Source organism: Shewanella sp. KCT, from assembly GCF_007636505.1.
Lineage (GTDB): Bacteria > Pseudomonadota > Gammaproteobacteria > Enterobacterales > Shewanellaceae > Shewanella > Shewanella halotolerans.
Genome location: NZ_LVDJ01000001.1, coordinates 176,754 through 234,424 on the forward strand (window position 1 = coordinate 176,754; position 57,671 = coordinate 234,424).

Sequence of the window (57,671 nt, forward strand, 5' to 3'; positions counted from 1 at the left end):
ATCTGTTAGGGCGGCTCACTCCTCGTCTGGGACTCGGTAATCGTCAGGCCATCGCTCTGGTGGCGCTGGTTTGCTGTGGTTTCTATGCCTTTCTCGCCGGACTAGGACTGCCGACCCAGCGGGCGCTGATCATGTTGGTGATGGTGATCCTACTTGGTCTAATCCGCCGCTATGCATCGCCTTTCGAGCGGCTGTTATGGGCACTTTTCATCGTATTGTTGTTGGACCCTTTAAGTATTCTCGGCGCCGGGCTTTGGCTCTCCTTTGGTGCGCTCGCCATCATTCTCTGGTTTACGCAATCATGGCCTGCGGCTGATGAGCGCTTATCAAGCTGGCAACGGCTGAAATGGCGCCTTAAGCAGATGTGGCAGATCCAGTGGCGCCTGAGTCTATCGCTAGGCTTGCTGCAGGGGCTATTGTTCGGCGGCTTTGCGCCCTACGCATTGATATTTAACCTTATCTTTGTGCCTTGGTTTAGTTTGGTGGTGATCCCCCTAAGTTTCATGGCGCTGATAACCTGGATAATCGGCATTTATCTTGGCGTGTCCGTTAGCCTGCCGCTTTATCTGTTGGATCTTGCCATTTCACCTATGACCCTGGCGTTCGACTGCCTAGGGGAGCTACCGCTTCACTGGCTGCCAGCCTCGATGCAGCTGATCTCAGCCTTAATGTTTGGCCTGCTCGGGCTTATCCTTTGGCGACTCGCCTCCGGCGCCTGGCGCTGGATGATTCCTGTGTTGTTCATGCCCCTGTGTTTCTGGTTTTTACCACAGAGATTGACGGACCCTAAAAGCTGGCAGGTGCACCTGCTTGATGTCGGGCAGGGACTCAGCCTGGTGGTTGAGAAACAGGGGCGGGCATTGATCTATGACACTGGCGCGGCCTTCGGTGAGCATTTTAGTTATGCACAGAGGGTCATAGTGCCCTTCTTGTACTACCGCGGCATAGGTGAGCTGGACTATCTGGTGCTTAGCCATGGGGACAACGATCATGCCGGCGGCGCCGATTATCTGTTAAGGCACTACCCAAGGGTGAAGCTGGTGACAGATCTCAGCTATCCTGGCGCTATCGACTGCCGTCCTAAAAGCCTCAACTGGCAGGGGTTAAGCCTTGAGCTCTTGGGCCCGCGTGAGCCGCAGCAAGGTAATAACGGCTCCTGTGTTGTGCGGATAAGTGACGGTGGGCGAAGTGTACTCATCCCCGGAGATATCGAGAGTGAGGGTGAGCAGTCACTCCTGACCCAGAGCGCCGAGGTTGACAGCACAGTGCTAATCGCGGCCCATCACGGCAGTAATACCTCATCGAGCGGGGCCTTTATTCGGGCAAGCGCACCCGATATCGTGCTCTACGCCGCCGGATTCAATAATCGCTATGGCTTTCCCAAGGCTGAGGTGGTGAGACGTTTTCGCGACCAACGCGATCAAAAGGTGCTTCAATACAGCACGGGGGATAACGGTCAGCTGAGTTTAAAACTGGATGAGCAGGGCATTACCGTACTGGGCTATCGCCGGGATCTGGCGCCATTTTGGTACAATCAACGCTTTGAATTTGGTGAGTTTGGCAATCCAGAGTAGAATACGCTTTTTTGCACCTACGATAGAATCCTGAATGACAAATTCTTCGAAAAGTGAAGTTGGCAGCGTTTTTCTCAGACTGCTCACTTATCTTGTCCCGCTCAAAGGGGTGTTATTTTTGTCTGTGTTCGGCCTAGTGCTTTACGGCTTGGTGGACGCAACCTTTATTTATTCAATTAAACCTTTTATTGATCAAGGTTTTGCCAGCAATGTGCCGACCACGCCTGGCTTGGTTGAAGGGGTCGACCTTGGCATGGGCGGCGGCTTTAACTCCGACAGCGACGTGCTCAAGACCGCGCCTTTCGTGGTGATTGGCCTGTTTACCCTGAGGGGCCTGGCTAACTTTCTCTCCACCTATGGGATCTCATACATCAGCGCGCGCATGATCATGGATATGCGTCAGCAGGTGTTTGAGCATTACCTGAGACTGCCGGTGAGCTATATCGACGCCGAAAGCAGCGGTAACTTGATCTCCCGGGTGACCTTCGATACCGAGCAGATCGCCAGGGCATCTGGCAGTGCGCTGATCACCATAGTGCGTGACGGTATCACAGTGATCGGCATGCTGGGGGTGATGTTCTATAACTCCTGGAAACTCTCGCTCTGTATTCTGATTGTCGGGCCCCTTATCGGCTTGGTAATTGCCGTGGTTAGCCGTAAGTTCCGCAAGGTCTCTAAACAGATCCAGACCGCCATGGGCGGCGTGACCTCAGTTACCGAGCAGATGATCAAGGGCCATAAAAACGTGTTGGTCTTCGGTGGTCAACAGGCGGAGTCGCAACGTTTCGCCAAGGTGAATGACGATAACCGTTCGCGCACCATGAAGCTGGCTCTGGCCCAGGCGATCAGTCAGCCCTTGGTGATGGTCATCGGCTCACTGGCGCTGGCCTTTGTGCTTTATGCATCGAGTCTTGAGAGCATGCGTGCCGACCTTACCGCGGGTACCTTCGCCACTATCTTGGCGGCCATGCTCGCCATGTTGCAGCCAATTAAGAGTCTGACCCGCGTCAACGCCGAGTTTCAGCGTGGTATCGCGGCCTGTAGCACCATCTTTGCCGTGTTAGATACCCCGGCCGAGGTGGATAACGGCACCTTCGAGACCAAAAGAGTCGAGGGTCGCCTGAGTTTCGATAAGGTCAACTTCCGCTACAACAATCAGGAAGGCTTGGCGTTAAAAGAGGTGGATTTTCAGGTTAATCCAGGTGAAACCCTGGCCCTGGTGGGACGCAGTGGCTCGGGTAAGTCGACCATTGCCAGCCTGATCACCCGCTTCTATTCGGATCTCGACAGCGGTGATATTCGCTTGGATGATGTCAGCCTGAGAGATTACAAGCTGGCGGCGCTGCGCCGTCAGGTGGCATTGGTGTCACAGCAGGTCACGCTGATCAACGATACCATAGCAGCGAACATCGCCTATGCCTATCCGGGCGAGGTCACCGAGGAGCAGATCATCGATGCGGCTAAGCTCGCTAATGCCTGGGAGTTTATCAGCAAGATGCCCGAGGGGATCTATACCCAGGTCGGCGAAAACGGCGTCATGCTCTCGGGTGGTCAACGCCAGCGTATCGCCATTGCCAGGGCGATACTGCGCGATGCGCCTATCTTGATCCTCGATGAGGCAACCTCGGCGCTGGATACCGAGTCGGAGAAGGCTATTCAGACGGGTCTGGATAACCTGAGACAGAACCGTACATCTATCGTGATCGCTCACCGTCTGTCGACCGTCGAAAATGCCAATCAGATCTTGGTGGTGGATCAGGGTAAGGTGGTCGAGCGCGGCACCCATAGCGAGCTACTTGCCAAGCAGGGGATCTATTACAACCTGTACCAGATGCAGTTTGGTAGCTAAGCACAATGCAGGCGTTGGTTAATCGTCTCTGGTATGACAGGCAGGCCGGTGTTCACTGGCTGCTTGTACTGTTGCTTCTGCCTCTAAGTGGCTTGTTTTATCTGCTGACAAGTCTCAGGCGACAGCTGTTTCGTTTGGGGCTTAAGTCAAGCGCGCGGCTCGAAGTGCCTGTGATTGTGGTAGGCAACATCACGGTCGGTGGCAGCGGCAAGACCCCCACGGTCATCTATCTCATCGAACTGCTTCGCCGTAATGGCTATCGCCCTGGGGTGATCAGCCGCGGCTATGGCGTCGAGTTTTCCGGCTGTAAGCGGGTTATCGCTGGCATGCCAGCCAATGAAGTAGGCGATGAACCGGCAATGATAGTGGCCCGCACCCAGGTGCCTATGGTGATAGGTAGCGATCGCGTGGCGGCGGGTAAGGCCCTGATGGATTGGCAGGCGGTGGATGTGATCATCAGCGACGATGGTTTGCAGCACTATAAACTCGAACGGGATATAGAGATCTTAGTACTTGATGGCAAGCGCCGCTTCGGCAATGGTCTGCTGTTGCCTGCCGGACCATTGAGAGAAGGCCGCTGGCGTCAAGGCTGCGTTGACTTTACCTTAGTCAATGGCGAGCGTGGTGGACCCGAAGAGTTTGAGATGGCGCTGGCGCCTGGCAACTGGCGCAGCGTGGCAGATGGCGAGGTAGTTACAGCTAATCTGGACGAGAGTCATGAGAGTGTGGCTATCGCCGGCATAGGCAATCCACAGCGATTCTTCGATACCCTTAGCGAGATTGGGGTTCATCCAATTGGTCAACATGCCTTTGACGATCATCAGGCCTACAGCCTCGAGGCTATTGAGACGGTTGCGGCGGGTCGGGGCGTGCTAATGACAGAGAAAGATGCGGTTAAATGTCGCGAATTTGCAAAGTCTAACTGGTGGTATTTGCCGGTAGATGCCAAGATAGCACCAGAATTTGAACAGCAATTGTTAACGCTGCTAAAGCGGCGCGAAAACGTACAACAAGGAAATTAACATGGCGTTTGATAAGAAACTTTTAGAGATAGTTGCCTGCCCTGTGTGTAAGGGTAAGCTTGAATATGACAAAGCTAATCAGCAGCTTATCTGTAAGGCCGATCGTTTGGCCTATGCCATTAACGAAGGGATCCCTGTACTGCTTGAAAACAAGGCAACCCCTTGGAACGAAGAAGCGTAAGTCGTTTTTTCTATTACTTTTCGTATTAAATGTCGCGCTTTGCTTCAGAAGTAGCTTATCGCGCGGCAAGCTAGAGACGTGTCTGCCGGCACGTCTTCTGTTTCATCTTCACTTTTTTATCTTCATTTTTTTATCTTCAAGCCAAGTTGCTGTCGCTCATAGTTTCCCCGCTCAGGTCCTCGAAGATTGCATTTGTCTTAGCTTGCACACATAATCCCTTTTCACTTTTACCGGAGTACCTTGTGTGACTGTTTCTAGCCTTCAACATGTGATTGATAAACTACTTGTCGAAAATCAGGGCGAACGAATAGTCAGTTTCGAGCATCAAGGCCGCAAATATTGGCTTAAACAGTCAGAACGCCTGACCGGCGCCATGCGTTGGCTAAAGTCACAGCCCCAAGCGGCGTTGCAGCTCGAGATTTCAACCCTCACTCAACTCGCCAAGCGAGGTGCCCCTGTGCCCGAACTGGTTGCCAGTGGCGAAGCTTTTCTGGTGGTTGCCGATGTGGGCATGCCCGTCAATGGTTGGTTAAATGCCGACATCTCAGAGGCCGAGAAGCTTAAGATACTGCAAGATAGTGCGACTGGGTTAGCGCATCTGCATCTTAAAGGCTTGGCTCATGGCAGACCAGCGCTTAGGGATATCTGCTGGGAAGAGGGAGATGTTGCCTTTATCGATTTTGAGGCGAATCAGCAAGACAGTGACATGCATAGGCAGCAGATCAGGGATCTCCTCGTCTATATCCACAGCCTGTACCGTTACATAGGGCCCCATCCTGAGATCGCCGAGCCTGTCATTGCAGCCTATCGCGCCGCGGGCGGAGAGTCACTCTGGCAGGCGTCCAAGCAAGAGATGGCTAAATGGCAATGGCTAAACTATCTAATCGCACCGCTTAGATCTATCGGTGGTAAAGATCTGCGCCCCGTCTATTGGTTACTGCGCCACTTTAAACAGACCCTCTAATCCTCAAGTCATCTCCTATTTTCCAGATTCCCTGCAGTCATTTCTGTGCTATTTCGACGCTGTCGTTTGTACCTGATGGATAGAATTACGTCTGTTTAGTGCTTTAATCTATTGGGTGGTTGAATGGTAGCTAATTTGACTGTTTGGGTGATCTCGCGTCGAGTTTTGCGCCAATAACAGCTGTTTTGGTAAATTTTATCCACTCATTGTGTATTGATTTCCATAGGGTTTTAAAAATTGGTTAAAAAATGATCAAATTTTCGGTTGAGCTTCGCTAAAAATAATTGCTAGAATGCCCGAATTCTCTGGGCTGAAGCCGCCTGGAGGTTAAGTTCGAAAGCACTCTCGAAACGGCAAGCATTAAGAGATTAATGTACGCAAAGCCACAGGCCCTAATTGCATTGCAAAAGGGTGGCTGGACTACCGAATGAGCGTTGATAGAGCCTAGTACTTGTACTTGGAGCTTTCGAAGTGATGTTGACTTTGAGAGGTCCAAGCTATGAGTTCAGTTCATTGCGCAGCTGCGCGTACCGATTCTACTTTCCTAAAAACCTTTGGTTTGGGCCTTTTGGGCGCAGGCCTGTTGTCGGCGTCGGCTATCATGCCAGTGCATGCAGGCACTCATGGTGAGCAAACCTCTGCGGCGGCTCAGGCTAAACGTGAAGCCAAGCAACAGGCACGTCTGACTCATAAGTCGGAGCTTGAAACTCAGACGCTACAACTTTCAGCAGTTGCGGCACAATACCTGGATGCCACTAAGTCTAATGGTGTATCTCATGCCTCTGACGCCGCGCTTTACCAGCAGCTTGAAGCACTGGTGGCGGCGAGACAAGTAGAACAGCAGGCTCTTCTAGAAATCGATCCCTACAGCGTCGTCTCTTCTGTATTGCCTATGGCGAAGCGTCGCGGTATGCCCGCCGAGATCCAAGCCAAACTAGCCCAGAAAAAGGCGATCAGCGGTGAGCTGGAGATGGTCTATGAAGATTTTGGTGAAGCAGGTGAAAATCGTCTGCGTCATTTTTTAATTACAGATAATGAGCATGTTGAGCTGCATTTACCGGACAATACAAAAGCTAAATTTTTAAAGAGTGGTATGGCTCTCAGTGTTAAAGGCTGGTTGTTTAATAGTGATGCTACTCAAAAGAAAGCACTTGTATTAAATCATGAGCCTGAAGCGATTCAATATCAAACAAGTAATGGTACAAGTAGTGTAAGTAGTACTGGTACCACATCAGAACTGAATACTATTGGAGAGCAAAAGTCATTAGTTTTATTGATCAATTTTCAAGATAACGCTAACGAGAAACCATGGTCAATTGATGAAGTTCGTACCATGATCTTTGAGCGAGTCAGTGATTATTATCGTGAAGCCTCTTATGGAAAGACATGGTTATCTGGTGATGTTCAAGGATATTTTACATTACCCATTAATGCCACTTGTGACTCTTGGGATATCTATACAAATGCGCAGCAGCAGGCCGAAAATAACGGTATTAATACTGATGCTTATGACCGAATTATTTATTTATTCCCTAAAAATAATAGCTGTAGTTGGACTGGCATGGGAACCCTAGGGGGAGCGCAGTCAAGAGCTTATATAAATGGGTCATTCACATTGAATACCATAGGTCATGAATTGGGTCATAATTTTGGACTTTATCATGCAAAACGTCTTGAATGTTCGACCGATGTTATCGGTGATAGCTGCTATTCAGTCGATTATGGCGACAGCTTAGACATAATGGGTAAATTTGGTGTGGAAGGACACTTTACAGCATTCAACAAAGAACTTTTAGGCTGGTTGTCTGCTGATCGTGGGGAAATTATTACTGCTGATAGTGACGGAACTTTTTTGCTAGAACCATATGAGACTAATGTGCAACTAGCTCCAAAAGGGTTAAAAGTGCGGCGCGGTACAGATAGTCTGACAGGCAATCCATTATGGTATTATCTTGAGTATCGTCAAGCTATTGGTTTTGATGGATTTTTACAGGGGAAGCAAGGGATTACAGATGGTGTGGTTTTGCATTTAGCAACCCAGGCAGACCCTGCGAGTAGTGAATTGTTAGATTTAACACCTTCTAGTGCTATTTATGATTTGGATGATGTGGCACTGCTTGACGGTACAAGTTATACAGACAATGATGCTGGTGTTACTTTTACAACAGAAAAGGCTGATAGTACAGGGGTAGAAGTAACCGTGGCCTATTTAGGTGGCACATGTGTACAGGTTAATCCTACACTTGCGCTTTCTCAAAACAGTGATTGGGTTGCACCAGGTACAGCCGTTACTTATAGCGCAACTGTAACCAACAAGGATAGCTTAGAGTGCGGTGATTCTCAGTTTAGTGTTAGCGTTCAGGTACCCGCTAATTGGAGTGCCAGCAGTGCAAGCCTAAGCTTGGCACCCGGCGCCACAGCTAATGTGAGCTTTAGTGTCGTTTCGAGCGGCGATGCCAACGACGGTTTCTATGACCTAGATGTCACCGCGTACAATGCACAAGATAGCAATCTAGTGGCTACCGGACTGGTTAGCTATGTTGTTCAGGCTCCAGTTGCACAGTGTGTGTTAGCAGCGCCTCAGTTCGTACTGACCAACAACAGCAGCGGTGAGGTTGCACCTGGTACAGGAGTGGTTTACCAAGGCACAGTGACTAATCTAGACAGTGATAGCTGCGATGCGAGAGACTTCAATTTGGCAGCCAATGTGCCTGCGGGTTGGTCGGCAACTGCGACTAAGGTAAATCTTGCTCCTGGCCAAAGCCAGAACGTCAGCCTAACGGTGACTTCTAGCCTAAGCGCAGCCGATGGACAATTTGATTTCAATCTGATTGCTAGCAATGGTCAGAATGCGGGACTACAAAGCAGTGCGAATGCCAGCTATACGGTTCTTGATCCTGCCAAGCAATGTACTCTGGCTCAACCAAATGTCAGCGTGAGTGGTGGCGCAGGCGAGTATGATGCGGGTAGCCTGGTACCCTATACAGTGACAGTGACAAACCAGAATGCTGACAGCTGTGCCGATGCCGTGTTTGCGATCAGCGCAGCCGTACCTCAGGGCTGGAACGCCAACGGGGCGACCGTTAGTCTAGCAAGTGGTCAAAGTACGAGTGTCGTGGTGAGTGTTAGCTCTGCGCAGTCTGCGACCGCAGGTGCCTATGGTCTGGGCTTTAGCGCGGCAGACAAGAGCGACAATCAATATCAAGCAAGCGCACAGGCACAGTACAAGGTGGCTCAGCAAGCGAATACAGCACCGGTTGCGGTAAACGACAGTGCATCGGTATCTAGCGGTTCATCAGTCATCATCGCGGTGCTGAGCAATGACAGTGACCCTGAAGGTGATACCTTAACTGTGGTCAGTGTGACTCAAGGTAGTAAAGGTAGCGTAACCTTGCTGGCCGATGGTAGCGTGAAATATACACCGGGTAAGCGTTTCAAGGGTAGCGATAGCTTTAGCTATACCATTAGCGACGGTGAGCTAACGGCGACGGCGACAGTGACCATAAGTCAGAGCAGCGACAGCACTGGTGGCGGTACTGGCGGTAAAGGTAACGGTAAGAAGTAAGCTATACCAATAATAAAAAGCCAAGGGCATCGCCCTTGGCTTTTTTTGTTTTATAGCTGGAAGCTACTATTCATCGGATACGATTGAGATAGTGCTGATCGCAATGATCTTATCGCCGCCGCCATCGTTGTCATTAACTGTGACTAGTAGGCTATTTGCAAGCATATTAATATCTTGCGTATCAAAGCCTGGTAACAGTCTTAGTTTAAATGCACATTCTGCAGTTTGACCAAAACCTATTGATAGGAGGTTGCCACAGAAAACGTAAGGTCCATGTAAACCATCGTAGCTATATGGTGGTTCATCTAGGATGACGAAGTTTCCACTTGCATTGAGGGGTTGTACCGGAACGCCAGCCAATGTAAATCCTTTGACATCTACATCATCGACGTTGTCGTTGAATAGGCGAACAAAGAATGTTGCTTTCATGGCAAACTCAGGTGTGACTTGCAGTGGTAAATCAACAAAGGTGACGGTTTCAGGATCGCTTGCAGTTAAGTCAACACCATCGTCGTCAGTACCGTAGATAGTGGCTTTGTTGATGTGCATATCGCCATAATTACCTTGGAGTTTCATGGTGATAGTACAAGATGCTGATTCACCAGGAGCTAGGGATATCCAATTCATTAATGGCACACCATCTACAATACAGAGAGCGGTAATATCTTCAACTGGACCAATTGGATTGTTGAGCTCATCTATTCGAACATCTTCTAACTTCTTGAAAGTTACAGTGTCAACAGGAGAGGTGTTGGTAAAGGTAAAGGTGTAGTCTAAATCTCTAAATAAATTAAGATCATCACCTGTCTCATCCACTTCTGGTGCCGCAGCTGTTTTTACAAGATCAATCTTAGATTCGACGTCTTTTACTGTGACCATGGCTAGATTGAAATTGCTGGCTTCGAAGCCTTCATTGTCCTTAGCTTTGGCCGTAACAGTATTAGAGTGTTCGAATCCTGGCTGACCACCAATGAAATGGCTGAATGTGCATGTATAAGGTACACCTAGATATAGATCCTGACCTGTTATACAAGTGCTATCAGGATTTGCAGTGGTATCTGTGAGGTCGCCAAACTTGTTATCCATGATGCTGGTGATTACGAGTGGGTCGTCATAAGTACCTGCATTGCTAGTTATTTCAACGGTGTAAGTTACTATTCCACCAGGTTCTAAGACTTCATCTGGTGTAGCAGTCTTCTTAACACTAATCGCTGGTAACTTATTGGTTATACTAACTTGTTGTTTATTACTACAGAATTGACCAGGTATAGGATCAGGACCAGGAGACAGATCAGATGGACATGTTTCACCATTGGTCACGTCGTCACCGTTTTTATCTAATAAATGAAGTCTAATTACGTCGTCGTATAGATCTGGATTAGTGGATACAGTTCTATCAACAATAGTTACAGAGAATGCACAGCCGTAAGGATTACTTGGACCTATTTCTCCGGCAGGTTCTCCTACAGGATCATTATCGGAAACTGGCTGTTTACAGGTGCTCGCTGTGAGATAAACACCTTCGGTGGCCGTTTCTACATCTACAGCGGTAACAGCTCCCCATAGGTCTAGAGTTGCGTCATACGAACCATCGCCATCAATATCTATTTCATCATAAAGACCAGAAATATAGAGCGATGTTTTGTCGTTAGGGTTGGTAAAGCTGACTGTAAAGTCAAATGTACCACCATGTTCAGGAAGTGAACTGTCTTCACTGATTAGAGTTTTGACAATTGTAGGTGGTGTAGGTTTGATGAAAATTGGGATATTAAGTGTATCACAATTACATTTTGACTTGGTGTTAGGCACTTGGCCAGGTACGGGATCGGCGTCAACAGTACAGTTATCTCTCTCTTGGTTATCCCAAGCCGCACAGTAGTGGAAGTCTGCTTGATTGTCATTGTCCTCATCAATACAAAGCATTGTAATACTTTGCTGTTCTAGAACGTATGTATCATTTCCCCATTTTTTAGTGATATCGGCACATTCATCCATATCTAAATCTGCATAAGTTTGTTCATCGATAGCATCTGATGCTTTCGGAAGTAGCAGACTACAGTAGTAAGGGAAACTGAGGTTATTGGGATTATCACCAGGTGAGAGTTCTACAGAAACATCTTGAGGACTCTGCTCCGTTAATGGCAGATAAAAGGTCGTATCATAACGTTCGTTCGCGTTAGTTCTGACAGTCATATCTGCATTAAAGGTGATGATATGCCCGGGTGTACACTCGCTAATACTTGGGTTGGTTACTGCAGTGATTTCAACGTCATTTGCCGTACAATTTAATGTATCCAAGGGCAATGAGTTTTTGTCATCTTCGGCTAGATAGGCATTGGCCATACAATATTCCCGCTCTAGTCCTGGGAAGAGGCCTGCATTAGCGGTCGTTATGGTAGCGCCATAGAGGCTGGCGCTGCTTATGAGGGCGATACCCAATGCCCTGACAAGCCGGTTAGATTTAAATCGTTTCATAATATTGACCTTTATTAACAAGTTAATATGGATAAAACGTCTTGTTAGTTCATCACTTTATGTCGGTGAAATTGGGCTCAATTTCGACAAAGTGCCTATTCGTTGTTGCTAGGTTATTACTACTATTTCGGCGTATGCCGCTTTTAGTGGCTGCATTGATGGCGAATAAAACGGTGCCTCATGGTGCAGCGTCCAAATCGATGGCCTAATAAAAGCAAGCATTGGGCCAGAAAGATAAGTTTTTGATAAATAGTGGATTACTTTGCTTTTGGGGCGATTGGATTAGCTGAGGTGTTACATATGTGTAACACTGTGCGTTGTCCGAATGAAACCCGGACATGACGCTTACTAAAGATGAGATTTTAATGATTGGCCAAGCTTATGGTGTTTTTGAAAAAATGGTACTGGGTGAGGAAGGTAAAGCGCCGCCAAGTGATACTAGATAAGTGTCTTTTTAAAGGGCTTTGCGGCGCCAGATTTGAGTTAGTTAGCTTAATTAAGGATTAAGTTCGTTGAGTTAGTCGAGTTAGTTCCGTTAATTGGTTTGGGTCGGTTTTTCTAAGCCGTCGATCACCGCTTTGAAAGTGTCATAGCTTTGTGCACCAACCACTAGCTTGGGCTCTATGAGTCGATTGTTTTCCAGTTTACCTATGAGGAAACTTGGCGTGCCACGAACACCTATCGATGAGCCATAGCCAATATCCTGCTCTATCTTACTCATGATGGTTTGATCTTCCAGGCAGGCGGTGAATTTTGTCATGTCTAGCGAGAGTTGGGTGGCGGTATCTTGGTAGAGTTTGTCCCCAAGCTGTCTCATGTTTTTAAACAGGGCATCACGCATGGGCCAATAAGCGTCCTGTTGCAGGCTACAGTTGGCGGCTATGGCAGCGCCTTTAGCCTTAGGGTGAAAACCTAAGGGGAAGTCTCTGGCGATATACTTCACCTTACCGGTGTCTATGTAGTTGCTCTTGATTTTGGTGAAGGTGTTGTCCATGTATCGTTTGCAATAGGGACATTGATAATCGGAAAACTCTATGATGGCGACCTGCGCCGTCGCCTCGCCTAAGGCGGGTAGCTTACCATCTTCGCCCGGGTTAATCTGGGTCGGCAGGCTTCTATGCTGCGGCTCCTGACTCTTCATGGCAATGGTGTGTATCTCTTTCACCTGGCTGCCCATGATGGCCACTTGCTGTTTTAATTGGCCCATCTCCTGTTTCAGGTATGCGAGCTCCTTCTCTAACTTGTCGTCATTTTTTTGCTGACAGGCAGCAGTAAAAAACAGCAAAGATAGGCAGACTATCACTGTCGAATGAGTAGATGGCATAAGTCGATCCTCGTTTGGTGCCACTGACCTTGTCTATAGCGTTATCTTGCACTTCTTGATGAGGCGATAGAAAGTCGTTCGTGAGATGTTGAGTTCACGGGCCGCCGCCGAGATATTGTGGTTATTGCGCTTAATGGCGGCCAATAGAAGTTCGGTATCAATTTCGGTTCTGTGCTGCGCCAGATCGACCACATCGGGATCATCGTTTGCCGAACAAGCGAATTTAATGCCGAGGTCGGCTTCGGTGATGATGTCGCTTTCGGTCATGATGATGGCGCGTTGAATGCGGTTTTTAAGTTCGCGCACATTGCCTGGCCACTGGTAGTTGGTCATGGCATGTAACGCGTCTTGGTGAAACTGAAATTGACGATTGGGTGGAGCAAGTTTGCTTAAGTAGTCTTGAGCCAATAGAGGGATATCTTGTTTATGTTCTCTTAAGCTGGGTAGCTCTATTTGTATGATATTGATTCGATAGAATAGATCTTCCCTGAATTTGCCCTCTTCGACGGCGTTTTCTAAATTGACATGGGTGGCGAAGATGATGCGACAATCCACCTCAGTGGACTTCTGGCCACCGATACGTTCGATATAATGCTCTTCAAGAAACTGCAGCAGATTGATCTGTAACTCGAGTGACAGATCGCCTATTTCATCTAAAAATAGGGTGCCCTTGTTAGCTCGCTCTATTCGACCTATGTATTGCCTGTCGGCGCCGGTGAAGGCGCCTTTCTCATGGCCGAACAACTCTGAATGAATGAGGGTTGGGGGCAGGGCGCCGCAATTCACCGTGATAAAGGGGCCATTTTTGCGAGACGAGAGTGAGTGGATCAAGTTGGCGCACAGACCCTTACCCGTGCCGGTTTCGCCGCCTATCAGTACGGTTTCATCTGACTTGGCGATCTTATAGAGATTATCGCGCAGGGTTTGCATCACGCTTGATTCACCAAAGAAGAAAGACCTTGGTTGATGTGTGGTTTGTTCCTTACTCCATTGCTCATTTAATTGAGCCATGCCACAGAGGTGCCCTAAGGTGTGATCGAGTCGCTGCCAATCTAATGGAAGGTGATGAAAATCAAGGAAATAATCTGTGAAACAGAAACAGAGGTTCCCCATATTCTGTGGGCTGTCTAAGGAGATCGCTAACCAGAGTAGGCCTGGTTGCCGCGCAGACAGTAGTTCGATAGCGCGCTGTACGACCTGCTGATGGGGGATATCTATGATGGCGATGGCGATCTGGCAGGGGGCATTTTCTAACGCTTTATAGGCCGCACTAAGGGTGCCGGCATGATTAAAATGCCATTGTAAAGTATCGGTTTGTTTATCGGTAAGGCACACTTCATCCGTGAGGTTTAATACCAATATGTTACGTTCCTTGTGTGTTAAGTTCCTCTTACGGTTACTCACACTTGATCCTTAGCCGGGGCCCCAAGACAGCCAATGCAATTGCTAGATAGGATGCTTAAATTTTAGGAAAGCTTGGTATTAACGCAAGCTGATAGTGTATCTAATTGTGATTCTTTTTATGTGCGGTCATTATCACTGTAATTGCCCATCTATTCTAGGTTTTATCTATGTTGCCAAACTGTGTTTTGGCCTGTTTAGTCATCGCTCTCATGTGTGGCTGTTTTAAGGTGCTTTTTTGACAAAATTAGGGACAGCTCGTCTCGGCTTATCGCCGTTTTGTCGAAGGATTATGCTGGGCACTAGCCATAGCGATAAGTGAAATTAGGATTGAAAATGGTCAGTAGGTGAAGACGGCTTAGGAAGGAAAAGGCACAGTCCTTAAACCGCGCCTTATTCATTTATAGGTCAATATATTTGTAGATAGCCTTATCGCTGCTACTCGTTCTCTGTTAATCGCATCTATATTTGGGTTGATTATTGACTCTTAAGGCCGTTATAGAGGGTCTCTATCCAGCTCTCCTGAGAGATAAACTTCCATCCCCAGCCCTGTAAATCGTTCGGTAAGCCGTGCTGCTTGATGGCCTCGAGCGACTTGCCCGATTTGAGCTGGGTGTTCATCCAGTCGATAGAGGTGTCTAACATCTGCTTGAACTTGATCAGATCTTGTTTGTTGGCCAGTTCGCCGTGTCCCGGAATGATTTTGGTGTTGTCATCGACCTTGGCCAAGATGGTGGCGACGCTGTCGCGGTAACCGAGTACCGAGCCACCCCCTTTAAGATCGATATAGGGAAATCTGTCTTTAAAGAATAGATCGCCCATGTGCACCACAGGCGCATCACGCCAGAAGATCACACTATCACCATCTGTATGGCCAGCGCCCAGGTGCACGAGTGAGAGCGTGTCGCCATTGAAGTGGATATTGATCCCCTGGTCATAGGTGATGCTGGGCAAGGCCTGCTTAGTGAAGTCTTGGTTACTGGCCAAGCGTTTGAGTACATTGTCGTGGGCGAAGATGGTGCCGGTTTGGCCAAAGATGCCGTTGCCGCCGGTATGATCGCCATGGTAGTGGGTGTTGACGATATATTTAGGCTTGCCCGCCTGGATGTCGGCCAGCGCTGCGCTAATCTTGTCTGCCAGTGGGGCAAACTGATCGTCGATGATCAGCAGACCATCTTTTCCCGCCGATACGCCTATGTTGCCGCCGGCGCCTGTCAGCATATAGACATGTTCTGTAAGTTTGGTGGCCGTTATTTCGACCTTGGCAAACTTATCTTCGTCGGCCAAGCTATTGATGCTGATGCCATAACTGCCGATGAGCAGGCTTGTCAGTGCAAAGCGTAAGATGTTGTTCATTGGAAGACCTTTTTCTCTCTTATCGAATCAATTTATATAGTTGCATAATAAAAAGGCTGCAAGAAGCAGCCTTTTTTAGTTTGTCTGAATTGTGCGCCTTTCCTGTCGGCCTTAGTGAGCCCAGGGCATGATGCGGCGCGTAAACCTGTCGGCGTTACCCAGCTTGATGGCGGCCTGATGGCGCATGCGATACAGGGCTTGATAGCAGAGCGGTACCAGATAGAGGCTGGTCAGCGTCGAGAAGCTCAAGCCGCCTATGATGGCGATCGCCATGGGTGCATATGGGGGGCCGCCGCCACCAATCTGGGTGTCGCCCATAGCCAGTGGTATCAGGCCTAGTACCGTGGTGCCGACTGTCATGAGCACCGGGCGCAGTCGGGTGATACACACAGATTCAATGGTGGCAGATAGACGATCCAGTTCAGGCGTCTTCTGGTTGATCTGATCCACAAGTACTATGCCGTTATTCACCACAATCCCCATCAAGATCAATATCCCTATCATGGCCATGATGGACATGCTGGTGCCGGTCAGCAGTAGCGCCCAGAACACCCCTGTGATGGAGAAGAGGATCGAGGTGATGATAGCCGTTGGCAGCAGTAGCGATTCGAAGAGGGCGGCCATGACGATATAGATCATGGCGATGGCCAAGATCATGTTGGTTGCCATGATGGCTTGATCTTCATCCTGACGCTGGAAACCGCCTCGCAGCGAATAGCCATAGCCCGCAGGAAACTGCACCGCATCCATCACCTGTTTGATGGCCTTTTGGGCCTCTTCCGTGGTCATCTCATCCAGGTTGGCACCGATTGAGAGCGCGGTTTGACGATCATAGTGGCGGATAGTATCGAATCGTGGACGAATCGAGATCTCGGCCAGGCTCTGCAAGGTGTATACGCGATTTCCCTGACGCACGATAGGTAGCTCTTTTAGCCTTTCGAGCGACTCGCGCCACTGTTTGTCGTAAGCCAGCTCGATGCGCAGCTCACCGCTTGGGTCGTGCCTGAAAGAGCGCAGCGGCGAACCACGAAGGGCCATAGACACGCTGCGGGCAAGTTCGCTCAGGCTCAAGTCCAGTCTCGCTGCCATGGTGCGGTCCAGCTCGATGATCACCTCTTGCTGTGTGCTGTTAAGCTCTGAGCGCACATCGATGAGCCCGTCTATCTTGGCCAGCATAGGCACCACCTGTTCACTGATAGTGATCAGTTCGCTGGTGGATCGTCCGGTAAGGGTGACGCGAATGCCATTGTTGTCGTTACCCCAGCCAAATTGTGGCTTGGCGATGGAGAACTTAGGGAAGCCTTCACGGATCTTGCGCTTCAGCGCCTTGATATCTATGTCGGCATCTTCCTGTAGCAGCAGGGTCGACTGACCTCTGTCGGCCGAGAAGTAGCTGTAGACAGAGTCGATATAGAACGCCTCTTTATTGGCGTAGAGGTAATCTTCCATGCGGTTGATCATCGCCTCTGTAACATCCAGGCTGTGTCGTCCCTCTACCTGGTAGTTGATGTAGAGGCGGTTATTACCTTCACCGTCGTTTTGATCCTGTTGCACCATGCTCAGCGGCAGCGCCGTTGAGGCTAGGATGATCACGGCAATCAGTCCTGAACGCTTGGGTCTGTGTAAGATCCACGCCAGGCTACGCTCGTAGAAAGACTCGAGCTTGCTCTGCTTGGGATTGGTCTCAATCTCGAAATGCAGCTTAGTTAACATCAATGGGATCAAAGTCTTAGCAACCAAGAGCGAGGCCGCCAGCGAGATACAGATGGCGATGGCCACATGCTCCAGGAAGATAGTCAGCTCTACCTTGACGCCGAAGATGTTTGGCAAGAATACAATGGCTGTGGTCAGGGTGCCGGCCAGTACCGCCAGGGCAACCTTGTTGACGCCCGTAAGCACCGCCTGGGAGGTGGTTGCCGTGCCTTGATGCTGCTTCTCTTGCAGCACGCTCTCACTGACCACCACGGCGTTGTCGATCAGCATGCCGACTGCCAGCAATAGTCCCATCATAGAGAGGATATTCAGGCTGTAGCCTAAGAAATACATGCCTGCCAGCGTCATACACAGAGAAATGGGCACAGAGGAGACCACCACCAGTGTCATCTTTAGGTTGCGCAGGAAGAGATAGAGCACGGCAAACGAGAGCAGGGCGCCTATCAGACCGGCAGCGAGTAGATCAGACAGGGAGGATTTCACCCCGTAGGCCTGATCTTCCATGATAAACAGCTTGATACCGTTGAACTGCTGGTCCTGTTTAGCCGCCTCGATCACCTTGAGTACGCGCTCAGACACGTCCACCAGGTTGGCGCCGGATTCTTTGAACACATCCAGACCGACTGCATATTTCTGATCCAGATGACGACCATCGAGGCGCTCGGGCAGGGCGTAGCGAATGCTGGCCACATCGCCCAAGGTGACGCCTGGGATCAATACCAGGGCGGCGATATCGTCGAGATCGCGAAACTCACCCTTTGGCGACACTTGATACACACGGGTGTTCGCCCTGAGGGTTCCGGCGCTGACGATAAAGTTCTCCTGCCCAAGACGCTGTTGCAACATGGTGCTGTTGATGCCGGTGGCGCTGAGCTTGTCGGCATCGATTCGGATCTCTATCTGTTTCTGCTCGACGCCATAAAGACTCACTTGAGAAACCCCTTCGACACGCTCTAGCGGCTTCTTCAGCTGCTTGTCCAGCAGGTCGAAGGCGCCAGATAACTCACGCTCGCTCGAGATACGTATGGTCAGCACAGGCATGTCGGCGGTGGAGAACTGGCGGATGAAGACCCGCTCCACATCCTTAGGCAAGAGATGGCGCACCGCATCCACCTTTTCCCTGGCTTCCAGGCTCTTGGTGGAGACGTTCTCGCCCCACTTCATCCTGAGTTCAATTTCGGCGCCATTTTGCGATGAGCGCGATCTCAGCTCCTCAATCCCGCCCATGGTGGCGAGAGACTCTTCCAATACATTGGTGATCTCACGCTCCACCTCTGCAGGGGTTGAGCCCTTGTAGGGGACTTCAATCATCACTTGCGGCATCTCTATGCCGGGAAACATCTCCAGTGGCAGCAGGCGGCTCGAGGCCAGACCAAAGAGGAGTATGGCCACGAAGAACATGCTGGTAGTAACGGGTCTCGTTAGGGCTAATCGAGTGATATTCATACTGATTCTCCCTCTTGGACGACTTCGGCTGGCGTGTCAAAGGCCTTGCGATCGAACAGGGCGTAGAGCGCTGGGATCACTACAAGCGTCAGTAGCGTGGCAAGTGACAAGCCGAAGATCACTGTGATCGCCATGGGGGCACGTACCTCGCTGCCATCGCCTAAACCCAGTGCCATAGGCGCCAGACCCAGTGCTGTCGTCATGGTGGTCATGACGATGGGGCGCAGGCGAGACTTGGCGGCTTCTTCGATGGCCGTCAGTTTAGCCATACCCTGCTCACGCAACTGGTTGATGCGATCCACCAGGACGATGGCGTTGTTCACTACGATACCCGCCAGCATGATAAGGCCGATGAACACCACCACGCTCAGGTGAGTCTGGGTGATGAAGAGACCGAAGATGCTACCGCCAACTGCCATGGGCACGGCGATCAGGATGAGCAGCGGATGTACCAGCGACTCGAACTGGCTGGCCATCACCAGATATACCAGGAAGACGGCCAATACCAGGGCGATCTGAAGTGACTGGAAGGAGTGTTCCATCTCTTCGTTCTGGCCACCGAAGCGCACCTGAATCGAGCTTGGCAGATTTTGCTGATCTATGATGCTTCTTGCCTCGAGTACCGCATCGTTGAGGTCACCATAGGCGAGGTTTGCCGAAACGATGGCAACGCGCTGCTGGCTGATACGGTTGATGGCAGAAGGGCCCAGATTCAAGGAGACATCGGCAACGGCGCTCAGTGGAATAGGCTGGTTGCTGTTGGGGTTGATGATCATCGAATCGATGTCACTTATCTGGTCGCGCTCCTCGAGTTCGCTGCGCACCAAGATGTCGATCTTTCTGTCGCGCACCGTATATTGGCTGGCGACTGTGCCGCCGATGCGCTGGGCGATACGATTCGCCACGGTTGGTGCGTCCATGCCTAGGGCGGCAAGGCGAGCGTGGTCGAAGCGGATGCTCAGCTCTGGCTGACCGTCACGAAGGCTGGTGTTGAGGTCGGCAAAACGATCTGAGTCTGACAGCGCGCTGATAAGGTTATCGGCGGTCTGCTTTAGCTGAGCTAAGTCATAGCCAATCACTTCTATCTCAAGCGGTGTCTTGAAGCTAAACAGCTCTGGATGTTGGATCTTGGCCTCTAGCTCTGGGATACGTATGGCTGTGGTGCGCAGCACATGGGTGACTGCATCGAAGGCCTGATGATCGGCCAGCACCACCTGCAGACGGCCCCAGTTTTCGCCGCCGCGCGAGGTGTCTGAGGTCATCAGACCGCCGCTACCGGCTTGGCTGTAGGCATGCTTTACATCTTCCCTGTCTTTGATAGACAAGGCCAGCTTTTGTAACACTCTGTCTGTCTCACTGACTTCTGTGCCCGGCGGCAGCAGGACTTCTACATAGAACTCGCCCTGATTCATCGGCGGGATCAGCTCCATGCCGAGTCTTGGGATAAGGCTCATGGTGCCCAAGGTGAGAGTGAGGGCGATGACCAGTGTCACCCAGGTAAACTTAAGCGCCTTGCGTAGCAGTTTGTGATAAACCCTTTCTAGCAGGTTGTAGCACCAGTTAAATGCCAGGCTGATGGGCCGCATGACCAGGCCTGCAAGCCATGAAAAGGCGCGGCTCAGCATCAAGGCCAGGGTCAGTAGCAGTGACGGCAGATAACTAAACAGCAGCACGAAGGGGAAGGAGCACACGGTGGCGCCATAATGCTTCACCTTGGCCAGCTTAGTGTCGAGCACAGGCTTTTCGCGTTTTTGTACCAGGTGTGGCAGGGCCTTGAAGCCTTCACGCGATGCCAGCATAGGGATGGTGGTCAGGGCGACCAGCAGGGAGGCCAGTAGGGCGAAGGTGACTGTCAGCGCCTGATCCGAGAACAGCGCGCCGGCAACACCGTCGACAAACACCAGCGGCACGAATACCGCCAGGGTGGTCATGGTGGAGGCGAAGATAGCGCCGGCCACCTCTTTGGTACCCGTCACGGCGGCGTCGAGTTTATTCATTCCCAGCTTGCGACAGCGGTCAATGTTTTCCAGCACCACGATGGCATTGTCCACCAGGAGCCCCACCGCCAGGGCGATACCGCCCAGTGACATGATGTTGAGGCTGATGTCGGCAAAATACATCATGTTGAAGGTGGCAATCACCGAAAACGGAATCGAGATGGAGATGATCAGGGTCGGCACTATGTCCCTGAGGAATAGGTAGATCACCAGCATGGAGAGTAAGCTACCGATCAGCGCCGCCGAGGTGACCTCGCTGACTGCGCTCTCGATAAACTCTGATTGATCGTAGATAACCTTAAGTTCAGCCTTCTCGTTTAGCTTCTTGAGGTCGTTAAGTTTAGCAGTGACTTTACGAGCCACGGCAACCGTGTTGGCATCGCCTTCCTTATAGATGGCCAGCTCGATAGACTCGGCAGAGCCGATGCGGGTGATGTCGTTACGCTCCTTATGGCTGTCGATGATGTCGGCCACCTCGAACAGACGTACCAGGGTCTGATTGTCGCGATAGACGATGATCTGACCCAGCTCGTCCAGGGAGTTGAACTGATTGAGGGTACGCACCAGATACTCTTTCTCGCCCTGTACCACCTTACCGGCAGAGAGGTTGATGTTTTCGGCGGCGATACGCTCGCGGATCTTATCGGCGTTCAGGTTAAGCTGAGTCAACTTCTCCTGATTGAGCTGAATATGCACCTCTTGCTCGAGACCACCGGAGAGCCTGACGGCCGCGACGCCACTAAGGGACTCAAGCTGACGCTTGAGCTCCTCCTCGGCAAAGGTGCGCATCTGCTTGAGCGACTGGGCATCGGCGTCGGGCAGGGAGAGGGCTAGACGCACGATAGGATCCAGATTAGGGTTAAAGCGCAGCAACAGCGGCTTCTTCACATCCAGGGGTAGCTCTATGGTGTCTAGCTTTTCCCTGACCTCCAGGCTCGCCATGTCCATATCTGTGCCCCATTCAAATTCGAGCACCACATCGGACATGCCGGAGCGGGAGATGGAGCTTATCTTACGCAGCCCCTTAACGATACCGGCGGCCTCTTCGATGGGCTTAGAGACAAGCTGCTCAACCTCGACCGGCGCGGCGCCTTCATATTGGGTACGTATGGTGATGGTCGGGTAGCTGAGATCCGGCAGGAGTTTCACCGCCAGGCGAGAGAAACCCACCATGCCAAAGAGGATCACCGCCAGCATAAACATCCACACGGATACCGGCCGTTTAACGGAAGTATTAATTATCGACATAAGCTAAGTTCCCGTTATTGTTGTGCGCGAGCAACGTCTAGTTGGCTGATCACTTCAACTAAGGATTGATCTTTCAGGTTTTGTTGTCCGCGGATCACTATCTGTTCGCCGGGTTCCAGCCCTGAGACCACCTCTACTGTGTCGGCTTCGCGATAGCCTAGGGCAACTTCGCGGCGCAGGGCATTGTCTCCTTGGACGACATACAGGGCGTATTGATTGTCCTGATTGACCACGGCGTTGTAGGGAACGGTTATCACATTGCTGTGGGTGTCGTATCTCAGCTCAACCCGGGTAAACATCCCCGCCTTTAGTTGGGCATTCTGGTTAGGCACCGAAAGGGTGACCTTAAAGGTACCGCTTTGAGGGTCGACTATGGGGCTGATCCGCAGCACCTTGGCGTGAATGGTATCTTGGGTGTGCTTGTTGGCATACAGCTCGGCCTCCTGGCCTAGGCGCAGGCTCTGCAGCTGCGCCTCTGGCAGATGCACTATGCCGTACAGTTCATCTTGATTAACCACATAGAAAAGCTGCTCAAACTCTTTGGCCATGTTACCGGCTTTCACATAACGCTTGGCCACTACGCCATCGATAGGGGAGCGAACCATGCTTTCTTCTACCTGAAGGGCGGCTAAGTCGCGCTTGGCGATGGCGGCTTGTAGGTTGTACTCGAGTTTGGCCATGGAATCGGCGCTGATGAACTCTTTATTGCTCATCTTCTTTAAACGGTTGAGCTCTTGCTCGATGATCTCCACTTCAGCCTGTGAGCGGGCCAGATCGTAGCGCTGGCGCTTAGCATCGATTACTGCCAGCAATTGCCCCTTGGAGACGCGATCCCCTTCTTCGACTTTAATGGATTCGATAAGACCGGCTATGCGGCTAACAACGTCGGCTTCCTGAGGAGCTTCCAGAGTTGCGGTAGTACTATAAAAAGAGGAGACATCACCTTGTATGACTGTCGTGGTTTCGACTGGAACGGCGTACTTTTCTTCTTCTTTCTTCGTTTCCTCATTACCACATGCACTGAGTACGGCAACAAATAGTAGGGGAAGTGCCAACTTAAACTTTGAAAAAGATTCCATGTGAAGATACCTATGTTATTTATCCAATTAGCCTTAGTAAGCACAAGGTGTGCCAAAATGTTAAATGACTATTTATCAGGTGCTTACGCTAAAATCAGTTAGGGCATGGTGAGTTTGTTAACTGGTTTGTAGCGAAAATGTTTAACATGTGATGCTTTTGACTAATTAACAGTTAAGACCTATTGCCAAGGTCAGTGCAAATTGGATTTGATACAAAATGTATCTCTATTACATAGGGGCAGCTTCACTTACATGGATGTAAGGCTGATTGCTTAATGGGAAAAGGTTTAGAAGTGAAGTGCTGAGAGAAAAAGGGCTGAGCGGGAAGGGCAGAGAGGAAAGGGCTGAAGAGAAGACTTGTGGAAGGTAAAGGGAGTCAATCGCTTTAAATCGTGAACCCATAGTGGTGAAGGCTCAGATACCAACATCCAGATATAAAAGCTCGTCTATAACTACTCATGTAAAAGGTGCATGTAAAAGACGCATGTAAAAGGCTCATATAGAAGCTCAGGCATAACGCCTTGCCTAAAACTGAGGCATTAAAAGAGAGCGACCAAAAGAGCGATTAAAAGTAGAGCAATTAAAGCAAAGCTATTCGAAGAGATACATAAAAAAAGCACCCGAAGGGTGCTTTTTAAGACTAGGCAGCGATTAACGCTTGTCCAGTTTGACGAAGTCGCGTTCTGGTGAGCCTGTGTAGAGCTGGCGTGGACGGCTGATCTTGTGACCAGGCTGATCCAGCATCTCTTTCCAGTGTGCAATCCAACCCACAGTACGCGCCAGGGCGAACAGTACGGTGAACATGCTGGTTGGAATGCCGATAGCCTTCATGATGATGCCTGAGTAGAAATCGACGTTTGGATAGAGTTTCTTCGACACGAAGTACTCATCTTCCAGTGCGATACGCTCAAGTTCCATCGCCACGTCGAGCAGCGGGTCATTGACCTTAAGCTCGGCAAGGACTTCGTGACAGGTTTCGCGCATAACCTTGGCGCGAGGGTCGAAGTTCTTGTAAACGCGGTGACCGAAGCCCATCAGACGGAATGGATCTTCCTTATCTTTCGCACGAGCGATGAACTCAGGAATGCGATCGACAGTGCCAATCTCTTCCAGCATGTTCAGGCAAGCTTCGTTAGCGCCGCCGTGTGCAGGGCCCCATAGTGAAGCGATACCCGCTGCGATACATGCAAATGGGTTAGCACCCGATGAACCGGCTAGACGCACGGTAGAGGTCGAAGCGTTTTGCTCATGGTCTGCGTGCAGGATAAAGATACGGTCCATAGCGCGTTCGATGATAGGGTTAACCTTGTACTCTTCGCAAGGAACCGCAAACATCATGCTTAGGAAGTTACCCGCATAGCTTAGGTCGTTACGTGGGTAAACAAATGGCTGGCCAATTGAATACTTGTAACACATAGCGGCGATAGTCGGCATCTTAGAGACTAAACGGAACGCCGCAATTTCGCGGTGGTGTTCGTCGTTGACATCGAGAGAGTCTTGGTAGAATGCAGACAGTGCACCTGTGACACCACATAGCATGGCCATTGGGTGTGCGTCACGGCGGAAACCACGGAAGAACGAAGCCAGTTGCTCGTTAACCATAGTGTGGGTCTTAACCGTGTAAACAAATTTGTCGTATTGAGCCTTGTTAGGTAACTCACCGTAAAGCAGCAGATAACAAAGATCTAAATAGTCTGAGTCGACGGCAAGTTCGTCGATCGCGTAACCACGGTGTAAAAGTATACCTTGGGCGCCATCAATGTAAGTGATAGCTGATTCGCAGGATGCTGTCGCTAGGAATCCTGGGTCAAATGTAAAATGACCTTTGCTACCGAGTTTGCTGATGTCGATAACATCAAATCCCGCCGTTCCTTTCTTAATAGGCAGGTCAATCGAATCGTTCCCTGGTAGTTCCAATTTGGCTATATTATCAGCCATACCCCGTTCTCCTTACTTCATTCTTATGTGAGTGCGGCTTTGTCAAACGCCAATACTTTACAGTGAATCTAGATCACATTTCAATTTAAATAAGTGTTTAAATTCGTTAGACCATGGTCTTAATTTGACGTAAGTGCCCGCCAATACAGCAACTTGGCAGATTTTTTTACCAAAAAAACAAAATTTGCATAATGTGATGTTTGTATTTGACATTTGTGGGGCGTATACTTGCTTCGGCTCGAAAGAGCTGCAAACAAACCAATTCGTAGACCATTATTTACATACTTATTTAGTGATTTTTGAATTAGTTAACTGTTTGTTTCAACTTTCCTTTTGAGGCGAGAGGAGGTGGTAAGTTTGCTTGCTGGTCAAATTTCGTTCGAAAGAGGTTCAATAACAAAAATAATGCTCAATGGAGCAGAGTGAGCAGAACGTGAAAAAGCAAAGACCTGTCCATCTAGATCTGCAGACCATTCGCTTTCCTGCAACAGCGATTGCGTCAATCCTACACCGTGTCTCCGGTGTCATCATGCTGTTTGCCGTCGGCATTCTTATCTGGTTGTTGAGTGAGTCACTCGCATCTGCTGAGAGTTTCGCAGGCATTCAATCTCTATTTGATACCTTTATCGTTAAGTTTGTTGTCTGGGGAATTCTGACCGCGCTTGGTTATCACCTGATCGTTGGCCTACGCCACCTGATCATGGATACCGGTCGTTGGGAAGAGTTGGAATCGGGTAACGCTTCAGCGAAAGCCGCCTTCGTTATTGCAGCGGCATGGTCAATCATTGCGGGGATTTGGGTATGGTAACAAATGCAGCAAGTCTTGGACGCAGTGGCGTTCATGATTTTATTCTTCTTCGTGCTAGTGCCGTGATCCTTACTTGTTACACCATTTTCTTAGTAGGATTCATCGCCGCTAGTGCGCCTCTCACTTATGACGTATGGCACGGTTTGTTCAGTGCTTTGCCGATGAAAGTGTTTACGCTTCTTGCCCTGGTCGCCATCCTGGTTCACGCCTGGATCGGTATCTGGCAGGTGCTCACCGACTATGTTAAGCCGGTAGCCGTCCGTGGCGTACTCCAATTCGTCTTCGTCATAGCAGCGCTTTCTTACCTGGCTGCTGGCATTGTTATTGTGTGGGGTGTTTAAGTGAGTATTCCAGTACGTGAGTTTGATGCAGTCGTAATTGGCGCCGGTGGCGCGGGTATGCGAGCTGCACTACAGATTTCTAAAGAAGGTAAGAGCTGCGCGCTGTTATCTAAAGTATTCCCAACGCGTTCTCATACCGTTTCTGCCCAGGGTGGTATTACCGTTGCCCTAGGTAACGCACATGAAGACCATTGGGAACAGCACATGTACGATACCGTTAAGGGTTCCGACTTCATCGGTGACCAAGACGCTATCGAATTTATGTGTCAAACCGGTCCAGAAGCCATTATCGAACTCGAGCACATGGGTCTGCCATTCTCTCGTTTCGATAACGGTAAGATCTATCAGCGTCCTTTCGGCGGCCAATCGAAGAACTTCGGTGGCGAGCAGGCGGCACGTACCGCTGCGGCGGCTGACCGTACCGGTCACGCCCTGCTGCACTGTCTATACCAGCAGAACGTTAAGCATAAGACTGAAGTCTTCTCTGAGTGGTATGCACTTGACCTGGTTAAGAACGAAGATGGCGCCATCGTAGGTTGTACTGCAATCGAAATCGAAACCGGCGAGATCGTGTACTTCAAGTCTAAGGCCACCATTCTGGCAACCGGTGGTGCGGGTCGTATCTACGCCTCTACCACTAACGCTCACATCAACACCGGCGACGGTGTCGGCATGGCGATGCGCGCTGGCGTGCAGATGCAAGACATGGAGATGTGGCAGTTCCACCCAACCGGTATCGCCGGCGCGGGTGTACTGGTCACCGAAGGTTGTCGTGGTGAAGGCGGATACCTGCTGAACAAAGATGGCGAGCGTTTCATGGAGCGTTACGCACCAAACGCGAAAGACCTGGCATCTCGTGACGTGGTAGCACGTTCTATGATGACTGAGATCCGTGAAGGCCGTGGTCTCGACGGTCCACTAGGTCCTCACTGTTTACTGAAACTCGATCACTTAGGTAAAGAGACGCTTGAAGCACGTCTACCAGGCGTTTGTGAACTGTCTCGTACCTTCGCGCATATCGATCCAGCCGATGGTCCAATCCCTGTACTGCCAACTTGTCACTATATGATGGGTGGTTTGCCTGCTAAGGTGAGCGGTCAGGTGATCCGTAAGAATGAAGATGGTAGCGAGCAGGATGTCGTTGGTCTGTTTGCCGTGGGTGAGATTGCCTGTGTATCGGTACACGGCGCGAACCGCCTGGGTGGTAACTCACTACTCGACCTCGTGGTCTTTGGCCGTGCAGCCGGTCAGCACCTGGGTAAGGCGCTGGATGAGACTGCTACACCTAAAGATGCAACCGATGCCGACATCGCTAAGTCGCTTGAGCGTCTAAATCGTTGGGAAAGCAACAAAGACGGTGAAGATCCTGCGCAGATCCGTAAAGATCTTCAGCTTTGTATGCAGCTTAACTTCTCGGTATTCCGTACCGGCGAGGCAATGGCAGAAGGTCTTGAAGAGCTTAAGGCGATTCGCGAGCGTTTGGCTAACGCCAAGCTGTCTGACAACTCAAGAGAGTTCAACACTCAGCGTATCGAGTGTCTAGAGCTAGATAACCTGATGGCGACAGCGATTGCGACTGCTTATGCGGCGAACTTCCGTCAAGAGAGTCGTGGTGCGCATTCACGTGAAGACTTCCTCGAGCGTGATGATGAGAACTGGTTGTGTCACAGCTTGTTCGATCCTCAGACCGAACAGATGACCAAGCGTGCGGTAAACATGGAGCCTAAGCTTCGTGAAGCCTTCCCGCCGATCAAGCGTACCTACTAAGGAAGATAAGATGAATTTGAAGATTGCTATTTATCGCTATAATCCTGAAGTAGACTCTAAGCCTTACATGAAGGATTACACGCTAGAAGTGGCTGACGGTACCGATATGATGGTGCTGGATGTCCTGATGCAGCTGAAGGTACAAGACCCAACGCTGGCGTTCCGTCGCTCATGCCGTGAAGGTGTTTGTGGTAGTGATGGCGTAAACATGAACGGCAAGAACGGTCTGGCCTGTATCACACCAATTTCTACCTTCAAGGGTAAGAAGCTGGAGATACGTCCACTGCCGGGTATGCCTGTTGTTCGTGACCTGATTGTTGACCTGACTCAGTTCTACAAGCAGTACGAGAAGATCAAGCCTTACCTGATCAACGACGACAAGACACCGGCCCGTGAACATCTGCAATCGCCAGAAGAGCGTGCGCACCTGGATGGTCTGTATGAGTGTATCATGTGTGCGTGTTGTTCAACGGCTTGTCCATCATTCTGGTGGAACCCAGACAAGTTCATCGGTCCAAGTGGCCTGTTGCATGCCTATCGTTTCCTTATCGATAGCCGCGATACCGCCACAGAAGAGCGTCTGTCTGAGCTCGACGATGCTTACAGCGTATTCCGTTGCCATGGCATCATGAACTGTGTTGACGTTTGTCCTAAAGGACTCAACCCGACTAAAGCAATTGGACACATCAAGTCTATGCTGCTTAAGCGAGCTGTCTAAATGCAACACACTGAGCTGATTTTAATAATTATATAGCTCTTTTGAGAGTCACTTCTTCTATGTGAGAAGTGGCTCTTTTATGTAATGGAACTACACATGCCGTGAAATCTGGACTCTAGGGGCGGCAGATATTTTGCAATTGCAGTACATTTGACTGGATTGCATTTTCAATACTTTGGCTAAAAACACGTGTATAAAGTTTGAAAGGAATAGAAATGCACCAAGGCATCATGAAAGCCTGGCTCGAATCGTCTCATTTAAACGGGGCTAATTCGACCTATGTAGAAGAGATGTATGAAGCCTATCAAGAGGACCCTCAGTCAGTATCAGACGACTGGCGAGCGGTGTTTGATAACCTCCCATATGCCAACGGTGCAACAGCAGATGTGCCCGAAGCTGCCCACTCTAAAGTACGTGAATATTTCCGTAGTTTGGCGCTAGACGGTCGTCACAAGAGCGCTGCTCGTGTGACCGATCCAGAAGTCGATGCCAAACAGGTTAAAGTTCTTCAGTTGATCAACGCCTACCGTTTCCGCGGCCACCAGAATGCGAATCTGGATCCCCTCGGGCTATGGAAGCGCGATACCGTCTCTGAATTGGACCCGGCCTTCCACGGCTTAACCGGCGAAGATATGGAGCGTGAATTCAACACTGGTTCATTTGCTCACGGTGGCGACACCATGAAGCTGGGTGATCTGGTTAAAGCACTGAAAGCAACCTATTGTGCTGCTATCGGTGCGGAATACATGCACATCACAGATACCGATGAGAAGCGTTGGATCCAACAACGCTTGGAGCCATCATTAGGTAGAGCGAATTACGATAAGAACACCAAGACACGTATCCTCGAGGGCCTGAACGCCGCCGAAGGTATGGAGAAGTATCTCGGTGCCAAGTTCCCCGGCGCAAAACGTTTCTCACTGGAAGGTGGTGACGCGCTCGTCCCTATGATGCGTGAAATCATCTATCGTGGCGGTGAAGCGGGTACTAAAGAGATCGTCGTGGGCATGGCTCACCGTGGTCGTCTAAACCTGCTGGTTAACATCTTAGGTAAGAAGCCATCAGAACTCTTCGACGAGTTTGCCGGTAAGCACAGCGATGAGCTCAACGGCTCGGGTGACGTTAAGTATCACCAAGGTTTCTCATCAGATTTCGAAACACCGGGCGGCAACGTTCACCTGGCACTGGCGTTTAACCCATCGCACCTTGAGATCGTTAACCCTGTGGTCATGGGCTCGGTAAGAGCACGTCTGGACCGCCGCGGTTGTAAGACGGGTCTTCAGGTAATGCCTATCACTATTCACGGCGACAGCGCGATTGCCGGTCAAGGTATTGTCCAAGAGACCTTTAACATGTCTCAGACCCGTGCCTTCAAGGTGGGTGGCAGTATCCGTATCGTGGTCAACAACCAGGTAGGTTTTACTACTAACCTGACTGAAGACACCCGTTCGACCGAGTACTGTACCGATATCGCCAAGATGGTACAGGCGCCTATCTTCCACGTGAACGCAGACGACCCAGAATCGGTCGCCTTCGTTGCTCAGCTAGCGGTTGATTACCGTAACGAGTTTAAGCGTGACGTAGTGATCGATCTGGTCTGTTACCGTCGTCACGGCCACAACGAGGCCGACGAGCCGAGTGCAACTCAGCCGTTGATGTATGCCAAGATCAAGAAACATCCAACGCCACGTAAGATCTATGCCGACCGTCTGATCGAAGAGCAGACCCTAGGCGCAGATGATGTGACCGCGATGATCAACGACTACCGCGACGCGCTGGATAAAGGCGATTGCGTAGTTAAAGAGTGGCGTCCAATGACGCTGCACACGGTTGACTGGACACCTTATCTTAACCGTGAGTGGGATGAGGCTTATCCTGCCGAGTTACCGCTAGATCGCGTTAAGGCATTGGCTGAGAAGATCAGCTACGTGCCAGAGGGCCACAAGCTACAGTCGCGTGTTGCTAAGATCTACAAAGACCGTGTGGCCATGGCCGCCGGTGACAAGCTGCTGGACTGGGGCTTTGCCGAAACTCTCGCCTACGCCTCGATTTTGGATGACAACAAGCGCGTGCGTATCACAGGTCAAGACTCCGGCCGTGGTACCTTCTTCCACCGTCACGCCGTGTTGCACAACCAAAATGATGCGACGGCTTATCTGCCACTGCGTCACCTGTCTGACATGCAAGGCCCTATCGATATCTCTGACTCGGTATTGTCTGAAGCCTCAGTACTGGCGTTCGAGTACGGTTATGCTACGGCTGAGCCGGGCGGCCTGACCATTTGGGAAGCTCAGTTCGGTGACTTCGCTAACTGTGCCCAGGTGGTGATCGATCAGTTCCTCTCTTCAGGTGAGCAGAAGTGGGGCCGCCTGTGTGGCTTGACCATGCTGTTGCCACATGGCTACGAAGGTCAGGGCCCAGAGCACTCGAGTGCACGTCTGGAGCGTTTCCTGCAGCTTTGTGCTAACCACAACATGCAGGTGTGTGTCCCATCGACACCGGCACAGGTTTACCACATGCTACGCCGTCAGGTAGTGCGTCCTATGCGTCGTCCTCTGGTGGTCATGTCACCTAAGTCACTGCTGCGTCATCCGCTGGCGGTGTCTAGCCTGGAAGAATTGGCCGAAGGCACCTTCCAGAATGTGATTGCCGAGATAGACGAGCTCGATAGCAGCAAGGTCGATCGCGTGGTCTTCTGTAGTGGTAAGGTTTACTTCGAACTGCTCGAGAAGCGTCGTAAAGAGAACCTGGACAATGTTGCACTCATTCGTGTCGAACAACTGTACCCGTTCCCACACGAAGATATGGCAAAGATCCTCGCCCAGTATCAGCACGTTAAAGATTTCGTTTGGTGTCAGGAAGAACCTCAGAACCAAGGCGCTTGGTATTGCAGCCAGCACCACTTCTGGGCAGCCATTCCTGCCGGTGCTCAATTAACCTATGCGGGTCGTGAAGCCTCGGCCGCGCCAGCATGTGGTTATCCGGCCCTGCACACCCAGCAGCAAGAATCTTTAATCAATAGCGCATTAAAACTGTAGTAATAGACAATTTATAAAAAGGATAGCTTTCCATGAGTATCGAAATTAAGGTACCCGTACTGCCAGAATCAGTTGCTGATGCAACCATCGCCACATGGCATGTTAAAGCTGGCGAGCAAGTGTCTCGTGATCAAAACCTGGTCGATATCGAAACCGACAAGGTGGTTCTAGAAGTGGTTGCGCCAGAAGATGGTTCAATCGTTGAGTTCCTGGCGGAAGAGGGTGACACAGTGTTGGCCGAAGCCGTTATTGCTAAGTTTGTTGCTGGTGCGGTTGCCGGTCAGGAAGTCTCTAAAGAGCAAGCCGAAGCGGCAGCCCCGCAAGCGGAAGCGGCTAGCGAAGAGTCTAACGACGCGCTAAGCCCATCTGTACGTCGTCTGATTGCCGAGCACAACCTGGATGCCGCTAAAATTAAGGGTACTGGTGTTGGCGGTCGTATCACTAAAGAAGATGTGGAAGCCTTCATCAAGTCAGCGCCTGCTGCTAAGTCAGCTGCGGCGCCAGCCGTTGTTGCGCCGCTAGGTGAGCGTAGCCAGAAGCGTGTACCTATGACGCGTCTGCGTAAGACTATCGCAAACCGTCTGCTGGAAGCGAAGAACTCAACGGCTATGTTGACGACCTTCAACGAAGTGAACATGAAGCCTATCATGGACATTCGTAAGCAGTATCAAGAGCTGTTCGAGAAGAAGCACGGCATCCGTCTTGGTTTCATGTCTTTCTACGTGAAAGCCGTGACCGAAGCCCTGAAGCGTTTCCCAGAAGTGAACGCCTCTATCGACGGTGATGATATCGTTTACCACAACTACTTCGACGTGAGCATCGCGGTTTCTACGCCTCGTGGCCTGGTAACACCAGTACTGCGTGACACAGACACCATGAGCCTGGCTGACATCGAGCGTAACGTTCGTGACCTGGCTATCAAGGGCCGCGACGGTAAGCTGACTGTTGACGACATGACCGGCGGTAACTTCACCGTGACTAACGGCGGCGTATTTGGCTCGCTAATGTCTACCCCAATCCTTAACCTGCCACAAAGCGCTATCTTGGGCATGCATGCCATCAAAGATCGCCCAATGGCGGTTAATGGTCAGGTAGAAATTCTACCTATGATGTACCTAGCACTCTCTTATGACCACCGTATCATCGATGGTCGTGAGTCTGTTGGCTTCCTGGTTGCCATTAAGGACTTCCTGGAAGACCCAACTCGTCTACTATTAGACCTGTAAGACGATGTTGTTTCGATGCCTGTCGGCAACGGTAGGCATCACCCCTCGCTACCGACTCTATTGAGCCGGTTGGATTAGATTAGAAGTATACGGATAGATCATCATGAATTTGCATGAGTATCAGGCAAAAGCCCTATTTGCCGAATATGGTTTACCAGTGTCAGAAGGTTATGCTTGTGATACCCCTCAAGAGGCGGTAGAAGCGGCTGGCCATATTGGCGGAGATATGTGGGTTGTTAAGTGTCAAGTACACGCAGGCGGCCGTGGTAAAGCAGGTGGCGTTAAAGTTACCGGCGATAAAGAAGAGATCAGAGCATTTGCTGAGCATTGGTTAGGCAAGAACCTGGTAACTTATCAGACTGACGAAAAAGGTCAGCCAGTTGCTAAGATCCTAGTCGAAAGCTGCACTGATATCGCAAACGAGCTGTACCTAGGTGCCGTTGTTGACCGTGCGACCCGTCGCGTTGTCTTCATGGCGTCTACCGAAGGTGGCGTAGAGATTGAAACTGTTGCCGAAGAGACACCTGAGCTGATCCACAAGGCGATTATCGATCCTTTGACAGGTCCTCAGCCTTACCAGGCACGCGATCTTGGCTTCAAGTTGGGTCTGAACCCAACTCAGATGAAGCAGTTCACAAAAGTCTTCATGGGTTTGGCGACTATGTTCACCGACCACGACTTCGCACTGCTTGAGATCAACCCTCTGGTTATCACTACCGAAGGTAACATCCACTGTCTAGACGGTAAGATTGGTATCGATGGTAACGCATTGTTCCGTCAACCAAAGATCCGTGACATGCACGATCCATCACAGGATGACGCTCGTGAAGCACACGCTGCTAAATTTGAGCTGAACTATGTTGCCCTAGACGGTAACGTAGGCTGCATGGTAAACGGTGCCGGCCTAGCAATGGGTACTATGGACATCGTTAACCTGCACGGCGGCAAGCCAGCTAACTTCCTGGACGTTGGTGGCGGCGCGACTAAAGAGCGTGTTGCTGAAGCATTCAAGATCATCTTGTCTGACGCTAACGTGAAAGCGGTTCTGGTCAACATCTTCGGTGGTATCGTACGTTGTGACATGATCGCTGAAGGTATCATTGGTGCCGTTAAAGAAGTGGGTGTTGAAGTGCCAGTGGTTGTTCGTCTAGAAGGTACTAACGCAGATCTCGGTCGCGAAGTATTGGCTAACTCTGGTCTTGACATTATTGCAGCCGAGTCGCTAACCGACGCTGCTGTTAAAGTTGTTGCTGCTGCGGAGGGCAAATAATGTCTGTATTAATTAACAAAGATACCAAGGTTATCTGTCAGGGTTTCACTGGCGGTCAAGGTACTTTCCACTCTGAGCAAGCTATCGCTTACGGTACGCAAATGGTTGGCGGTGTTTCGCCAGGCAAGGGCGGTCAGGTTCACCTGGGTCTGCCTGTATTCAACACAGTAAAAGATGCTGTGGCTGAAACCGGTGCGACTGCTACCGTTATCTATGTACCTGCGCCTTTCTGTAAAGACGCTATCCTAGAAGCTATCGACGGCGGCATCGAGCTAATCGTTTGTATTACTGAAGGTATTCCTACTCTGGATATGCTGGAAGTTAAGGTTAAGCTGGAAGAGACTGGCGTTCGCATGATCGGTCCAAACTGCCCAGGTGTTATCACCCCAGGCGAATGTAAGATCGGTATCATGCCAGGTCACATCCATAAGCCAGGTAAAGTGGGCATCGTGTCTCGCTCTGGTACCCTGACCTATGAAGCGGTTAAGCAAACGACTGACGAAGGTTTCGGCCAATCAACTTGTGTTGGTATCGGTGGTGACCCAATCCCAGGTACTAACTTCATCGACGTATTGGAAATGTTCCAAAACGATCCACAGACCGAAGCTATCGTTATGATCGGCGAGATCGGTGGTACTGCTGAAGAAGAAGCTGCTGCTTACATCAAGGCTAACGTGACTAAGCCTGTTGTCTCTTACATTGCCGGTGTTACTGCACCTGCTGGTAAGCGTATGGGCCACGCTGGCGCGATCATCGCTGGCGGTAAAGGTACGGCTGAAGACAAGTTTGCAGCACTAGAAGCGGCAGGCGTGACTACCGTACGTTCACTTGCCGACATCGGCAGTGCACTGCGTGCTAAGACTGGCTGGTAATATCCACCTAAGTCTGTAGCATGAATTAAAAAAGGCGCCTTAGGGCGCCTTTTTTATTACCTATTCAATCTAATATCTTGCAAATTCATTAGCTATCAAATTTGTTAGCTTTTAAAGCTTAAGCATTTTTCCTATGGTCGTTTTCCCTATGACGGGAGAGACCAAACTCGGCTGGGGTCAGGATATAGGTATCCTCGCAGTAGAAGTCTTCGGCGGTGCACTGCTGCCACCAGGATGCCCAGGCGGTGCCTTGCAGTTTATCTTCTATGATGGCGTTATGGGTGAGAGGGGCCACCAGACTGCCGGTGGAGATCAGTAGGCCATAGGGTGAGCGGCGCTTAATCATTCGCGGCTTTAACTTGTTGGGGTTATCCAGCCCCATGCTGCCCACCAGTTCATAGAAGGCCTTTAGGGTGTTGTGATGGAAGTTTTTCACCCGCTCGCTCTTCACCTGTACATCCAGCGCCTTGGAGCGGGCCGGGTCTTGGGTGGCGATGCCTGTGGGACACATATTGGTGTTACAGCTTCTGGACTGAATGCAGCCCAGAGACAGCATCATGGTGCGGGCGGCGTTGACTAAGTCGGCGCCCATGGCGATCTTGGTGAGCAGATCGAAGCTGGAGGCTGTCTTACCCGAGGCGATCAGGGTGATCTTGTGCCGTAAGCCCACGCCCACCAGGGCGTTGTTGGCAAAGTAAACCCCTTCGAGACACATCATCCCCAGGCGGTTACTGAACTCGACTGGCGCCGCCCCCGTGCCACCCTCGGCGCCATCTATGGTGATAAAGTCGGGTGTGATGCCTGTCTTGAGCATCGCCTTACAGATGGCGAGAAACTCCGCCGGATTACCTATGCAGAGCTTAAAGCCCACCGGCTTGCCGCCACTCAACTCACGCAGGCGTTTGACGAAGTTGAGCAGGGCGATAGGCGTGGTGCACTCTGGGTTGACCGCGGGGGAGACGCAGTCTTTATCCATAGGGATATGGCGGATGAGGGCGATCTCAGGGGTGATCTTGGCCTTGGGTAGAACGCCGCCGTGACCCGGCTTAGCCCCTTGGCTGAGCTTTATCTCTATCATCTTGATCTGCGGGCGTTTGGCCATCTTCTCGAAGCTGTCGGGGTTGAAGTTGCCCTCATCGTCGCGGCAGCCAAACAGGCCGGAGCCTATTTGCCATACTAGATCGCCGCCATGCTTGAGATGATAGGGACTGGCGCCGCCTTCCCCCGTGTTGTGATAGCAGCCCGCCTTCTTGGCGCCCAGGTTGAGTGCCTCGATGGCATTGGCGCTGAGGGAGCCGAAACTCATGGCCGAGATATTAAAATAAGAGGCGTCATAGGGCTGAGTGCAGTCCGGGCCGCCGATGCGCACCCGCTTGGCCTGTTCATCGATATGTTTAGGCGAGAGTGAATGCCACAGGCTCAGATAGTTCTCCTCTAACAGGTCGCGCTGGGTGCCGAAGGCTATGGTATCGCGCACGTTCTTGGCTCTTTGATAGACCAAGGAGCGCTGCTCGCGGTTAAAGGGGGCTTCCTCCGTGTCGCTGGCGATAAAGTACTGCTGTATCTCTACCCGGTAAGACTCGAGGAAGTAGCGTAGGTAGGCGACCACAGGGTAGAGGCGGTTAAGAGTGTGGGAGCTAAAGAGTAGATCGTAGGCGCCGACCAGGGTGTAGAGCAGGGTAAAGCTGAGAACGAAGACGGCGCCGGTGCCGCCAGAGGTGAAATATAAATAGAGTCCGGCCCCGTTGCCTAGGGTGGCGATAAGCCAAAAGACCTTTTGCATGATTGTCATAACGCATTCCTGTATTGCAGACACTTATCATAATTTGTCTATTGAACGTCATTGCGGCGGCTTTGGCAATCGGGCATCTCTGTGGCGAGCGATGAATTTTGCTTATTTTAAACGGGCTTAGTGTAAAGCTTTGCCGACATGAACTTAGATTAAGACTTCCTAATTTACTCTGTAGTGGGTATATTGAAGGGCTGGATGGGGGAAAAGAAAGGAGTGACAGATGTTCATCGCAGAAACAGAGAGGCTGATTTTACGTCGATTCGAGGCCAAGGATGTGGAGAGTCTATTTCTGCTCAATAGCATTCCCGAGGTGCTGACCTATATTCCCGGCGCGCCCATGACCTGTCGTTCGCAGGCAGAGGATATTTTGGAAAATGTGCTGCTGAAAAACTATCGAGAGCGTGGCTATGGTCGCTGGGCGGTAGAGCACAAGGCTGACAACAAGGTGATAGGCTTCTGCGGCCCTACTTACATCAAAGAGTTTGATGAGGTGGAGCTGGGTTATCGTTATCTGCCTGAATATTGGGGCAAGGGGATTGGCAGCGAGGCAGGACTTGCGGCGTTGTCACGTTTTAAAGATCACGGCATAGATGAGGCGATAGCGCTCATTCTGCTGGGCAACAAGGGATCCGAAGGGGTGGCGCGTAAGCTGGGGATGAGTGAGCGTGAGCGCAGCAAGTTCATGGGCCACAAGGTGAACGTATTTCACAAGGTGTTGTGATACGGTTTGGCTAAGGTGTTGTGATGAAGGCGTTAGTCCTCGCCAGAGATAAACCTTAGATACAAAAAAAGAAACAAAAAAACCAGCTTGATGCTGGTTTTTCTTTATTGGCTGTTTAACAACGAATTATTCGTCGCCGTGGTCGCACTCGTCGTTGGTGCAGACACCGTAGAGGTATAGGCTGTGGTTGGTCAGCTTGATGTTGTGCTTCATGGCGATCTCGTCCTGGCGTCTCTCGATCACTTCGTCAGAAAACTCAATAACCTTGCCACACGAGAGGCACACCAGATGATCATGATGGTGGGTCGAGGCCAGCTCAAATACCGCCTTGCCGCTTTCGAAATGGTGACGGGTGACGATACCCGCGTCATCGAACTGGTTCAGTACACGGTATACCGTGGCCAGTCCAATCTCTTCGCCAATATCGAGCAATTTCTTATATAGTTCTTCTGCACTGATATGCTGGTTTTCGGGCTCCTGCATCAGCTCGAGGATCTTGACTCGTGGTAAGGTGACCTTTAATCCCGCTTTCTTTAGCGCTTGATTTCCATCTGTCATTATTAATCTCTGGATTGAAGAACCATTAGCAATGCCAATAGTGGTTCAGTAGTTGATGTTGAGAACCATTATAGGGGGTGAATTTGAAAACTTAAACCTTTGATCTTGCATATTGTTCGCATCGGCAGAAATTTGTTCTAAATTGGCCCTACCTGTGTGATTTAGGCTGAATTTAACGCGTACTTTTTGTAATGTTATTGAGACTAATGCCTAATAGCCTAACGGCGGCAACTCTGGCAGGATGAAATCTGGTCAACCTGTATCCTGTGGGCGATAGCGACCCGCAAAAGCATAAAAATAAGGAAGAGGGATGTATCGGCAGATCGTAGTGTTAACTGGGGCGGGGATCTCAGCGGAATCTGGTTTGAGAACCTTTAGGGATCAAGATGGGCTTTGGGAAGAGCATAAAATCGAGGACGTGGCGACGCCCGAAGGTTACGCCCGCGACCCGGAAATGGTGGAGCGCTTCTATAACGAGCGCTGGCAACAGCTTCACAATGGCAAGATAGAACCCAATGCCGCCCATATGGCGCTGGCGAGGCTCGAGCAGGAGTTCGATGGCCAGCTGTTGGTGGTAACGCAAAATATCGACGACCTGCATGAACGTGCAGGTTCTCGTCGTCTGCTGCATATGCATGGTGAACTGACCAAGGGACGCTGCCCGCGCTCTCATCAGACCTTTCTGTTGACCGATCACTTTGGGGTCAACCATACCTGTACCTGCTGCATTCCCGCCCAGCGCTTGCGCCCCCACGTAGTTTGGTTTGGCGAGATGCCCATAGGCTTAGATCGCATACAGCATGCGCTGGATACCTGCGATCTCTTTATCGCCATCGGCACCTCGGGCACAGTCTATCCGGCGGCGGGCTTCGTCGACACCGCCAATCATCATGGCGCCCAGACGGTAGAGGTTAACCTGGTGCCAGCGGATCGCCACAGCCAGTTCCAGTATCACCTGCAAGGCAAGGCCAGCGAGATAGTGCCGCAACTGGTGGAGCAGATCCTCGCAGGCGAGGTGATTGGCGATCAGCCCTTATCTGGCGCCGCTAATGTGTAAGTTAAGGCATGAATTAAGGCGTGAGTTAAGGTTTGAGGTCAAGGCGTGAGCCATTTTGAGTGTGACCTCGGTGACCTCGGGGCAGAAGCGCTGACACAAGACGCTGCAACTGCGGCGGACAGTCTCAACAGCCGGCTGGCGATCATCATGCGCGGCCTGCCGGGGAGCGGTAAGAGTCACTGGGTCGATGGCTTCATTACCGCTCGCCCCGACGGTGACGCGATTCGTCGTCGCGGCTATTTCTCTACCGACGATCGTTTCATCATCGCGGGCGAGTATCGCTTCGATGCCAGTAAGTTGTCTGAGTATCATCAGCTTAACCTAACCGGTTTCATTCAGGCCTTGTCGCGCCAGGAGCCCGTGGTGATCTGCGATAACACCAACATGGCCCACTGGGAGTTTATGGCCTATGAGGCCGCCGCCAAGGCGATGGGCTATCAGGTGCGTATTTTGCTGATTGGCGACCCGCAGGATGCGGCGCATCAGGCGCTGTGCGCCGAGCGTAACCAGCATGGCCTGGGGCTCAAGCAGATCCAGGCAATGGCGCGTCAATTCCAGCAGCTGTAAAGACCACAATCTTTCCAATTTAACCTCTTGAGGAAGCAAGATGTTTGCCGTGATTTTTCGGGCCAAGGTGGCCACTTTAGATACTAGATATGCCGAGATGGCCGCCAAGATGCGGCAGTTGGCGATGGATAAGTACCACTGCCAGGACTTCGTTGCCGTTACCGAAGGTGAGCAGGAGATTGCCATCTCCTACTGGCGCAGCGAGGCCGATATTCTGGCCTGGAAACAAGACAGCGAACATAGAATCGCCCAGCAACTTGGCCGCGAGGCCTGGTATGAGAGTTATAAGGTCGAGGTGGTGGCAATCAAGCGTCAGTATCAAGGCTAAGACAAATACTTAACTAGGCCTTTTTTGAGAATTAAGCAGAACATTTGCTTGGGAAGGCAAGCCTCACAAGGAGACGAAACTGTGACTATGGTGCTGATCAGCGATCTTAACAGCGCGGCAAGCCAGGCGGCGATAACCTCTGTGCTCGGTCCCTCTGTTCTTGGTCCCTCTGTGCTCAACCAAGGTGCTAATAAGAGCACTAGCCTGGGTTATCTGGCCTCGGGCCATGAGCCGGAGCAAAGCTACTACCTTGGGGCTCAGGCGCAGTATGCCCGCTTAGGCATGGCGCTTAGCCATTATCTGGATCTCGAGCAGGGCTATACCCAGATGGGGCTGGATAGATTACTCAATTGTCAGGCGATTCACCTTGCCGGCGGCGATACCTTTCAATTTCTGGCTCAGGTGCAGAAACGCGGCCTGATGGCGGAGTTTGCCGAATATCTCAATCGCGGCGGGATCTTAATCGGGCTCAGCGCCGGCGCCATGGTGATGACGCCAAGCATCGCCTGTGCTCCCCTGTGCGGCGATGAGAATCATCTGGGGCTGAGCGATTTGAATGGTATGGGGCTGCTGCCCTATCAATTTCTGCCCCATAGCGATCTGAGCGATGGCGGCGTAGCACTCAGCGTCAGGGCAGCTTGCCTGCTTGAGGCCGCTTCTCTGGCCGAGTATCCGCTGATCCTCTGTGGTGAAGAGGATGCCGTTATCGCCACCAAGGCAGGGCTGCGCGGTTTCGGTCAGCCACTGCTGTTTGATGGTGTGAGCCTTATGTCTCTAGTTTAAAGGCAAAGCCACTATTGCAGCTCCCATAACTCCCAGGTGTTGAGGCGATACTGCTCAGCCAGCGCCAAGGCTTTTTGTTGGTGCCGCTGCGCGTTTGCCTCATCTCCTTGAGATTGGTAATAGAGACTCATCTCCCTGTGCCAGTAGGGTGAGGCTTCGCCCTCTTTAGCAACACTGTCCAGCAGGGCCTTGGCCCGCGCACCGTCGCCCTTAACGTTAAAGCCCTTGGCCACCTGCACTGTCACTATGGTGAGCGAGTCGGGAAATTCCTGCTTTACCGCCGCTAAGATCCCATCGAGTTTATCGAGTTGCTTTGACCAGAACAGATACTTGCCAAACTGATAGGCCTGCAGCCACTCGATGTGAAAGCCGGCCCAGTTTGCCTTGCGCTTGGCAAAATAATCCAGCACGGCGCGGTAGTCGCCAAGGGCCAGCATATCACTGCCATCCAGGCTGTAATCGGGTGATAAAAACAGCAGGCCGTCATTGAGTGCGGGCAGGGCGGTGGTGAAGTGATTTTCGCTCGGGTACTGCTTAAACTGCCAGTGGATCTTTTGCTCGTCATAGCCTTTGAGTGAACTCACCAGTTCATCGACCCCCATCTCCTGCTCATTAGCCAGGGTCAAGAACAGCGGCGCCTCGATGGACGCTTTCTGCAAGCGCTGCTTGAGTAACTCGATATAGTGCATCTTGTCATACCAAACGCTCGGACTCATGGCCAGATAGGCATCGAAGGGGCTGTTTACTTGTGTCATGGCATAGAGGGTGAAGAGGCCGCCCAGCGAGTAGCCGGCCAGCGCCTTGTGGGGATTAGTGCGAAACTGCTTGTCAATAGTGGGCACTAGCTCCTTGGTCAGATAGCGATAGAAGGTGTCTGCGCCGCCAAAGGCCTCGCCCTCGTCGCTCTTCCAGGTGGTGGCGTAGAGATAATCGCTCTGGCCTTGATTGGCGATGCCCACCACTATCATGGGCGCTATTTTGCCCATGCGCGCCAGATGCAGTGCCAGGGACGATACATGTTGAAATTGAAAGTCGGCATCCACCACATAGAGCACGGGGTAGTGCCGCGTGTTGCCATGGTAGCCTTCGGGCAGGGAGACCATGTAGCGCCTTGGCGCCTTAAACTCGCGCGAGTCATGGCTATATTCGTATCCCGCGATGATGGCACTGCCACTTGCTGTGACGTCTGCGTTAGCTGGCATCTCGGCCCATGCCTGGGTGAGGGTCATCAGCAGGCAGACGCAGAGGGAAAGGCATTTTCCCAGGGCTGTAGGGGTATTTGTTCTTATTGGTTCTGGTGTTGTAGGTACTGATGTCTTAGGTACTGATGTCTTAGGTATTGGAGTCATAAGTCGTCCCGTCCATGTGAAACTAGTAGGCTGATAGCCTTATATTTTTAACCTTATTTTTACCAGTAAATAGTCACTTATGTCTTGCTAAAAAGTGCTTCATCTTGCCTTTTCTATCCATTACTTATTGTTTTTAATCGCTTTACTCATGTTTTGCTGCAGCAGGCTAGCCTATTCCCCTTGTTGCGCACACCACCAAAAACAGCATCTTGTCGCCAAGCTGTAAATTCAGCCTGACAAGACATTAGACTAAAGTTAGTGAAATTCGACCAGTTAATACTTGCTTTACGTTCGCGTAAACGTCACAGTGATATTATTTGAACATGATCACGCTTCCCAAGGGGAAACGTGTGATGTAAGCGCATAAGTACCTTGAATGGAGCGGAAGATGAGTACAGAGCAAACTAACCAAGAAATCGTGATTGTCGCGGCAAAACGCACCCCAATGGGCGGATTCCAGGGATCCCTTTCCAGCGTGCCGTCACCGACACTCGCCGCCACGGCGATCAAGGGACTCATGGACGCCGCCGGTGTTCAGGGCGGCGATGTCAACGAAGTCTTGATGGGCTGCGTATTACCGGCAGGCCTGGGTCAGGCGCCGGCGCGTCAGGCAACCTTAGGTGCGGATCTTCCCCTGTCTGTAGGCGCGACCACAGTCAACAAGGTGTGTGGTTCAGGCATGAAGACAGTCATGCTGGCTCACGACCTGATCAAGGCCGGTAGCGCCGATGTCGTGATCGCCGGTGGAATGGAGAGCATGAGCCAGGCGCCTTACCTGTTAGATAAGGCGCGCGGCGGCATGCGCATGGGTCATGGCAAGGTGCTGGATCACATGTTCCTCGATGGTCTGGAAGATGCTTACACAGGCGGCGCCATGGGCACCTTTGCCCAGAAGACGGCCGATGATTTTGGTATTACCCGTGAGGCGATGGACAACTTCGCCCTGAGCTCGCTGCAAAAAGCTAACGCCGCCATCGAGTCTGGCGCCTTCAAGGACGAGATAGTGCCGGTTACCGTGGCCAGCCGTAAAGGCGATCTTGTTGTCGATACCGACGAGCAGCCAGGTAACGCCAGACCCGAGAAGATCCCAACTCTGCGTCCCGCTTTTGCCAAAGATGGCACCATCACAGCTGCCAACTCAAGCTCTATCTCAGATGGCGCAGCGGTGCTGATGCTGATGAGTGCAGACGAGGCGAGCAAGCGCGGTCTAGAAGTACTGGCCACTATCAAGGGCCATACTACCCATTCACAAGAGCCTTCTATGTTCACTACTGCGCCAGTGGGTGCCATGAACAAGCTGCTGGATAAGGTGAACTGGTCGAAAGATGATGTGGATCTGTTTGAGATCAACGAAGCCTTCGCCATGGTCACCATGCTTGCCATCTCTGAACTTGGCCTGGATGAGGCTAAGGTCAACGTCAATGGCGGCGCCTGTGCACTTGGCCATCCTATCGGCTGCTCGGGTGCCCGCGTACTGGTGACGCTTATCCACGCCCTGAAGGCCAGAGGTCTTAAGCGCGGTGTAGCCTCGCTCTGTATCGGCGGTGGTGAAGCCACGGCCATGGCTATCGAAGTGTAATTCCCTTATTTAGGCTCGCCACGCGAGCCTATGCATTCACCCATGATTATGTGAGTTTTTTGCTGTCACTTACATAGCAGATCATCAGGTAGTGGCAGACGCCCAGGCCTGTTAGACGTATTTAGGAAAGCGATATGACAACTCAAGTAAAACATTACATCGACGGTCAGTTTATTTTAGGTAGCGGCCAGCAACAGATCTCTGTCACCAATCCGGCGAACAACGAGGTGATTGCCACCATCAACGCCGCTACGGTAGAAGAAGTTGAAACCGCGATCGCCAGCGCCAAGCAAGCCTTTGCTACCTGGAAAGAGGTGCCTGTGTCTGAGCGTGCGCGCGTCATGTTCCGTTACCAGCACCTATTAAAGCTGCATCACGATGAGATTGCCACCATCCTGGCCCAGGAAACCGGTAAGACCTTCGAAGATGCCAAGGGCGATGTATGGCGCGGTATCGAGGTGGCAGAGCATGCCTGTAATATCGCCAGCCTGATCATGGGTGAAACCGTTGAAAACGTGGCCCGCAGCATAGACACCTATAGCTATACCCAACCGCTGGGGGTGTGCGCCGGTATTACGCCGTTTAACTTCCCTGCGATGATCCCACTGTGGATGTTCCCATTGGCGATCGCCTGTGGTAACACCTTCGTGCTTAAGCCATCTGAGCAAGATCCGCTGACGCCACAGCGTCTGGTTGAGCTGTTCGAAGAAGCCGGCGCGCCTAAGGGCGTACTGCAGCTGGTACATGGCGACAAGACGGCGGTAGACGTGCTGCTTAGCCATCAGGATATCAAGGCGATCTCTTTCGTCGGCTCTGTGGGCGTGGGTCAGTACATCTATAAGACAGGTACCGACAACCTCAAGCGCGTTCAGGCCTTTGCTGGCGCCAAGAACCACTGCGTCATCATGCCGGATGCCAACAAGCAGCAGGTGATCAACAACCTGGTGGGCGCCTCTGTGGGCGCGGCCGGTCAGCGCTGTATGGCCCTGTCGGTAGCGGTATTTGTCGGTGAAGCCAAGAAGTGGATCCCTGAGCTGCGTGACGCCATCGCCAAGGTTAGACCCGGCGTATGGGACGATAAAGACGCGGCCTATGGCCCAGTTATCAGCCCGGCCGCCAAGGAGCGTGTGCTTAAGTTGATTGCCCAGGGTAAGGAAGAGGGCGCCGAGTGTCTGCTGGACGGTAGCGATTTCACCGTCGAAGGCTATGAAAATGGCAACTGGGTTGGCCCAACCATGTTTACCAATGTGACCACCGACATGAGCATCTACAAGGAAGAGATCTTCGGCCCTGTACTCTGCTGCATGGAAGTCGAGTCGCTGGAAGAGGCGATCGAGCTGGTCAACAACAGCCCATATGGTAACGGTACCTCTATCTTCACCGCTTGCGGCGCCGCGGCCCGTAAGTATCAACACAACATCGAAGTGGGTCAGGTAGGGATCAACGTGCCTATTCCTGTGCCACTGCCATTCTTCTCGTTCACAGGTTGGAAGGGCAGCTTCTACGGCGATCAACACGCCTATGGTAAGCAGGCGGTGCGCTTCTACACAGAGACCAAGACTATTACCGCTCGTTGGTTCGAGACAGATATCGTCGAGGCGGAGCACCATGCGCCTAACATGACGATTGCCCTGAAATAAGGGATAGCAAGAGACCTTGCAAGGTAAAAGCGATAAGGCCGGGGCCGAATCGCTTTTATCATTACTAGCCTTCAATAAGTTAAGCGCCGCCATAAATAAGCCGGGTACTGGAGCCAAATAAAAAGGCCCAAGGCAAATACAAAGGCGCGAAAGGAGAGATCAGATGGATTTTAATCTGAATGAAGACCAGCGTCAGTTCGCCGAACTGGCTACCCAATTCGCCCAGGAAGAGCTGGCACCCTTTGCCGCCAAGTGGGACGAAGAACATCATTTTCCTAAAGACGTGATCCAAAAAGCCGGTGAGCTGGGTTTCTGCTCGCTCTACTCGCCCGAGTCGGAAGGTGGCATGGGCCTGTCACGTCTGGATTCATCCATTATTTTCGAGCAGCTCGCCATGGGCTGTACCGCGACAACCGCCATGCTGACCATTCACAACATGGCCACCTGGATGGTGACAAGCTTCGGTTCTCAGACCCTGCGCGACGAATGGTCTGAGGCGCTGACCACAGGTAACAAGCTGGCCTCATACTGTCTGACTGAGTCGGGTGCGGGTAGTGACGCGGCGTCACTCAAGACCAAGGCGGTACGTGAAGGCGATGAGTATGTGATCTCAGGCGCCAAGATGTTTATCTCGGGCGCAGGCTCTACCGAGCTATTGGTCGTCATGTGCCGCACCGGCGACGCCGGTCCTAAGGGGATCTCGGCCATCGCCATTCCGGCCGATGCCGCAGGGATCACCTACGGTAAGGCGGAGGATAAGATGGGCTGGAACGCCCAGCCGACCCGCGAGATCACCTTCGACAAGGTGCGTGTGCCTGTGACTAACCTACTGGGTGAAGAGGGCCAGGGCTTTACTTTCGCCATGAAGGGCCTAGACGGCGGTCGTATCAACATCGCCACCTGCTCTGTGGGTACAGCCCAGGCGGCGCTGGAGCGCGCCCAGCAATATATGAACGAGCGTCAGCAGTTTGGTAAGCCAATCGCCGCCTTCCAGGCGCTGCAATTCAAACTGGCCGACATGGCGACAGAATTGGTCGCCGCCCGTCAGATGGTGCGCCTAGCTGCCTTTAAACTCGACTCTGGCGACCCAGAGGCGACCGCCTACTGCGCCATGGCGAAACGCTTTGCCACCGACGTGGGCTTTAACGTGTGTGACAGCGCGCTGCAGCTACACGGCGGCTATGGCTATATCCGCGAATATCCGCTGGAGCGTCATTTCCGCGACGTGCGCGTGCACCAGATCCTAGAGGGCACCAACGAGATCATGCGTCTCATCATTGCCCGTCGTCTACTCGACGAAAACGCCAGCCAAATCTTATAGTCAGGGAGAAGAGAGATGACAGCGATAGTTGAACAGATCATCGGCCATACCGCCGTACTGACCATGAACAACCCACCGGCTAACACCTGGACGGCCGACAGCCTGGCGCTGCTTAAGCAGAAGGTGACTGAGCTGAACGCGAACAAGGAGATCTACGCCCTGGTACTGACCGGCGAAGGCGAGAAATTTTTCAGCGCCGGCGCCGATCTCAAGCTGTTTGCCGACGGCGACAAGGGTAACGCTGCCACCATGGCGAAGCATTTCGGTGAGGCCTTCGAGGCCTTGAGTGGTTTCCGCGGCGTCTCTATCGCCGCCATCAACGGCTACGCCATGGGCGGTGGCCTGGAAGTTGCACTGGCCTGTGATATCCGTATCGCCGAGGCTCAGGCCGTGATGGCACTGCCAGAAGCCACCGTCGGCCTGCTGCCATGTGCCGGCGGTACCCAGAACCTGACGGCCCTGGTGGGCGAAGGCTGGGCCAAGCGCATGATCCTCTGCGGCGAGCGTGTAGGCGCCGACAAGGCGCTGAGTATTGGTCTCATCGAAGAGGTAGTCGACAAGGGAGCAGCCCTTGATACCGCCATGGCGCTGGCCGAGAAGGTGGCTAACCAGAGCCCAAGCAGCGTGACCGTGTGTAAGCAGCTGATCCAATCGGGCCGCGCCATGCCGCGCACTCAGGCGCTGCCACTAGAGCGTGAGCTGTTTGTGGGCCTGTTCGATACCGAAGATCAGGCCGAAGGGGTTAATGCCTTCCTGGAGAAGCGCAAAGCAAACTGGAAGAACCGCTAATGACTGAGCAGACTAATAGTGTGGTCTTTCAGACCTTAGGGACCTTATCGGGTAAGCTGGTGGGCGTGGCCACCCTCAACATGGAGAAGGCACTTAACGCCCTCAACATGGAGATGGTGCGCGCGCTGACTACTCAGCTCACAGCCTGGGCCGACGATGACGCCATCGCCATGGTGGTCCTTGACGGTGCGGGTGAGAAGGCCTTCTGCGCCGGCGGCGATGTACGCGCCCTCTATCAGGCTGCCCGTGAGCTGCCGGGCGAGATCCCCGAGGTGACTCAGGACTTCTTTACCCGAGAGTATTTCCTCGATCATCTGCTGCATACCTTCGACAAGCCAGTGCTTGTGTGGGGTGATGGCATAGTCATGGGCGGCGGTCTCGGCCTGATGGCCGGTGCCAGTCACCGCGTGGTGACCGAGCGTTCTCGTATCGCCATGCCAGAGGTGACCATAGGCCTCTATCCCGATGTGGGCGGCAGTTACTTTCTCAACCGTATGCCTGGCCATATGGGCCGTTTCCTGGGCATGACCGCCTATAATATGGATGGCGCCGACGCCTTCTATGTTGGCCTGGGTAATCACTACCTGAATTCAAGTGACAAGCAGCCGCTGTTCGATGCGCTTTCAAGCATCGACTGGGAGAGCGATGTTTGCGCCAATCACGGCAAGCTCAACGCGCTGCTTGAGGCGATGTCGAGCCGCTGCGCCCAGCCGATGGGGGAGAGTATCCTCGAGCAGCATCAAGCCGAGATCGATGCCCTGATGGACGGTGAACTCAATGAGATAATGACCAGAGTGAAGGCGGTTGAAGACGCCGAGCCTTGGCTTTCACGCGCCCTAAGCACCATGCTGGCCGGCAGCCCGCTGAGTCTGCATCTGGTGTATCAGCAGTCGCTACTTGGCACTGAGCTGAGCCTGAGTCAGGTCTTCCAGTTGGAGTTGGGACTGAGCTGTAACTGCTGCTCAATCGGTGACTTTGCCGAAGGGGTGAGGGCACTGCTTATCGATAAGGACCGTCAGCCCCAGTGGCTGTATGACACCGTCGAAGCCGTTCCACAAGAGATGGTCAAGTCACTGATGACCTCGCCATGGGATCCGCAAAACGATCCACTGCGTACCTTAGGCCAATAATTTTTCAGGCAAAGCCTGAGGAAAAGGAGCAAAACATGAATACAGTTGCATTTATCGGATTAGGTAACATGGGGGGCCCGATGGCGGTCAACCTGGTGAAGGCTGGCTACACGGTTAAGGCCTTCGACCTCTCTCAGGCGGCCCTGAGCCATGTGGTTGAGGAGGGCGCCATGCAGGCGCCGAGTGCCTGCGCGGCAGCGGCGGCGGCCGATGTGGTGATCACCATGTTGCCTGCGGGCAAGCATGTGCGCAGTCTCTATCTGGGAGATGAGCAGAACAAAGGCATCATAGATGTGGTAGCCGACGGCACCCTGCTAATCGACTGTTCTACCATAGACGCCGAGAGCGCGCGTTTTGTCGCCGAGCAGGCCAAGGCCAAGGGACTCGAGTTTATCGATGCGCCAGTATCGGGCGGCACAGCCGGTGCGGCGGCTGGTACCCTGACCTTCATCTGTGGCGGCAGCGATACCGCCTTCGAGCAGGCCCAAGGCGTGCTGAATGTTATGGGCGCCAATATCTTCCACGCAGGCGGCCCGGGCGCCGGTCAGGTAGCCAAGATCTGTAACAACATGCTCTTGTCTGTACTCATGGTCGGCACCAGCGAGTCGATTCAGATGGGGATCGACCATGGACTGGACCCTAAGGTGCTCTCTGAGATCATGAAGGTCAGTAGTGGTGGTAATTGGACGCTAGATAAATATAATCCTTGTCCAGATGTGATGGAAAACGTGCCATCATCAAATGGTTACCAGGGTGGATTCATGGTTGATCTTATGGTGAAAGACTTAGGTCTGTCCCAGGAGGCGGCCTTGCTCTCTAACTCGAGCACCCCAATGGGCGCCTTGGCCCGTAGCCTGTACGTGAATCATGCCCGTCAGGGCAATGGTAAGCGTGATTTCTCCAGTATTTTTGAGCAGTTTAATAAAAAAGGGTAAGTTGATGGATTTAAAAGATAAGGTTGTTGTCATCACAGGTGGTGCCGGTGGTTTAGGTTTTGCGATGGCCCAAGAACTTGCCGCTGCGGGTGCCAAGCTGGCACTTATCGATGTGGATCAGGAGAAGCTAGAGCGCGCCTGTGCCGACATCGGCGATACCACTGAGGTGCAAGGTTACGCCTTCGACATTACCGATGAAGAAGATGTGGTTGCCGGTTTCGGTTATATCCTCGAAGATTTCGGCCAGGTTAACGTGCTGGTTAACAACGCGGGGATTCTGCTCGACGGCATGCTGGTGAAGGCCAAAGAGGGTGAGGTAACAGATCGCATGTCGCTGGCGCAGTTCCAGGCGGTGATCAATGTTAACCTGACGGGCTCTTTCCTCTGCGGACGCGAAGCCGCAGCGGCGATGATCACTTCTAAGCAGCAGGGTGTTATCGTTAACATCTCTAGCCTGGCGAAGGCGGGTAACATTGGCCAGACCAACTACGCGGCCTCTAAGGCGGGCGTTGCAGCTATGTCTGTGGGCTGGGCCAAAGAGCTGGCACGCTACAATATCCGTAGCGCCGCGGTGGCGCCGGGTGTTATCGAGACTGAGATGACGGCGGCCATGAAGCCTGAGGCACTTGAGCGTCTGGAGAAGATGGTGCCAGTTGGACGTCTGGGCCAGGCAAGCGAAATCGCCTCTACCGTTAAGTTCATCATCGAAAACGACTATGTAAACGGTCGCGTGTTCGAAATAGACGGCGGTATCCGCATCTAAGTCGTTCATTATGGTTGTGCGAAACGGGCCCAGTGCCCGTTTTTTTATGGCGACGCCTATCCTTGGTAAAGGTGCTATGTGCTAAGGCGTGCCACTTGATGTAATCTAAGGAAGGTGCGAATAAGTCCCGTGCTTGCTCTGCGTGTGCTTAAAGTGGATAGATGCAAGGCACAGTTTGCAGCGAATGGCCCTAGTCCTTCGCAAGAACTGTAACGCAGAAAATACCGCTGTAAGCCTCGCCCTGCGGGGCTTTGATAGCAACACCATTTCGGCGTTATTCAACTTCAGCAGGCCTCGGCATGCCCTCAGTTGAATGCCTTGAACTGTCGCTGCTATCAAAGCCAGAGCTGTGCGACGACTTGTTCGTACCTTCCCTAATACCAATCACGGTAGGTAAGTGATCATAAATAGCGCGGGAAAAACGGTCGAGAACAAGGCAGGATTTTTCGATAAGTAGGTATTCTACAATCAAAAAGCGTAACGCCGTTATCGGAGGTTTTAACAAGCTAGCATGATCAGTTATTTACCACGATTGGTATAACCTTATGAGTAATAAAAGAAAGATGATATGGTTTGAACAAGCAACCAAGACGCTGATGCTAATTGTGGGTGTCCTTGGGGTGGTGGTGATCTATGCTGGTTTCTTCTTTCTGCTGATAACCCAGTCTACGGCCAGCTTCTTACCCTGGTATATTCTGATCTCCCCCTGGCTCTGTATCTACTTCGGTCTTAGCGGTGAGAAGCAGAGGCTCACTCTCCTGTGGTTGCGACGTAAGTTATTCTTTTGGCATAAATTCAAGTGAAATAAGACTATGGCGCGACGGTTCAAAAACCTGACTCTGGTGCTGATCATGGTGGCCGTAGCCGCCGTGCTTTCGATGCGCCTTTTTCAGGTCGAGTCTCCCGAACAGCCCCGAGATAAGCGTAGCGGCCGTTTGATCGCCGATTACGGCAGCTGGCACTCGGTTCTATCTGCCAAGCAGGTCTACGCCCCCTCGGACAGCTTCGGCGTACTCAGGCCCATGGAGGGTGGACTCTATTTCACCCAGGCCGATGCAGGTCGCGGCGGCAAGGTGGGGGTGAATAAGCTCACGCCAAAGGGTGAGGTGGCGAGCATCATAGATCCCGAATTCGATGTGAAGAGCCGGGTGCACGAGTATGGCGGCGCCCCCGTGCTGGCCATAGGTAACAGCCTGTTTGCGGTGAAAAGTGACGATCAGCGCCTCTATCGTATCGCCCCCAATCAGGCGCCCGTGGCACTAACGCCAGCAGATACGCGTCACGCCGACTGCGTCTCTTACCCTAAAGGTTCGCGCATCATCTGTGTGCGCGAAGATCACCGCCTGGCTGGCGAACCCACCGCCAGTATAGTGGCGTTAAACCTCAATTTTGAAAACGAAGGTGAGACCCTGGTCAGCGGTAGTGATTTTTACGCCGCGCCCCGTGTCTCACCGGATAATCGCCAGCTGGCCTGGATAAGCTGGCAGCAACCTAATATGCCCTGGGACAACACTGAGCTCTGGGTTGCCGATCTCGATCCCAAGGGCGGCATCAACAACCCAAGACGCTTGCTGGCTAATCTTAAAGGCGCCATCACTCAGCCGCTCTACAGCCCCGGCGGTGAGCTCTATGTGGTGGCTGATTTTAACAACTGGTGGAACCTCTATCGCATCACGCCTGAGGGCGATGCCCTGCCTGTGCTCGAATTGGCGGGTGAATTTGCCCGGCCCGACTGGTTGCTGGGCAACCACAGCTATGCCTTCGAGTCAGAGGAGCAACTGATCGCCAGCGTGCAGACAGAGGGCAGGACATATTTGCTACGACTGCATACCCAGCTTGGGATCAGTGAGTCGATTGCCGCCGAGTTTGCCGAGATTAAACAGGTGGTTAAAGGGCCGGACGGTGTCTATTTCATCGGCAGTAAGGTAACACCGGAGAAGGGGATCTATCGCATTCGGGGTCGGGGTGTCGAGTGGGTATATGCGCCCCGGGTGACGCCCCTTGACCCACGCTATATTTCACGTGCCGAGCCTATCCAGTTCACCTCCGACATCAGTGGGCTGCCGGTTTATGGCTACTTCTACGGCCCCATGAACCCAGATTATATCGCGCCGGACGACCAACGCCCGCCGCTTATCGTCATGTTGCATGGCGGCCCCACCTGGCGGGCCAGTCTGAATTTTCGCCGGGACATCCAGTTTTGGACCAGCCGCGGCTTTGCCGTGCTGGATGTCAATTACAGTGGTAGCTCAGGCTTTGGCCGTGACTATCGTCAGAGTCTCTATGGTTTGTGGGGTAGGGCCGAGGTGGAAGATGCCATCGAGGCCGCCGATTATGTGATGGACAAGGGCTGGGTCGATGCCGACAAGGTGGCCATTCGCGGCATGAGCGCTGGCGGCTTCAGCGTGCTCTCGGCGATGGCCTTCTATCATACCTTCAAGGCCGGTGTGGTCTACTCGGGGATCAGCGATCTCGAGGCCCTTGACCGGGAGACCCATAAGTTTGAGCAAGGCTACCTGCATCACTTGGTCGGCGAGCTCAAACCTAACTCGCCCCTCTACCGTCAGCGCTCGCCACTGTATCACTTAGACGATCTCAAGGCGCCGCTGCTGCTGGTGCAGGGGGCCAAGGATCCTATCGTGCCCGCGAGGCAGTCCGAGGCCATCTACGCCGCGCTGAAACGCCGGGGCGTGCCCGTGGCCTATCTGCAATTTGACGATGAGGGCCACGGAGTGCAGAAGCCATTGAATCGCATCGCCGCGCTTAACGCCGAATTATCCTTTTATGGTCAGGTGTTTGGCTTTACGCCAGCCGATAAGCTGAGTCCACTTGCCATAGATAACGCGCTCGCCCTGGGCCATTAAAGACGGCAGAGAGACGAAGCGGAAAAGCGGCTGAAAATCGCCCGCTTAAGTTGCTAAAATCCCCCAAAGTGGCTATAGTAGCGCGCTTTAAAATATCCCTTTAGCGCAGTTTTTCATCAGCTTGTCATCGGCAGCCGATAGGGTGTTTGTTGAGTAAGCTACTAGACTCAAACAGGCGTCACTTCGCTTAACTACTATTTTCGGAATTTCACATTGATCACGACAGCTAATATCACCATGCAGTTTGGCTCTAAGCCGCTGTTTGAAAACATCTCAGTAAAATTTGGCGGCGGTAACCGTTACGGCCTTATCGGTGCCAACGGTTGTGGTAAATCAACCTTCATGAAGATCCTCGGCGGCGAACTCGAGCCAACATCGGGCAACGTCTCTCTGGACGTGAACGAGCGTCTGGGTAAGTTGAGCCAGAACCAGTTTGGTTACGAAGAGTTTAACGTGGTCGATACCGTGATCATGGGCCACACCGAGCTGTGGAAGGTGAAACAAGAACGTGACCGCATCTATTCGCTACCTGAGATGAGCGAAGAAGATGGCATCAAGGTGGCCGAGCTGGAGATGGAATTTGCCGAGATGGACGGTTACACCGCAGAAAGCCGCGCCGGCGAGCTGCTGCTGGGGGTGGGTATTCCACTGGAGCAACACTTCGGCCTGATGAGCGAAATCGCTCCAGGCTTCAAGCTGCGTGTGCTGCTGGCCCAGGCGCTGTTTAGCGACCCAGATGTACTGTTGCTCGACGAACCCACCAACAACTTGGATATCGACACCATCCGCTGGCTGCAAGAGATGCTTAACCAGCGTAACAGCACAATGATCATCATCTCGCACGACAGATACTTCCTCAACTCTGTCTGTACCCATATGGCGGATCTCGACTATGGTGAGCTGCGTGTTTATCCAGGTAACTATGATGAATACATGACGGCAGCGAGCCAGGCGCGTGAGCGTCTACTGTCTGATAACGCCAAGAAGAAGGCGCAGATCGCCGAGCTACAAGGCTTCGTGGCGCGCTTCTCGGCCAACGCCTCTAAGGCGAAGCAGGCAACCTCTCGTGCCAAGCAGATTGAGAAGATCAAGCTGGAAGAGGTTAAGGCCTCAAGCCGCGTCAACCCCTTCATCCGTTTCGAGCAGGAGAAGAAGCTGTTCCGTAACGCCTTGGTGGTTGAGGAGCTGTCTAAGGGTTATGACGACGGTCCATTGTTCAAAGACTTTAACCTGATCGCCGAAGTGGGCGAGCGCATCGCGGTACTGGGTGAGAACGGTGTGGGTAAGACCACCATGCTGCGTACTCTGATCCACGATATCCCGCAAGATACAGGTACCATTCAGTGGTCTGAAAACTCGGCCATCGGCTACTACGCGCAGGATCATGAATCGGATTTCGAAAACGACATGACACTGTTTGACTGGATGAGTCAGTGGCGTAAACCAGAAGATGACGATCAGAGCGTGCGTGGTTACCTTGGTCGTATGCTGTTCAGCTCTGACGACATCAAAAAGTCGGTACGTGTACTCTCAGGTGGTGAGAAGGGCCGTATGCTGTTTGGTAAGCTGATCATGCAAAAACCTAACATTTTGGTGATGGATGAGCCGACCAACCACTTGGATATGGAATCTATTGAGTCGCTCAACAACGCGCTGGAGATGTATGAAGGCACCTTGATCTTCGTCAGTCACGACCGCGCCTTCGTATCGTCACTGGCCACCCGCATCATAGAGATCACCCCACAGGGCGTGAACGACTTTAAGGGTACTTATGATGAGTTCCTACGCAGCAAAGGCGTAGAAGAATAAGCGATTAGGTATCTTGCCTAATAAAAAGCCCAAGTGATTAAACACTTGGGCTTTTTTTATCGCCTGACTTTTTTATCGTCTAACTCAAGTTTAACTAAACCGTGGTTACTTGGCGAAGCGATTTGCCAGATAGTCGAACACGGCGCGAATGCCGAAAGCTTCGCCGCCGATGGGGCGACCCGGTAGTTTACGGGTATTCCAGGCCATGACGTCGAAGTGAGTCCAGCTGATCTCCTCATCGACGAAGGCTTCCAGATAGAGGGCCGCCGTGATGGCGCCGCCGAAGGGCACCTTGCCACAGTTGGCTAAGTCGGCGATATCGCTGCCGGTCAGGTCAAAGTAAGGCTTGTGCAGTGGCATGCGCCACACGGGATCTTCAACGCTCAGGCCAGAGGCCGTGATGCCTGCGGCAACTTCGTCGTCGTTGCTGAAGAAGCCAGGTAGCTCAGTGCCCAGGGCGATGCGCATGGCGCCTGTCAGGGTGGCGAAATCAATCAGCAGCTCAGGCTTGTCGCTGTTGGCTTCGGCCAAGGCATCACACAGCACCAGACGGCCTTCGGCGTCTGTGTTGTCAATCTCAACCGTGAGGCCTTTGCGGGTGGTGATCACATCACCCGGGCGGAAGGCGTTGGCCGAGACGGCGTTTTCCACCGCTGGCACCAATACGCGCAGGCGTACCGGCAGCTCGGCGGCCATGATCTGATGGGCTAAGCCGATAACATGAGCGGCGCCGCCCATATCTTTCTTCATCAGGCGCATGCCGGCGCCAGGCTTAAGATCCAGTCCGCCCGAGTCGAAACAGACCCCTTTACCCACCAGGGTGACCTTAGGCGCGTCTTCATCGCCCCAGGTGAGATCGATCAGGCGCGGCGCATTATGGCTGGCGCGGCCAACCATGTGGATAGTAGGGTAGTTGTGGGTCAGCAGGTCGTCACCGACGATCTGAGTGACCTTGGCGCCAAACTCGCTTGCCAGTGACTCCATGGTCTCGCCCAGGTGCTGAGGCATCATGTCGGCGGCAGGGGTGTTGACCAGATCGCGCACGATAGAGACAGAGCGCGCCATCTTGAGTGTCTGCTCAACCAGCTCGGCATCGCGGAGCACCAGCTGAGGGTAGACCTTGTCATTGGCCTTATAACGGTCGAACTTGTAGGCACCTAAGGCCCAGCTAAAGGCCGCCAGCTTACAGGTCTGGGCATCAGCCTCCAGCAGGTATTGGCCGGCCGGTAGTTCGTTCACCAGATCGCCACACACCCAGTGGGAGTCTTTGTCATCGCTCACATAGAGCACCTGGCTGAGGTTGCCGTCAGTGCCTGGGATCAGACTGAGGCCCTTGCCCTTGTATTGGGTGCTGCCTAGCCAGTTTTGAACCGGTTTATCCTGGCCGTTTAGCCAATCGTTATAGTCATTTGCCGCGAGTAGCGTCAGTGGGATCCCTTCGGAACCAGAGAGGAGTAGTTGAGTCATTGGGCATCATCTTGTTGAGGTCAAAATTCAACTTAGATTAGCATGTCAGCCCCTCGGGGTGAAAGCGGCGCATCATTCATTGCTGGCTTTTTCGACAGCGTCCAGGGCGCGCTTATTGGCACGGGCTTCACGGCTCAGCTGGGCCTTGCGTTCGGAGAGATTGTTGAAGGAGCTGGGCAGCACCTCGACGCCGACCAACTTACCCAGTTTCACTACCACAGGAATGGTGATGGGGGCAAAGGGCAGCACGGCAAACACCCCAAGGCCCAGGCCTTTGATCAGATCCGCCAGCTGCTGGTTGGCCAGCCGTAGCTCTTCCTTGCTGGCCTGCTTCCGGGTGTAACGACCATAGGCGACCAGCATATCCTTGGTCTCCTGTTTCTCCTGGGCCAGGGCATCTTTGAGCACCAACATGTCACGTTTTAAACGTAGACCGAAGCGGCGTCGACTGATGCGCAGCACCCTGAAGGGGGCCTTATGTAATTTACGATAAATTTTCATGGCGCGATTGTCTCATAAGCCCAGCGCAAGACCTATCTTTTCCTGACACTCTTTTTGCCTTAAATGAGGCTGGGTGCAAGACGTTGCAGCAGGGTCAGGCTGCGAAGGGCGGCGCCTTTATCCTGGCTCACCATGGCCGAAACGATGGCACCTTCTTTCATCAGGCAGATAAGGTCTAACAGGGCTTCGTTTGGCTGGGAAAGGCGCCTGCCAATCAAGTCTCGAACCGCCTGTTTATGAAACTTGGCGAAGCGCGATACCTGACAGCGGCAGTCGCCACATTCGATGGCGGAGTTGATAAACAGGCAGCCGTGAAACTGACTCAGCTCAGGTACCCGGTCGTTAAACCAGTCATCCAGCGCGCTAAATAGCGCATCGATCACGCCAAGATCGTCCTGAGCTGGCGTAAGGCGCTCCTCCAGCCAGTGGATGAAGATCTGGTGACGGGTTTCGAGCACCGCCACTATCAGGGCTTCCTTACTGCTGAAGTGATGATACAGGGTTTTCTTGGCGACTCCGGAGACCTTAAGTACCTCGTTGATCCCC

43 protein-coding genes and 1 riboswitch (2 of these 44 cut by a window edge) are annotated in these 57,671 nt (G+C 52.2%); of the genes, 29 read left to right on the forward strand and 14 right to left on the reverse strand.

Features of this window, described 5'->3' with window-relative positions:
• The 6 genes from AYI87_RS00865 to AYI87_RS00890 form a co-directional block, all read left to right on the forward strand.
• On the forward strand, positions 1–1,574 hold the 3' portion of the coding sequence (locus AYI87_RS00865) for a DNA internalization-related competence protein ComEC/Rec2 (RefSeq protein ID WP_260865039.1). It extends 709 nt beyond the left edge of the window; only the last 1,574 of its 2,283 coding nucleotides appear in the window; its start codon lies off the left edge, out of view; its stop codon occupies positions 1,572–1,574.
• 34 nt (positions 1,575–1,608) lie between these two features.
• Positions 1,609–3,423 (forward strand): lipid A export permease/ATP-binding protein MsbA, encoded by a 1,815-nt coding sequence (msbA, locus tag AYI87_RS00870; RefSeq protein WP_144198795.1) that lies wholly within the window; start codon positions 1,609–1,611, stop codon positions 3,421–3,423.
• Between the two features lie 5 nt (positions 3,424–3,428).
• On the forward strand, positions 3,429–4,445 hold the full coding sequence (lpxK, locus tag AYI87_RS00875) for a tetraacyldisaccharide 4'-kinase (protein ID WP_144198797.1): 1,017 nt from the start codon (positions 3,429–3,431) through the stop codon (positions 4,443–4,445).
• A gap of 1 nt (position 4,446) precedes the next feature.
• A complete protein-coding gene (locus AYI87_RS00880) occupies positions 4,447–4,626 on the forward strand; it encodes a Trm112 family protein (RefSeq protein WP_011865439.1) in 180 nt (59 codons plus the stop codon).
• Between the two features lie 244 nt (positions 4,627–4,870).
• On the forward strand, positions 4,871–5,590 hold the full coding sequence (locus AYI87_RS00885; RefSeq protein ID WP_144198799.1) for a lipopolysaccharide kinase InaA family protein: 720 nt from the start codon (positions 4,871–4,873) through the stop codon (positions 5,588–5,590).
• A 342-nt stretch (positions 5,591–5,932) separates the two neighbouring features.
• Positions 5,933–6,018, forward strand: a riboswitch (cyclic di-GMP riboswitch).
• A gap of 71 nt (positions 6,019–6,089) precedes the next feature.
• The gene (locus tag AYI87_RS00890; protein WP_144198800.1) at positions 6,090–9,155 is read left to right on the forward strand and encodes an Ig-like domain-containing protein; all 3,066 of its coding nucleotides are present in this window, start codon (positions 6,090–6,092) and stop codon (positions 9,153–9,155) included.
• A gap of 66 nt (positions 9,156–9,221) precedes the next feature.
• Here AYI87_RS00890 and AYI87_RS00895 read toward each other — a convergent pair whose 3' ends face one another.
• The 8 genes from AYI87_RS00895 to AYI87_RS00930 all read right to left on the reverse strand — a co-directional run bounded on the left by AYI87_RS00895 (position 9,222) and on the right by AYI87_RS00930 (position 25,132).
• Positions 9,222–11,630, reverse strand: a complete 2,409-nt coding sequence (locus AYI87_RS00895; RefSeq protein ID WP_260865040.1) for a hypothetical protein — start codon at positions 11,628–11,630, stop codon at positions 9,222–9,224.
• A gap of 535 nt (positions 11,631–12,165) precedes the next feature.
• Positions 12,166–12,954 (reverse strand): DsbA family protein, encoded by a 789-nt coding sequence (locus tag AYI87_RS00900; RefSeq protein ID WP_144198804.1) that lies wholly within the window; start codon positions 12,952–12,954, stop codon positions 12,166–12,168.
• A 33-nt stretch (positions 12,955–12,987) separates the two neighbouring features.
• Positions 12,988–14,358, reverse strand: coding sequence for a sigma-54 dependent transcriptional regulator (locus AYI87_RS00905; RefSeq protein ID WP_144198806.1), 1,371 nt, complete (start codon positions 14,356–14,358; stop codon positions 12,988–12,990).
• A 474-nt stretch (positions 14,359–14,832) separates the two neighbouring features.
• The gene (locus tag AYI87_RS00910; RefSeq protein ID WP_144198808.1) at positions 14,833–15,711 is read right to left on the reverse strand and encodes an MBL fold metallo-hydrolase; all 879 of its coding nucleotides are present in this window, start codon (positions 15,709–15,711) and stop codon (positions 14,833–14,835) included.
• 111 nt (positions 15,712–15,822) lie between these two features.
• Complete coding sequence (locus AYI87_RS00915; protein WP_144198810.1) at positions 15,823–18,870, reverse strand: efflux RND transporter permease subunit; 3,048 nt, start codon at positions 18,868–18,870, stop codon at positions 15,823–15,825.
• Complete coding sequence (locus AYI87_RS00920) at positions 18,867–22,115, reverse strand: efflux RND transporter permease subunit (protein ID WP_144198812.1); 3,249 nt, start codon at positions 22,113–22,115, stop codon at positions 18,867–18,869. Before AYI87_RS00920 ends, AYI87_RS00915 begins: the two co-directional genes overlap by 4 nt.
• 14 nt (positions 22,116–22,129) lie before the next feature.
• Positions 22,130–23,194: an efflux RND transporter periplasmic adaptor subunit gene (locus tag AYI87_RS00925; RefSeq protein ID WP_144198814.1), complete on the reverse strand. Its 1,065-nt coding sequence runs from the start codon at positions 23,192–23,194 to the stop codon at positions 22,130–22,132.
• Between the two features lie 651 nt (positions 23,195–23,845).
• Positions 23,846–25,132 (reverse strand): citrate synthase, encoded by a 1,287-nt coding sequence (locus tag AYI87_RS00930; RefSeq protein ID WP_144198816.1) that lies wholly within the window; start codon positions 25,130–25,132, stop codon positions 23,846–23,848.
• Between the two features lie 412 nt (positions 25,133–25,544).
• On the opposite strand from AYI87_RS00930, the gene sdhC reads away from it, so the two are divergent.
• From sdhC to sucD, 8 genes are all read left to right on the forward strand, one after another.
• Positions 25,545–25,940 (forward strand): succinate dehydrogenase cytochrome b556 subunit, encoded by a 396-nt coding sequence (gene sdhC / locus AYI87_RS00935; protein WP_011865450.1) that lies wholly within the window; start codon positions 25,545–25,547, stop codon positions 25,938–25,940.
• Entirely contained in the window at positions 25,934–26,281 is a 348-nt protein-coding gene (sdhD, locus tag AYI87_RS00940; RefSeq protein ID WP_144198817.1) for a succinate dehydrogenase, hydrophobic membrane anchor protein, read from the forward strand. Before sdhC ends, sdhD begins: the two co-directional genes overlap by 7 nt.
• On the forward strand, positions 26,282–28,048 hold the full coding sequence (gene sdhA, locus AYI87_RS00945; protein ID WP_144198819.1) for a succinate dehydrogenase flavoprotein subunit: 1,767 nt from the start codon (positions 26,282–26,284) through the stop codon (positions 28,046–28,048).
• Positions 28,049–28,058: 10 nt separating this feature from the next.
• Positions 28,059–28,766 (forward strand): succinate dehydrogenase iron-sulfur subunit, encoded by a 708-nt coding sequence (locus AYI87_RS00950; protein ID WP_144198821.1) that lies wholly within the window; start codon positions 28,059–28,061, stop codon positions 28,764–28,766.
• A gap of 215 nt (positions 28,767–28,981) precedes the next feature.
• The gene (gene sucA / locus AYI87_RS00955) at positions 28,982–31,804 is read left to right on the forward strand and encodes a 2-oxoglutarate dehydrogenase E1 component (protein ID WP_144198823.1); all 2,823 of its coding nucleotides are present in this window, start codon (positions 28,982–28,984) and stop codon (positions 31,802–31,804) included.
• Positions 31,805–31,836: 32 nt separating this feature from the next.
• Positions 31,837–33,030, forward strand: a complete 1,194-nt coding sequence (odhB, locus tag AYI87_RS00960) for a 2-oxoglutarate dehydrogenase complex dihydrolipoyllysine-residue succinyltransferase (RefSeq protein ID WP_144198825.1) — start codon at positions 31,837–31,839, stop codon at positions 33,028–33,030.
• A gap of 103 nt (positions 33,031–33,133) precedes the next feature.
• Positions 33,134–34,300, forward strand: a complete 1,167-nt coding sequence (gene sucC / locus AYI87_RS00965) for an ADP-forming succinate--CoA ligase subunit beta (protein WP_011865456.1) — start codon at positions 33,134–33,136, stop codon at positions 34,298–34,300.
• Entirely contained in the window at positions 34,300–35,172 is an 873-nt protein-coding gene (gene sucD, locus AYI87_RS00970; protein WP_011865457.1) for a succinate--CoA ligase subunit alpha, read from the forward strand. Before sucC ends, sucD begins: the two co-directional genes overlap by 1 nt.
• A 118-nt stretch (positions 35,173–35,290) precedes the next feature.
• Here the strand turns inward: sucD and AYI87_RS00975 are convergent, their stop codons facing one another.
• On the reverse strand, positions 35,291–36,964 hold the full coding sequence (locus AYI87_RS00975) for an FMN-binding glutamate synthase family protein (protein ID WP_144198827.1): 1,674 nt from the start codon (positions 36,962–36,964) through the stop codon (positions 35,291–35,293).
• Between the two features lie 220 nt (positions 36,965–37,184).
• Between AYI87_RS00975 and AYI87_RS00980 the strand changes: the two genes are divergently transcribed.
• Positions 37,185–37,685, forward strand: coding sequence for a GNAT family N-acetyltransferase (locus tag AYI87_RS00980; RefSeq protein ID WP_144198829.1), 501 nt, complete (start codon positions 37,185–37,187; stop codon positions 37,683–37,685).
• 126 nt (positions 37,686–37,811) lie between these two features.
• Here AYI87_RS00980 and fur read toward each other — a convergent pair whose 3' ends face one another.
• Positions 37,812–38,243 (reverse strand): ferric iron uptake transcriptional regulator, encoded by a 432-nt coding sequence (gene fur / locus AYI87_RS00985; protein WP_144198831.1) that lies wholly within the window; start codon positions 38,241–38,243, stop codon positions 37,812–37,814.
• Between the two features lie 310 nt (positions 38,244–38,553).
• Between fur and cobB the strand changes: the two genes are divergently transcribed.
• The 4 genes from cobB (at position 38,554) to AYI87_RS01005 (ending at position 40,978) form a co-directional block, all read left to right on the forward strand.
• The gene (cobB, locus tag AYI87_RS00990) at positions 38,554–39,300 is read left to right on the forward strand and encodes a Sir2 family NAD+-dependent deacetylase (protein WP_144198833.1); all 747 of its coding nucleotides are present in this window, start codon (positions 38,554–38,556) and stop codon (positions 39,298–39,300) included.
• 147 nt (positions 39,301–39,447) lie between these two features.
• The gene (locus AYI87_RS00995) at positions 39,448–39,867 is read left to right on the forward strand and encodes an AAA family ATPase (protein ID WP_186300543.1); all 420 of its coding nucleotides are present in this window, start codon (positions 39,448–39,450) and stop codon (positions 39,865–39,867) included.
• 40 nt (positions 39,868–39,907) lie between these two features.
• On the forward strand, positions 39,908–40,195 hold the full coding sequence (locus tag AYI87_RS01000) for an antibiotic biosynthesis monooxygenase family protein (RefSeq protein ID WP_144198837.1): 288 nt from the start codon (positions 39,908–39,910) through the stop codon (positions 40,193–40,195).
• Positions 40,196–40,282: 87 nt separating this feature from the next.
• Complete coding sequence (locus AYI87_RS01005) at positions 40,283–40,978, forward strand: peptidase E (RefSeq protein ID WP_260865056.1); 696 nt, start codon at positions 40,283–40,285, stop codon at positions 40,976–40,978.
• An 11-nt stretch (positions 40,979–40,989) separates the two neighbouring features.
• Here the strand turns inward: AYI87_RS01005 and AYI87_RS01010 are convergent, their stop codons facing one another.
• Entirely contained in the window at positions 40,990–42,327 is a 1,338-nt protein-coding gene (locus AYI87_RS01010) for an alpha/beta hydrolase (protein ID WP_144198841.1), read from the reverse strand.
• Between the two features lie 388 nt (positions 42,328–42,715).
• Here AYI87_RS01010 and AYI87_RS01015 point away from each other — a divergent pair, with 388 nt between their 5' ends.
• The 10 genes from AYI87_RS01015 to AYI87_RS01060 all read left to right on the forward strand — a co-directional run bounded on the left by AYI87_RS01015 (position 42,716) and on the right by AYI87_RS01060 (position 55,157).
• Positions 42,716–43,906, forward strand: coding sequence for a thiolase family protein (locus tag AYI87_RS01015; RefSeq protein ID WP_144198843.1), 1,191 nt, complete (start codon positions 42,716–42,718; stop codon positions 43,904–43,906).
• 134 nt (positions 43,907–44,040) lie between these two features.
• Positions 44,041–45,546, forward strand: a complete 1,506-nt coding sequence (locus tag AYI87_RS01020; RefSeq protein ID WP_144198845.1) for a CoA-acylating methylmalonate-semialdehyde dehydrogenase — start codon at positions 44,041–44,043, stop codon at positions 45,544–45,546.
• Positions 45,547–45,709: 163 nt separating this feature from the next.
• Positions 45,710–46,867, forward strand: a complete 1,158-nt coding sequence (locus AYI87_RS01025; RefSeq protein ID WP_144198847.1) for an acyl-CoA dehydrogenase family protein — start codon at positions 45,710–45,712, stop codon at positions 46,865–46,867.
• A 15-nt stretch (positions 46,868–46,882) separates the two neighbouring features.
• A complete protein-coding gene (locus tag AYI87_RS01030) occupies positions 46,883–47,656 on the forward strand; it encodes an enoyl-CoA hydratase (RefSeq protein ID WP_144198849.1) in 774 nt (257 codons plus the stop codon).
• Complete coding sequence (locus AYI87_RS01035; protein WP_144198851.1) at positions 47,656–48,786, forward strand: enoyl-CoA hydratase/isomerase family protein; 1,131 nt, start codon at positions 47,656–47,658, stop codon at positions 48,784–48,786. The genes AYI87_RS01030 and AYI87_RS01035 overlap by 1 nt, the downstream gene beginning before the upstream one ends.
• Positions 48,787–48,821: 35 nt before the next feature.
• Positions 48,822–49,721, forward strand: coding sequence for a 3-hydroxyisobutyrate dehydrogenase (mmsB, locus tag AYI87_RS01040; RefSeq protein ID WP_144198853.1), 900 nt, complete (start codon positions 48,822–48,824; stop codon positions 49,719–49,721).
• 4 nt (positions 49,722–49,725) lie between these two features.
• Entirely contained in the window at positions 49,726–50,484 is a 759-nt protein-coding gene (locus AYI87_RS01045) for an SDR family oxidoreductase (RefSeq protein ID WP_011865472.1), read from the forward strand.
• Positions 50,485–51,029: 545 nt separating this feature from the next.
• Positions 51,030–51,287, forward strand: coding sequence for a hypothetical protein (locus tag AYI87_RS01050; protein ID WP_144198854.1), 258 nt, complete (start codon positions 51,030–51,032; stop codon positions 51,285–51,287).
• Between the two features lie 9 nt (positions 51,288–51,296).
• Entirely contained in the window at positions 51,297–53,348 is a 2,052-nt protein-coding gene (locus tag AYI87_RS01055) for an alpha/beta hydrolase family protein (protein WP_144198856.1), read from the forward strand.
• 213 nt (positions 53,349–53,561) lie between these two features.
• A complete protein-coding gene (locus AYI87_RS01060) occupies positions 53,562–55,157 on the forward strand; it encodes an ABC-F family ATPase (RefSeq protein ID WP_011865475.1) in 1,596 nt (531 codons plus the stop codon).
• Between the two features lie 105 nt (positions 55,158–55,262).
• Here AYI87_RS01060 and AYI87_RS01065 read toward each other — a convergent pair whose 3' ends face one another.
• The 3 genes from AYI87_RS01065 to AYI87_RS01075 form a co-directional block, all read right to left on the reverse strand.
• Complete coding sequence (locus AYI87_RS01065; protein ID WP_144198858.1) at positions 55,263–56,624, reverse strand: leucyl aminopeptidase family protein; 1,362 nt, start codon at positions 56,622–56,624, stop codon at positions 55,263–55,265.
• Positions 56,625–56,696: 72 nt separating this feature from the next.
• On the reverse strand, positions 56,697–57,125 hold the full coding sequence (locus AYI87_RS01070) for an LETM1 domain-containing protein (protein ID WP_011865477.1): 429 nt from the start codon (positions 57,123–57,125) through the stop codon (positions 56,697–56,699).
• A gap of 59 nt (positions 57,126–57,184) precedes the next feature.
• On the reverse strand, positions 57,185–57,671 hold the 3' portion of the coding sequence (locus tag AYI87_RS01075; RefSeq protein WP_144198860.1) for a TetR/AcrR family transcriptional regulator. The gene runs 71 nt beyond the window's last position; 487 of the gene's 558 nt are visible here — the last part of the coding sequence; its start codon lies off the right edge, out of view; it ends in the stop codon at positions 57,185–57,187.

What these genes read in the sequence shown, in the direction of transcription:
- msbA (WP_144198795.1), top strand. Translation starts at nt 1,609, where the DNA reads ATGACAAATTCTTCGAAAAGTGAAGTTGGCAGCGTTTTTCTCAGACTG.
- lpxK (WP_144198797.1), top strand. Translation starts at nt 3,429, where the DNA reads ATGCAGGCGTTGGTTAATCGTCTCTGGTATGACAGGCAGGCCGGTGTT.
- AYI87_RS00880 (WP_011865439.1), top strand. Translation starts at nt 4,447, where the DNA reads ATGGCGTTTGATAAGAAACTTTTAGAGATAGTTGCCTGCCCTGTGTGT.
- AYI87_RS00890 (WP_144198800.1), top strand. Translation starts at nt 6,090, where the DNA reads ATGAGTTCAGTTCATTGCGCAGCTGCGCGTACCGATTCTACTTTCCTA.
- AYI87_RS00895 (WP_260865040.1), bottom strand. Translation starts at nt 11,630, where the DNA reads ATGAAACGATTTAAATCTAACCGGCTTGTCAGGGCATTGGGTATCGCC.
- AYI87_RS00900 (WP_144198804.1), bottom strand. Translation starts at nt 12,954, where the DNA reads ATGCCATCTACTCATTCGACAGTGATAGTCTGCCTATCTTTGCTGTTT.
- AYI87_RS00910 (WP_144198808.1), bottom strand. Translation starts at nt 15,711, where the DNA reads ATGAACAACATCTTACGCTTTGCACTGACAAGCCTGCTCATCGGCAGT.
- AYI87_RS00915 (WP_144198810.1), bottom strand. Translation starts at nt 18,870, where the DNA reads ATGAATATCACTCGATTAGCCCTAACGAGACCCGTTACTACCAGCATG.
- AYI87_RS00920 (WP_144198812.1), bottom strand. Translation starts at nt 22,115, where the DNA reads ATGTCGATAATTAATACTTCCGTTAAACGGCCGGTATCCGTGTGGATG.
- AYI87_RS00925 (WP_144198814.1), bottom strand. Translation starts at nt 23,194, where the DNA reads ATGGAATCTTTTTCAAAGTTTAAGTTGGCACTTCCCCTACTATTTGTT.
- AYI87_RS00930 (WP_144198816.1), bottom strand. Translation starts at nt 25,132, where the DNA reads ATGGCTGATAATATAGCCAAATTGGAACTACCAGGGAACGATTCGATT.
- sdhC (WP_011865450.1), top strand. Translation starts at nt 25,545, where the DNA reads ATGGAGCAGAGTGAGCAGAACGTGAAAAAGCAAAGACCTGTCCATCTA.
- sdhD (WP_144198817.1), top strand. Translation starts at nt 25,934, where the DNA reads ATGGTAACAAATGCAGCAAGTCTTGGACGCAGTGGCGTTCATGATTTT.
- AYI87_RS00950 (WP_144198821.1), top strand. Translation starts at nt 28,059, where the DNA reads ATGAATTTGAAGATTGCTATTTATCGCTATAATCCTGAAGTAGACTCT.
- sucA (WP_144198823.1), top strand. Translation starts at nt 28,982, where the DNA reads ATGCACCAAGGCATCATGAAAGCCTGGCTCGAATCGTCTCATTTAAAC.
- odhB (WP_144198825.1), top strand. Translation starts at nt 31,837, where the DNA reads ATGAGTATCGAAATTAAGGTACCCGTACTGCCAGAATCAGTTGCTGAT.
- sucC (WP_011865456.1), top strand. Translation starts at nt 33,134, where the DNA reads ATGAATTTGCATGAGTATCAGGCAAAAGCCCTATTTGCCGAATATGGT.
- sucD (WP_011865457.1), top strand. Translation starts at nt 34,300, where the DNA reads ATGTCTGTATTAATTAACAAAGATACCAAGGTTATCTGTCAGGGTTTC.
- AYI87_RS00975 (WP_144198827.1), bottom strand. Translation starts at nt 36,964, where the DNA reads ATGACAATCATGCAAAAGGTCTTTTGGCTTATCGCCACCCTAGGCAAC.
- AYI87_RS00980 (WP_144198829.1), top strand. Translation starts at nt 37,185, where the DNA reads ATGTTCATCGCAGAAACAGAGAGGCTGATTTTACGTCGATTCGAGGCC.
- fur (WP_144198831.1), bottom strand. Translation starts at nt 38,243, where the DNA reads ATGACAGATGGAAATCAAGCGCTAAAGAAAGCGGGATTAAAGGTCACC.
- cobB (WP_144198833.1), top strand. Translation starts at nt 38,554, where the DNA reads ATGTATCGGCAGATCGTAGTGTTAACTGGGGCGGGGATCTCAGCGGAA.
- AYI87_RS00995 (WP_186300543.1), top strand. Translation starts at nt 39,448, where the DNA reads ATGCGCGGCCTGCCGGGGAGCGGTAAGAGTCACTGGGTCGATGGCTTC.
- AYI87_RS01000 (WP_144198837.1), top strand. Translation starts at nt 39,908, where the DNA reads ATGTTTGCCGTGATTTTTCGGGCCAAGGTGGCCACTTTAGATACTAGA.
- AYI87_RS01005 (WP_260865056.1), top strand. Translation starts at nt 40,283, where the DNA reads ATGGTGCTGATCAGCGATCTTAACAGCGCGGCAAGCCAGGCGGCGATA.
- AYI87_RS01010 (WP_144198841.1), bottom strand. Translation starts at nt 42,327, where the DNA reads ATGACTCCAATACCTAAGACATCAGTACCTAAGACATCAGTACCTACA.
- AYI87_RS01015 (WP_144198843.1), top strand. Translation starts at nt 42,716, where the DNA reads ATGAGTACAGAGCAAACTAACCAAGAAATCGTGATTGTCGCGGCAAAA.
- AYI87_RS01020 (WP_144198845.1), top strand. Translation starts at nt 44,041, where the DNA reads ATGACAACTCAAGTAAAACATTACATCGACGGTCAGTTTATTTTAGGT.
- AYI87_RS01025 (WP_144198847.1), top strand. Translation starts at nt 45,710, where the DNA reads ATGGATTTTAATCTGAATGAAGACCAGCGTCAGTTCGCCGAACTGGCT.
- AYI87_RS01030 (WP_144198849.1), top strand. Translation starts at nt 46,883, where the DNA reads ATGACAGCGATAGTTGAACAGATCATCGGCCATACCGCCGTACTGACC.
- AYI87_RS01035 (WP_144198851.1), top strand. Translation starts at nt 47,656, where the DNA reads ATGACTGAGCAGACTAATAGTGTGGTCTTTCAGACCTTAGGGACCTTA.
- mmsB (WP_144198853.1), top strand. Translation starts at nt 48,822, where the DNA reads ATGAATACAGTTGCATTTATCGGATTAGGTAACATGGGGGGCCCGATG.
- AYI87_RS01045 (WP_011865472.1), top strand. Translation starts at nt 49,726, where the DNA reads ATGGATTTAAAAGATAAGGTTGTTGTCATCACAGGTGGTGCCGGTGGT.
- AYI87_RS01050 (WP_144198854.1), top strand. Translation starts at nt 51,030, where the DNA reads ATGAGTAATAAAAGAAAGATGATATGGTTTGAACAAGCAACCAAGACG.
- AYI87_RS01055 (WP_144198856.1), top strand. Translation starts at nt 51,297, where the DNA reads ATGGCGCGACGGTTCAAAAACCTGACTCTGGTGCTGATCATGGTGGCC.
- AYI87_RS01065 (WP_144198858.1), bottom strand. Translation starts at nt 56,624, where the DNA reads ATGACTCAACTACTCCTCTCTGGTTCCGAAGGGATCCCACTGACGCTA.
- AYI87_RS01070 (WP_011865477.1), bottom strand. Translation starts at nt 57,125, where the DNA reads ATGAAAATTTATCGTAAATTACATAAGGCCCCCTTCAGGGTGCTGCGC.